This is a genomic window from Arthrobacter sp. TB 26, assembly GCF_000427315.1.
Lineage (GTDB): Bacteria > Actinomycetota > Actinomycetes > Actinomycetales > Micrococcaceae > Arthrobacter.
In genome coordinates this window covers 1-56,101 of record NZ_AUPJ01000355.1, presented here as the reverse complement: position 1 = coordinate 56,101, position 56,101 = coordinate 1, and the positions used below count along the sequence as shown (strand labels likewise).

Sequence of the window (56,101 nt, the reverse complement as noted above, 5' to 3'; positions counted from 1 at the left end):
TCCGCGTTCCGGCGGGTGGACCTGGACGGCCGGTACGTCATCCCCGGGCTCTGGGATGAACATGTCCACATGACGCAGTGGGCCCTGGCCGCCAACCGGATCGACCTCTCCGGCGCAGTCTCGGCACGTGCGGCGGCCGACGTCGTGCGTTCTTATCTGTCCGGCCCTAACGACGGCGGCCTGACGGCGGTGGGCGTCGGGTTCCGGGACGCTGTCTGGGCGGATGTCCCCCGCCTTGAGTTGCTCGACGGCGCCACCCGGGGTGTGCCGACGGCGCTGCTGAGCCATGACCTGCACTGCGTCTGGCTCAACAGCGCGGCGGCTTCCCGCTACGGTGTGGCGGTGGACGCGTCCGGGCTGCTGCGCGAGGAGCCGGCCTTCGAACTGACCCGTGAGCTGGGCAAACTGCCGGACGCCGTGGTGGATGCCTGGGTGCGGGACTCCGGGCAGGCAGCGGCCGCGCGCGGGATCGTGGGGGTCGTCGACTTCGAAATGACGTGGAACCGGGACGTCTGGCTGCGCCGCATGGCGGGCGGATTCGATTCCTTCCGGGTGGACGCCGGCGTCTATCCGCAGGACCTGGCGCGGGCCATTGCGGAGGGCATGCGCACCGGGCAGGACGTCGACGGCGGGGCGGGGCTGCTGCGGGTGGGCCCGCTGAAAGTACTGATTGACGGCTCGCTGAACACCCGCACGGCGTACTGCGTGGACCCGTATCCGCACGGCGGCCGCGGACTGCTCACCGTGAGCGAGGCGGAGCTGCTGGACCTGCTGGTCCGGGCCAGGGAGTCCGGTTTTGTCCCCGCGGTGCATGCGATCGGCGACGGCGCCAACGAGGTCGCGCTGAATGCCTTCGCCGCGGCCGGGATCACCGGGCGGATTGAGCATGCCCAGTTTGTCCGCGGCCAGGACTTCGCCCGCTTCGGCGAGCTGGGCCTGACGGCGAGCGTCCAGCCCGCCCATGCCCTGGATGACCGAGATGCTGCCGATTCCAACTGGCCCGGGCGCACGGACCGGGCGTTCCCCCTGCGGTCGCTGCTGGCCGCCGGTGCCACGCTGGCGCTGGGCTCCGATGCGCCGGTGGCGCCGCTGGAGCCATGGACCGCGATGTCGGCGGCCACCACCCGGTCGCGGCAGGACGGGCGGGAACCCTGGCACCCGGAGCAGGCCCTCACCCGGCAGGAGGCCCTGACAGCATCAACGCGCGGACGGGGCAGGATCCGGGTGGGTGACCCGGCGGATCTCGCGGTGCTCGATGGCGATCCCCTGGCGGTATCCGACGCTGTCTTCGCGGCGATGCCGGTGGCTGCGACGCTCGTGGCGGGGCGGATTACGCACGGTGGGGTCTGACAGGCTGAATTAGCTGCCCTTGACCCGCGACTGGATCAGGTTGGCGAACGGCAGCTGGCCATACTCGTCCACGAACGCAGCGTGATACCCCGCTTCGGCGTCGTTGAGCTGCTCGACGGGCAGCTCTTTCCATGCGACGATCAGGGACCCGGCTGCCGCGAGCTGCCAGATCAGCCGGCCGTCCCAGTGGCCGGGCGGTTTTCCTTTGCCGAAGTCGACGAATTCCTGGATCTGCCGGCGCAACCCGCGGTTGCCTTTGCTGCCGGGGCCGGCCTTGCCCACATAGAGGACGTCGGCGCCGTCGACCCATTCGGCGGCGAGCACTTCGGCCTTCAGGGTGGGGTCCTTCTTCTTGAAGACGCCGGCCGTGCTCTTCGCCAGGAACTGCGGCCGGAAGCCCTCGGGCCGCAGCACCGCGAAGATACCGGGTTTCTGCGGGATCCGGTTAATGTCCAGGTCCCCGAGCGGGCGGAAACCGGTGAACCCGTCCTGTTTCAGTGACTGTCTGTTGAGCGGCATGGGTTCCTTGGATCGGGGCGCGGGCGTTCCTTCAAAGCTTACGGATACGCGGGTTCCGGGGCCCGCCGAAAATGTCGGTGATGCCCGATAGTTTGGATTCATGAACGGCGAGCAGGAGCCCGACATGGCTCCAATAGCGGCAACAGACATGACGGTCGCGGAGGTGGCCCGGGCGCTGGCCGCTGTTCGGCCCGCCCGGGACAGTGCCGGACTGATCAACCAAATCCGTGAACTCGAGGATGCGAAGTCCGCCGCGGCCGCGTCGCAGGCCCGCTTCGCCGTCACGTTGGACTTGCTCCAGCGCCGCAGACAGTCCGACGCCGGGATGCCGGCGGCGGAACTCGGGGCCGGAGTGGCCGGGCAGATCGCCCTCGCCCGGCGGGAATCCCCGGCCAAAGGCAGCCGGCTCCTGGGGTTGGCCAAGGCCCTGGTTGCGGAGATGCCGCACACTCTCGCGGCGTTGGAGGCCGGGCAGCTGAACGAATGGCGCGCCACTCTCCTCGTCCGGGAAACGGCCTGCCTGACCGCGGAGGACCGGGCCGCCGTCGACGAGGAACTCGCACCCGACACGGGGACGTTCGACGGCGCCGGGGACCGGCGCATCATTGCCGCCGCCCGCACCGCCGCCTACCGCCTGGACCCCCGCACCGTCACCCAGCGGGCCAGCCACGCCGCCACCGAACGGAACGTCAGCCTCCGGCCTGCCCCGGACACCATGTGCTACCTCACCGCCCTGCTCCCCGTCCCGGCGGGCGTCGCCATGCACGCGGCCCTGACCCGGCACGCCGACACCCTCCGCAACGCCGGGGACCCCCGCACGCGCGGGCAGCTCATGGCCGACACCCTCGTCGAACGCACCACCGGCACCCCCGGCGGAATCACCGGCGTCGAGATCCAGCTCGTCATGACCGACCGCACCCTCTACCGGGGCGCAAGCGAACCCGCCCGGCTTCCCGGCTACGGTGTGGTCCCCGCCGGCTGGGCCCGGCAAGTGCTCACAGGCTCCGGTCATGACGCTGCCACCGCCACGAGTCATGACCTGAACGTCTGGCTCCGGCGGCTCTACACCGCCCCCGGCGCCGGGGAGCTGGTGGCGATGGACTCCCGCGCCCGGATCTTCCCGCCCGGGCTCCGCCGCCTCATCCAGGCCCGGGACAACACCTGCCGCACACCGTTCTGCGACGCCCCCATCCGGCACCTGGACCACATCATCCCCTGGCACCACGGCGGACCAACCACCCACGCCAACGGCGCCGGGCTCTGCGAAGCCTGCAACCACACCAAAGAAGCCCCCGGCTGGACCGTCAGGACCCGGCCAGGACCCAGGCACACCTTCGAGATCCAAACCCCCACCGGCCACACCTACCACTCCACCGCACCGCCACTTCCGGGCACCTCGCCGCCGGGAAGCGGATTGAACGGCGACCAGCTTACGGCCCAGGTCATGCCCGACGCAGCGGCGCCGCCCGCGGCCTGAATCCGACCTGCATCCTGCGAACTCGGCCCCTGGCCAACTAAGAGCTACCGGCCGAACCAGGCCTCGGTCAGGGAAACGTCCGCTTCCAGGGTGCAGTCCCCGGCCGAGTGGCCGAGTGCCAGGCGGTAGCTGCCGCCGGCGGCATGCCACTGCCCGCGGGCGGTGTTATAGGACGCCAGCAGCCGCGGGTCAACGGTCAGCGAGACGGTCCGTGATTCGCCGGGTTCAAGGTCCACGCGCTCGAAGCCGAGCAGCCGCATCCGGGGTCCCGCAGGATCCTCAAGGAGGTAGAACTGGGGCACGTCGGCCCCGCGGCGCGGCCCCTCATTGGTGACGGTGAATTCGGCCCGCACTCCGCCCCGGTCCTGCACCGTCAGGTCCTTGTAGTCGAACCGGGTGTAGCTGAGCCCGTGGCCGAAGGGGAACAGTGGCTCCTGCCCTGTCTTCGCGAACCAGCGGTAGCCGACGTCGGATCCCTCGTGGTAGATGACCGTCGTCGGAGTCCCCCACGGTGTGCCGAGGCCCGGGAGTTCCGGCCGCGGCGTCTGGTCCAGGCCTGTCGGGAAGGTCAGCGGGAGTTTCCCGGAGGGGTTGGTGACGCCGGCGAGGATTTCGGCGATCGCCTGGCCCCCGCACTGGCCGGGATACCAGGCCGCCAGGACGGCTCTGACCTTCGGGAGCCACGGCATCGCCACAGGGTTGCCGGTCTCGAGAACGACGACGGCGTTCGGGTTGGCCTCCGCGACGGCCACGATCACGGCGTCCTGCCCCCAGGGCAGGGACAGGTCCGCATTGTCGTAGCCTTCGCCCTCCACCCGGATGCCGAACACGATGGCGACGTCGGAACGGCGGGCCAGCAGCGCCGCCTCGCCCGGGCTCATTCCGGGGTCGTATTCGATCTCGGCGTCGGGCAGCAGCTTCTGCAGTTCCGCCAGCGGCGAGGAGGGCAGCAGGTACAGGTTCCGCATGCTGCCCATGATGCCGGGGCCGCCGATGGAGTGGACCTCGGCGTAACCGCCGGGCGGCGTGACGGCACTGGAGCCGCAGCCGGACGGCACCCCCAGCTGGGCATGTCCCCCGATGACTGCAATCCTGAAAGGCGCGCCTGCAGTGGACGGCGCCGCCAGCGGCAGCACGCCGTCGTTCGTCAGCAGGACAATCCCCTGCCGCGCCGTCTCCAGGGCGATGTCGGCATGGGCGGCGAGATCGACGTCGGGCGCCCCCTCCCAGCGGTCGATGCCTACGTCGAAGATGGCGTAGAGGATGCGCTGCACCATCCCGGACAGACGTTCCTTGGGGAAGTCACCCGCCGCGTAGGCCGCGCGCAGCGGCGCGGTGAAGCTCTCCTGTCCCCACATCATCACGTCGATCTGCACGCCGGACTCCTGATCCTGGCCCCGCAGAGCGAAGTCCCAGCGCGGAGTCGCGCCCCAGTCGGACATCACCCAGCCGGGAAAGCCCCAGGCGCCTTTCAGGATGCCCTGGAGCAGCGCCTCGTTGCCGCCCGCGTAGGTGCCGTTGATCTTGTTGTAGCCGGTCATGACTGAGCCGGGGTGGGCGCGTTCGATGGCGATTTCGAATGCGAGCAGGTCGGATTCCCGGTGCGCGCCCGGGTCGATGATCGCGTCCAGCCAGTGCCGGTTGGTTTCGTTGCAGTTCAGGGAGAAGTGCTTGACGGTGGAGATCACCTGCTCGCCCTGGATGCCCTTGACCGACTCCGCGCCGAGGACGCCGGTGAGCCAGGGGTCCTCGGACAGGTACTCGAAGTTCCGGCCGTTGCGCGGGTCGCGGTGCAGATTAAGTCCCCCGGCGAGCTGGACGTTGAGGCCTTTGCTCCGGGCTTCGCGGCCCACCAGCTGCCCGGATCGGCGGGCGAGTTCCGGGTTGAAGCTGGCACCGAGCGCGATGGAGGCCGGAAGCGCTGTGGCGGTGTCCCCCTCCCGGTAGCCGGGGTTGGTCACGCCAAGGCTCGCGTCGCTCATCAGCAGGGCGGGAATGCCCAGGCGTGGGATCCCCGGAGTGTAGCCGGCGCTCATCGGGACGTCGTCCGGGATGCGCGGATCCTTCTCCGTGAGCGTCGTGTTGGTACCCATGACGCTGACCAGGAGTGAAAAGCGCTCCTCGTCCGTCAGCTGCGCCTCGACGTCCCGGGCCCGTTCCATCGCTGCTGGATTCACGCATTGCCTGCTTTCGGGGTCGTCCCGGCGGGCGCTGAGGAAACGGACATGCGGCCCGGGCTCGGGGCGTCTTCGCCTTAAATGCGAGGCCTGCAGGTACCTTCGCGATCTCGCTATGAGATGGCTCGGACATTTTCATGTCCTGAACGACCCGGCTTAATCAGATGGTTACCTGCAGGCGTTTTAAGCGTACGCCCGGCTGCCCGCCCGTGACTAGGGGCCGAACGCCTCTGGCCGCAATCCGACCCAAAGAACGCCCCAGCGTCCAAAAGCGTAGAGTGGAACTAGACGCCTGATTCTGGACGCCGAGCGCTGAGGGAGAAATCGTGACGATTGACTGGGACGAAAAGAAGACCTTGCTGCAGGAACCGAACATCGCCGCCGTAACGCAGCTTTGCGACGAACTGATGGAAAAGAAGCCGGGGTCGGTCGTCCCCTACATCGATCCCGTCCATGACGAGGACGAGTGCCGGATCGTCAGCCTCCACATCGCCCCGGGCAAGGGCACTGAATCGGGCTTCGTCTCCCACTTCAACGATGACGAAGCCGCCCGCCGCGCCACCTCCATCTACGAGGCGGTCGAGCTCGACCCCCGCTACGTGATGCCGTGGAACGCCTACCCCTGGGTTCGCGATCCCGAGCTCCCCTCCGCGCTGAACGTCCAGGAGAAGACGGACGGCCTGCGGCCCTTCCGCCAGTTCCTCAAGATCAACAGGCGCGTGTCCGCCGTCATCGCCCACGGCGCCGATGCCCACGCCTTCCTGACACTCTTCGAGAAGACCTACCACTCCTCCCTGAAGAACCGCGGCGTCAAGATCTACAAGGCCACCGCACTCGGCGGCCGCGCCTTCGCCGTCTCGGCAGCCAAGCAGGAGGAACTCCTGAGCAAGAACGTCGAGGTCTACAAGGACGCCATGCAGCGGGCAGGCATCCAGCACCTCTAGAAGAGTCGCCTGACCGGAAAGAGGCTCCCCATGTCCCAGAATCCCGGATCAAAACTCGCGATTGTCGGCGCCGGCAGCGTCGGCACCTCCCTCGCCTACGCGGCGCTGATCCGCGGCTCGGCCAGCAACGTCGCCCTCTTTGACGTCAACGCCACCAAGGCGGAGGCGGAGGTGCTGGACCTGGCCCACGGCACCCAGTTCGCCGCCGCGGCGGCAACCGTCACCGGCGGCGGGGACATCTCCGCGACGGAAGGGGCCGACGTCGTCGTCATCACCGCCGGGGCCAAACAGGCGCCGGGTCAAACGCGGCTGGACCTGGCCGGTACCAACGTCCGCATCCTTGAACAGCTCATGCCGCAGTTGCTCGCGCACTCCCCGGACGCCGTCTACGTGCTGGTGACCAATCCCTGCGATGTGCTGACCGTCGCGGCGCAGAAGATCTCCGGTCTGCCGTCGTCGCGCATTTTCTCCTCCGGCACGGTGCTCGACACGTCCCGGCTGCGCTGGTTGCTGGCGCGCAAGGCAGGCGTCTCCCTGACCAGCGTGCACGCCAGCATGGTGGGCGAGCACGGCGACACCGAGTTTCCCATCTGGTCCGGCGCAACAATCGGCCCGGTCCCGATCCGCAACTGGGAGGTCGACGGCGAACGCGTCTTCACGTCCGGCTATCTTGCCGAGACCGCGCGGGAAGTGACGCAGGCCGCCTACAAGGTGATCGCCGGGAAGGGCGCCACGAACTACGCGATCGGGCTGTCCGGCGCGCGCATCGTGGAGGCCCTGCTGCGCGCGGAGAACGCCGTCCTGCCGGTTTCGACCGTGCTGGACGGCCAGTACGGAATCACCGGAGTGGCACTGTCCCTGCCCAGCATCGTGGGCCACGGCGGGGTCCGTTCGGTGCTGGATACCCCCATGGACGACGGCGAACTCGCCGCGCTGCACCACTCGGCGGAGACGCTGCAGCAGAGCTTGGCGACGCTGGGGATCTAGGGGATCTGCGGCGCCCTTGCCGAAGCGAAAACGGGCACTACTGTCACTGAGCCCAGGTGCGGCAGGACGTGCTGGAGCCCGCGTTCCATGTTGGACGTCACCGAGGCGAGCTCAACCATGTGGACATCCGGCGCGATCGGCACCGTGACCTCGACGTGCAGCCGGTGGCCGGACCAGCGCAGCCGGGCGGTTCCACCGGCCCTGGAATGTTCCGCGATGACGGCCTCGACCCGCTGCGTGAGTTCAGGGTCGACGCCGTCCATCAGCCGCCGTCCGACGTCACGCACGGTGCCCCACAGGAGGACCACGATGGCGGCCGAAATCAGCAGGCCCACGATGGGGTCCGCGAGCGGGAAGCCGAGCCAGACGCCGATGACGCCCGCGACGACCGCCAGCGAGGTGAAACCGTCCGTCCGGGCGTGGATGCCGTCGGCCACCAGGGCGGCGGAACCGATCCGCCGGCCAACACGGATCCGGTAGATCGCGACGAGTTCGTTGCCGGCGAAGCCCACCAGCCCGGCGGCGAGCACCCAGCCGAGGTTGTGAACGGGCTGGGGTTCAAAGAATCGGCGGACCGATTCGACGGCCGCCACCACCGCGGAGAGCGCGATCATCGCCACGATAAACAGCCCGGCGAGGTCCTCGGCCCGGCCGAACCCGTAAGTGTACGTCCGGGTAGCCTTGCGGCGGCCCAGCAGGAACGCGATCCAGAGCGGGACCGCTGTCAGCGCGTCCGAGAAATTGTGCACCGTGTCGGCCAGCAGCGCCACGGAGCCGCTGATCAGCACGATCACGAGCTGGAAGAGCGAGGTGGCGCCGAGGCCGAGCAGGGAAACCTTGACCGCGCGGATGCCCTGGGAGCTGGATTCGAGCGCTTCGTCGATGGAGTCCGCGGCGTCGTGCGAGTGCGGGACGAAGACCGACTGAAGCCAGCCCTTCAGCCCGGTGGCGTGGGTGTGTCCGTGCGGTCCGTGGCTGTGGTCGTGGTCGTGCGGGTGACCATGGTCGTGGTCATGCTCATGCGGGTGCTCGTGACCCTCGCCGTGGCTGTGTTCGTCCACTGCGTCCGACGGGCGGTTCATGCGCTGTGCCGCTGGGCCGTGCCAAGCGCGTGCTCGGCCTGGTGGACTGCATCCATCACCAGTTGGCGGGCGTGATCATTCTGCAGCCGATAAAAGACCTTCGTTCCCTCCTGCCGGGTGGCGACCATGCCGCCCAGCCGCATCTTGGCCAGATGCTGGGAGACCGCCGCAGCCGGCTTCCCTACACGCTCAGCCAGGACGTTGACCGGCAGCTCACGCTCTCCCAGGGCCAGGATCAGCCGGACACGCGTGGCATCGGCCAGCATGGAGAACACCTCGACGGCCAGCTCCACGTGGGGGCTGTCGACCTCAACCTGCATATCTGCATTCATACGCAGATACTGTCATACTTGTACCGGACGGCCAACTGTCAACGGACGTGGGCCGTGGAAGGCTGGAACATACTGCCCGGCGCTTTCGTTGAACACCGGTAGCCTGAAACCCGCACACAGCACCCCGGAGAGGAGGACCGCGATGACCACTGCCAGCCCGGCAGGTCCCGCCTCCTCCCTGCACCGGGCCGCGCTGCTGGCCGGAATCCTCGCTGTGATCGCAGGCTTCCTGGGCATGCACATCCTCTCCGGCTCCCATGGGATGCACTCCCACGCAGCCGTTGCGGGCAGCGGCGGACACGCGGAACAAGCCGCGGACCCGGCCTCCGCGCCGGCCCACGGCCAACATCCCAGCCATAACGCCGGCCCTACTACTCCGCCGTCGTGCGTCTGCCAGGGCGGCTGCGCCGAGAAGCCGGCAGCTCATGTTGACTGCACTCCGTCCCCTGCGGGCGCTTCCTTGGGCGCCCCGCAGCCCGGAACAACACTGCTGGCGATCCAGTCCTGGACGGCAGCCCCGGCCGGCCGGCAGGCGCACTACGCCTTTCTGCCCGGGACGCCCACACCCCGGGACCTGTCCATCAGCCGCACGTAAAAGCGGGCATGTGCCGTGAACACGCCGGCGCCGACCCCTGCCCCACGGCGCGCGGCCGCCATTTCGAAAGCCGCTCGCCCCAGAACACCGGCTACGCCGCCGGATCCCCGAAGGACACGATTCTCCATGAAGAAGACCCTCACGATTTCCGCCACAGCCCTCGCCGCCGCCATAGCCCTGGCAGGCTGCTCCACCGGATCCGGTTCCAGTGGCAGCAGTATGCCCGGCATGGACCACAGCGCCATGCCGGCCAGCCCGGCCGCGATGGCCGACCACAACGGCTCGGACACGATGTTTGCCCAGGCCATGATTCCGCACCACGCCCAGGCCGTCGAGATGAGCGACATGATCCTGAAAAAGCAGGGTATCGACGCCCGGATCACCGCGCTGGCTACGAAGATCAAGGCAGCCCAGGCGCCCGAAATCGAGAAGATGACCGGATGGCTCAAGGGCTGGAGCGAACCCAAGCAGGCACCCGGCGGCCACTCCATGACCGGCATGATGAGCGGCGACGACCTCACGAGGCTCGACGCCGCCCAGGGCACCGAGGCCGCCCGGCTGTTCCTCAGCCAGATGATTGCCCACCACGAGGGCGCCGTCGAGATGGCGAACGCCGAGGTCCGCAGCGGCAAGAATGCCGAAGCCGTCCAGCTCGGCAAGGACATCGCGGCCTCCCAGACGGGCGAGATCCAGGAAATGAAGGAGCTGCTCGCGGGCCTCTAACCGGCCCATGGACCCCGAGGTGAGGTTTCGCGCCCATCGTCCGGAGGAATCATGGGCGAGACCTCTCACCTCGGCAGGGGGCGCGGCTGGTCGCCGGGGCGTAACGCAACGTCCCCGCAACCTCTCCCGGGAGCGGTTCGCATATGCTCAGCAGACAGACTCACACTGGCTCAGCGACGAACCACCCGGGAGACACCTCATGACCAACTGGCGAATCAGGGATTTCCATTCCGCCGATCTCGACGGCATCCTGCACCTCTGGGAGTCACTCAAGGCCACCAATGTCGAGCCGGTCTATGCGCTCTCCGAGGTGTTGGCCTCCTGCGAAAAGGACCACGCCGTGGTCGCGGTGCAGGGTGACCAGGTGGTGGGGGCCGCCGTCGGCCGCGCCGCCCACGACCAGGGCTGGATCGTCTTCCTGGCCACCCTCCCCGAATTCCGCGGCCGCGGGATCGGCACCTCGCTGCTGGCCGCCGTCGAGAACCGGATGGCCCCGCACGGGCTGAACAAGCTGTCCGCACTCATGCCGGAATCCGAGACTCGGGTGGAGGCTTTCCTGGGCCGCGGCTTCGTACTGAAGAAGAACCTGCGCTATTTCGAGCGGAAGATCCCGGTACAGCGCCAGGAACTCGAACCGCTCAGCCAGCTCGGCGGCCGGATCCTGGCCCGCGACCTCTGGGAAAACGTCGCCGGCATGCGGAACGAGAAGGAGCTGCTGGAGCGCCGCCTGGTGCTGCCGCTTGCCGAGGCCGACCTCGCCGACGAATACGGTGTGGTGCCGCCGCGCGCCGTCGTGCTCTTTGGCCCTCCCGGCACGGGCAAGACCACTTTCGCGAAGGCGATTGCCTCCCGCCTGGAGTGGCCCTTTGTGGAGGTCTTCCCCTCCCGCCTGGCCGCCGACCCCAAGGGCCTCGCCGGTGCGCTGCGCGAGACCTTCCTGGAGATCGCCGAGCTGGAGCACGCCGTCGTCTTCATCGATGAGGTGGAGGAGATCGCCTCCCAGCGTTCCGGCGAACCGCCGTCGCCGCTGCAGGGCGTCACCAACGAACTCCTCAAGATCATCCCGGCCTTCCGCGAACAGCCGGGACGACTGCTGGTCTGCGCCACCAACTTCATCCGCGCCCTGGACACCGCGTTCCTGCGCCACGGCCGTTTCGACTACGTGATCCCCATCGGCCTGCCCGACCGGCAGGCCCGCGAGGCCATGTGGCAGCGCTTCATTCCCGCCACGGTGGTGGACGACGTGGATGTGGAGCTCCTGGTGGACCGCACCGAAGGCTTCTCCCCCGCGGACATTGAGTATGCGGCCCGGAGCGCGTCCCAGCGTGCGCTGGAGAAGGCGGTGTACGACGACGGCGGGCTGGCTTCCAGCGGCAACGCCTCCGTCCGCGAGGCCGTCCGGAAGGGCCCCGCGACGCAGGACTACCTCGACGCGATCGGGGATACCCGCACCACGGTCAGCGAGGAAGTCCACCAGCAGTTCCTCGAGGACATCGACGCCTTGGGCCGGGTGTAGCCAAAGCAACGCGGGGTCAAATACGGCCCATGTCGGACCCCGGGATGGGCCGTATCTGACCCCGCGTTGCTAGGGGGCGTCGTCGTAGGAGAGGTTCTCGTAGTCCGTGTCGTCCGCCTCGTCGAGCATGTCGTCGAGTTCGTCGAGCAGCCAGGGGTTGATCCGGGCGAGGATCTTGCGGGTCTCCTCCACCGGAACCGCGGCGTAGAGCACCGGGCGGGCCTCGTTGTAGCGGGTGACCGGCGGCTTGTCCGGCCACTTCTCGGCCAGTGCCCGGACGCGCTCCGGCAGGGAGTTGTGCGCGTTGTCTGCGATCTTCACCAGGGTTGCGTCGTGGTCCTCGGCAATGTAGCGGATGCCAGCCTGGTAGTCATCCGGGTTTTCGTGCAGGCGCTTCGTGACCCGCTCGATAATGTCCACGGCCCGCTCGGAGACGCCCATGTCCAGCAGCGCTTGCCGGGTTATTGGGGTGTCCTCGGCGATGTCATGCAGGTACCCGGCGATCCGGATGTCGTCGTCGAAATCCGCCAGCGCATCCCCGACGGCGATGACATGCTCGCGGTACGGGCGCTTGAGCTTGTCCTTCTGCCGATTGTGAGCGACTTCGGCAAGGATCTTCGCCGTCTCCACGGTGAAACTCGGTTGAGGGGCGCGTGCTTCCGTGAATTCTGGTTCTGACATGATTCCAGCCTACGCGCCGACGCCGCCCAGCCCCGGCCACACCCACGGCTCCTTGGGCAGCGCGGCGGGATCGAACAGGGGGAGGGCGTGCTCCAGCGGTCCTGCCGGCAGCCCGAGGGATACCAGCAGTGCGTCCCGCACGTCCTCGGGGGGGACGCCTTCGGCCGCGAGGTCCGCGAGCGTGACGGCGCCGTCGCGCTTGGCCAGCCGGGCACCGTCGGCGTTCAGCACGAGCGGAACATGCGCATATTCCGGAACAGGCATATTCAGCAGCAGGGCGAGATAGGCCTGCCGGGGCGTGGACGGCAGCAGGTCGTCGCCGCGCACCACCTGGTCAACGCCCTGCTCGGCGTCATCGACCACTACGGCAAGGTTGTACGCGATGACGCCGTCATTGCGCCGGAGTACAAAGTCGTCCACCACGCCCGAATAACTGCCGCGCAGCAGGTCCTGCACCGTCCCTTCGGTAACGGTGGACCGGAGCCGCAGCGCCGCCGGCCGGGCGGCGCGCTTGGCCTCGCGCTCGGCGGCAGTGAGGTTCCGGCAGGTGCCGGGATAGGCGCCCTGCGGGGCATGCGGCGCGGACGGCGCCTCCTGGATCTCCCGGCGCGTGCAGAAGCACTCATAGGTCAGGTCCGCCTCGGCAAGCCGGGCGATCGCGGCCGCATAGTGGACCCCGCGGTCGGCCTGGCGGACGACGCCGCCGTCCCAGGTGATCCCGATTGCAGCCAGGTCGCGGAGCTGCTCAGCCTCGGCGCCGGCCCGCGCCCTGTCGAGGTCCTCGACGCGCATCAGGAACCGCCGGCCGGTGGAGCGGGCGAAGAGCCAGGCGAGGATGGCTGTGCGGAGGTTGCCGACATGCAGTTCGCCGGACGGGCTGGGGGCGAAGCGGCCGGCAGATGTCATGGCACCAGCCTATGCGCAGCCAGCACAAGAGCCCCTCAGCTACCGATGACTTCGGAAAACCGACGTCGGTGGCTCAGGGGCTCTTGCCGTGCTGGGCCCGGGGCGTTGCTCCGGGCCATGGCACTGCGAATCGGGAGAACTGCGATTGCGGAGTTTTTGTGCGGAATGACGATGGTGTGAACAAGAGTCAATCAGCCGGCGGGTTCCTTGCGGGAAGCCTCGTCCAAGGTCCGGGTGGTGTGCCGGGGTACTTGTAGCCTGTGGAGTCCGGCGGTGGCCTTGCCCCTTTGTTGTCACTATTCCAACAGAAGTCCTACAGTTGGTGCAACGGGCGTGCTTTGGAGTAGTCAGACTGATCAATACACGGCGCAACTATGAACAGGAAGTGGTCACTTTGCAGGAACTGGACACGACGGACCGTCGGATCCTCCTCGCCCTTGACGGGGATCCCCGGCTGCCGATCATGGTGCTGGCCCAGAAGCTGGGCCTGGCCCGCGGCACCGTGCAGTCGCGCCTGGAACGGATGGCGGCGTCGGGCGCACTCCGGCCCAACAGCAGCCGCGTGCTGCCCTCGGCGCTGGGCCGGGGCGTGGCGGCGTCGGTGAGCGCGGAACTGGACCAAAGCCATCTGAATGAGGCGATCGCCGCGCTCCGGAACATCCCCGAAGTCCTCGAATGCCACGCGCCGGCAGGGGAAACCGATCTGCTGATCCGGGTGGTGGCTAAGAGCCCGGACGATCTGTACCGCGTATCCGAAGAGATCCGGCTGTGCCCGGGAATCGTGCGGACGTCCACGAGCATGTTCCTGCGTGAAGTCATCCCGTACCGGACCACAGGGCTGCTGGGCGCCTGAGGCCCCTTCCGGAAGGTTGGACTAAACGGGTGGCCCGGTATTGGTCTTCAGGTTCTTCATGACCAATGTCGACGTCAGACGCTCGACCCCGGGCAACGAGGTCAGTTCGCTGTCATAGAAGCGCTGGTAGGCGGGCAGGTCCTCGGCGATGACTTTGAGCAGGTAGTCGGGCGAGCCGAACAATCGTTGGGCCTCCACGATATTCGGGTTGTCCGCCACCCGGTTCTCGAAGATCTCCATCGTGGCGCGGTCGACCTGCCGCAGCGTGACGAACACTATCGCCTCGAACCCGAGCCCCACGGCGGCCGGATCGATGTCCGCCCGGTAGCCGCGGATAACGCCGGAGGCTTCCAGATCGCGGAGCCGCCGGTGGCATGGCGCCACGGTCAATCCCACCTTCGCGGCAAGCGCTGTCGCCGTCATGCGGCCGTCCTCTTTGAGGTAGCGCAAAATACTTCTGTCCAAGTGGTCAATCACGCAATAATCTTACCCGTCAGCGGTGTTTCTCCGCGAAAACAGGGAACACTTTGGGCGCGTTTTTTTCTAGACTTTTCCTGTACCCACCCGTCAGGAGACCGCCATGAACCCCCAGCTTTTCCTCGCCTTTCTGGTGGTCGCCGGCGCCCTTGCCTGCACGCCCGGGGTGGACTGGGCCTATTCCATCGCCGCAGGCCTGAAGCAGCGCAGCTTTGTGCCGGCCGTGGCGGGACTCTGCGGCGGCTATGTGCTGCACACGGTGCTCCTGGTCGCGGGCCTGGCAGCGCTGCTCACCGGGGTTCCCGGCGTCTTGGGATGGCTGACTGTGGCCGGCGCGGCTTATCTGCTCTGGCTCGGACTCTCGACCATCCGGTCCTGGCGCGGGGCGAGCTTCGGCACCGCAGAAGTGCGGGCTCCGGCGAACCAGTTCCGGACCTTCCTGCAGGGCATGGGAACCAGCGGCATCAACCCGAAGGGACTGCTGTTCTATGTTGCCCTGGTCCCGCAGTTTGTCAGCCCGGAGGCGTCGCTGCCGGTGCCGGTGCAGTCAGGCCTCCTCGGCCTGACGTTTGTCCTCCTGGTCGCCGTGGTCTACACCGGCGTTGCATTGCTGTCACGCAAACTGCTGCACTCCCGGCCGGGAGCGGCACGGAAAGTGACGCTCGCGAGCGGCATCATCATGGTGGCGCTGGGCGCCGTCCTGCTGTCCGAGCAGCTTGTACCGCTCCTGGGCCACGCCCTGCCCCGCGGCTGAGGCTCCGCGGCTAAGGACCTGCGGCTGGGGCTCCGCGCGGCCGCCCGCCGGACTGTCACGTGCGCGGCATGTACCACTCCGTGAACGCCGTGGCCCGGCCGTCCCCCGTGAGCTGGATGATCCAGAGGTTGTCGTAGCTGCGGCTGTCCCCGCGGTAATCGGTGCGGCCCTGCACGAAGGCCCTGCCGCCGTCGACGCCGAGGAGCTTCCAGTCGAAGGTCCATTCCCCCGGTTCATCACGCCCGGCGATCCAGTGCTCCACGATCTGCTCGCGCCCGGTCCACGCCTCGGGATCATCCGGGCGGGTGGCGTACACGGCGTCCTCCGTGAAAAGCGCCTTGATGTCCTCCGGCTCGTTCGACGTCCAGGCTGCGATGTAATGCTGCATCCAGCGCGCTGCCGCATCTCTCATTCCTCGGTTTTACTCCCTGCCTCCGCGAGCCCGCAAGGGTCATTGAACCGGAACGGGACACTTCGCCGTCGTCGGCCAGGCCGTATTCGCGGTCCCAGAGCTCATGCAGTTCGGCGTCTTTGCGGAGCGTCGTGACCGTCTCCAGTTCCGTGGGCTGGCGGTGCTGCCACTGAATCCGGTTCAGCACCTTCCGCCCGTTGTCCAGGAGGAGGAGCGCCCGGTCCGTCAGGGCATCGCTGCGGAGCGTGAAATCGGTCTTGCGCCGGCGCAGGACCTCCTGCAGGGCTGCCCGGGCTTCCCGGTCGTCGCCAAGTTTCCGGAGTGATCGGGCCCGTACCAGGAGCAGCGCCGCGGAGAGGTCGTCCCCGTTAAGCAGCCCTTCCGTGTCCGCCACCACGTCCAGATGCCGTCCCAGCGACGCGGCCAGCGAGCAGCGCGCCAGTGCCATGGGCAACGACGGCGGCAATCCGGTCAGCGCCGCGAGCGCGGCCTCGCCCTGGCCTGTCTCGCGCAGCGAATGGGACAACGCCAGGAACGCGGCCTCCTCGCTGAACAGGACCGGGACCTCGACCCGCTCGGCCACGGCCACCCGGGTGATGACACGGGCCAGATAGACGGACGCATACCGGTTCGCGTCGTCGTCGTTCCTGATCAGCAGGCCGCGCTGGAGCAGTTCGGAGGCGCGCAGGTGGCCGCCCTGGGCATAGCTCTGCAGTCCGGCCATCAGGTAGCACAGCCCGGCCCACCCGGGGTTGGCGTGCGCCAGGGCGATCAGCCGGTCCGGGTCGGAGCTGCCGAAGATGGCGCCGTGTAAGGTCTTCGCCGCTTTGGCCGGTGCCCTGCCTCCCACTTTGCCGAGCCGGGGTGCGCCGCCCTCCACCGGCAATGAGCCGCGGATCCGCCCCGCCAAAGCACCGGTTACGCCGTCGGCGAGGCCGCGGACGGGCGTCCGGATCACCGGCGTCCGGAACGGGGTCAGGTCGCGGGGGTCGCGGTACAGGGCTGGTCGGGGGGCGGTTTCCCCTGGTCCGGCGCTCATGACTCCATGCTAGTCCGCCCGGGGTGGCCGCGGGCAGACTAGGCGGCGGCCGAAATCCAGAGCCCGATCACCCAGGTGCTGCCGGCCAGGCAGGCGAGTCCGAACTCCACGATCATTCCCAGGCCGGTGGCTTTCAATGCCGCCCAGCTGGATGCCACGGCAGTGCCGAAGACGCGTGTGCGCTGCAGCTCGCTCAGCAGCAGGCCGGCGGCGAAACCGATGAACAGGCCCACGACGGGGATGATGAACATCCCCACCACCCCAAGGACCAGCCCGGCCACCACCGAACGGCCCGGAATGCTGTGCTGTTTGAGTTTCCTGCCGGTGAGGACCGCGCTGGCGGCCATTCCGGCCAGGACGAAGACCATGCCGATCCCGAACACCACCCAGCCGGTGGTCCCGGCGCCGCCCCAGATGGCCCACGCGAGCAGGCTCAGTCCGATCAGGATGCTGCCGGGCAGGACGGGGATGACGGTGCCGGCCACGCCCACAAGGATGGCGAGGCCGCACAGGATCGTCACGACGGTCTCGGGGTTCATCGCTCCAGTCTATGGTTCGAGCCGGTACCGGAGCACCAGACGACGACGGCACCGCCTCCCCCAAGGATGCGGCGCCGTCGTCGTCTGTTCAGCTGTGTCTACTCGGCTTCAACCGCCGCGGCGACGGCGGCGGAAACCGCCGGTGCCACGCGCGGGTCCAGCGGGCTGGGGACGATGTAGTCGGCGGAAAGGTCCTCATCGGCCAGTTCGGCGATGGCGCGGGCCGCGGCCAGCTTCATGGCCGGCGTGATCCGGCGGGCGCCGGCGTCGAGGGCTCCGCGGAAGATCCCGGGGAACGCAAGAACGTTGTTGATCTGGTTCGGGAAGTCGCTGCGGCCCGTGGCGACGACGGCCGCGTACTTGCGCGCGACCTCCGGCAGGACTTCGGGGTCCGGGTTGGAGAGGGCGAACACGATCGCGTCCTCGCTCATGAGCTTGAGGTGTTCCTCGTCCAGCTTGGAGGAGGAGACGCCGATGAAGACGTCGGCGCCCAGAAGTGCCTCGGCGGGGCCGCCGGAGACGCCGCGCGGGTTGCCGCTCTGGGCCAGCTGGGCCTTCTTGCTGGTGGGGTCGGCGGCGATGTCGGCACGCTCGCTGTTGATGACGCCGCGGGAGTCCAGCAGCACAACGTCGGTGATCCCGGCGGTGAGCAGCATCTGCGCGACGGCGATTCCGGCGGCGCCGGCGCCCGAGACGACAACGCGCAGTTTCTCGAGTCCTCGTCCGGTCACCTTGGCGGCGCCGGTGAGTGCGGCGAGGACGACGACGGCGGTGCCGTGCTGGTCATCGTGCATAACGGGGCAGTCGAGGGCTTCGATGAGCTTCTCCTCGAGTTCGAAGCAGCGCGGCGCCGAGACGTCCTCGAGGTTGACGGCGCCAAAGCTCGGACGCAGGCGGACGAGAGTTTCCACGATCTCGTCGACGTTGGTGGTGTTGAGCACCAACGGGATGGAGTCGAGCTCGCCGAAGGCCTTGAACAAGGCGGACTTGCCCTCCATCACGGGCAGCGAGGCGCTGGCCCCGATGTCGCCCAGGCCAAGGACGGCCGTGCCGTCGCTGACGACGACAACGAGGCGCTGGGCCCACGTGAGGGTCTTGGCGAGTTCCGGGTTGGCGGCGATGGCGCGGCTGACCTGGGCAACGCCTGGCGTATAGGCGATGGAAAGGTCGCGCTTGCTGGCGAGCGGCACAGTGCTGGAAATTGAAAGCTTGCCGCCCTGGTGGGATGCGAAAATTTCCTCGTCGCTAAGCACCTCTACGGGCTCTGCGGGGGAAGTGGCGTCGGTGGGGATAGTCGTCTCAATGGACACGTCGTTGTCTCCTGGGGCTCACCGTGGGCATACGGCTCATGGAAGCTCAAGCACAGGGATGCTCAAGATGGTCTGGGGAACGACGGCAGCGGCCCGAGGTTGGTGGGCCGTTGGCGGTGCTCCGTGTACTGCAAGCGGCGGGGCCGCTCCGGTTCTGCAATGGTAAACAAAGCCGGCGGGCCATGAAGTGTCGGGGGACACACTTCCGCCGGTGGTGAAACGTTTATCCAGGCTTTTTTGTGACCCGCATCACTGAAATAGCCCGCTACCGGCGGGTAAAAAGTCAGATTGGTCTAGACCAGTTACGCCGTGGGGTGGCCGCATGTCAGCAGGAAACAGGCTTTCTTGAGGTCTTCCTCGGCTTCAAAGAGGGAAAGCCGGCGGCAGCGGACCGACTGGACCAGTCCAGTGACGGTCAGCAGCAGCACCCGGGAGATGGCGGCGTTACCGCTTACGGCCGTGACGGCTTTCTCGGCCGTGGCATCGATCTCGCGGAGCAGCTTCGTGGTGTCCGTGTCCTTGGTGTACACGACCTTGTTGAGGCACTGTTCCACGGCAGGCTGCATGAGGCGCATGTGGAAGATTTCCATCACGACGCCGACGAGCGCGTGGGCCGGAACGTCGCCCGTGGCGTCCGCTGCCGGAGGCTTCGCGGAGCGTCCTGCAGACTTCTTCACGGGGGCAGCGGCGGCGCCTNCCTGCCGCTGGAGCGGCCGCCGCGCCGGCCCCTGGCGCCGCAGGGGAGTTGGCGGCGTACAGTTCTGTGAGCTGCTTGCGGTACAGCGCCAGCACCAGCTGGGTGGCGGACGGAAAGTACCGGTACAGGGTGCCGAGGGGAACATCGGCCCGGGCAGCGACCTCCGAGAGAACCACGGAGTCCAGTCCCTTGCGCGCGAACCCGGCGGCCACGTCGAGGATCCGGGTGTACCGGAGCCGTTGCCTGGGCAGGCTGGGCGGAGGGGCCATCGGTGGAAGTTCTGAGTGAAGTTCAGGCATCAGCAGCGTTCCGGGGTCGGTTTTCTCGGCAGCCGGGAGGGATCCCCCACAGCACTGCCGCGGCAATTCCCGTCCACTATACGCCACGCCCTCGGGCCGAAAGCCAGTCATATGCACCGCCGGAGCGGCCCGGGCAGAGCCGCCACGGCGGCTGCTTCCGGCCTAGTCGACGCCCTTGATTTTGACCACGAACACGGCCCCCAGCAGGCCAATCACCGCGGCCGCCACGTACAGCGAAACGTAGCCACCCCACAGCGTCACGAACGGGAATGCGATAAGCGGGGCGAGCACCTGCGGCAGGGAATTGGCGATGTTCAGGACACCCAGGTCCCTGCCGCGGCTCAGCGCCGCGGGGAGCACCTGGGTGATGAGGGCGAAATCGACCGCAAGATAACAGCCGAAGCCGATGCCCAGCACCGAAGCGCCCAGCAGCGCCCCGATCCAGTTCGGCGCGAATGCCAGGATCAGCGAGGCCATCGCGATAATGACCGAGGACATGATCACGAGCGGCTTCCGTCGCCCCATCCGGTCGCTTAGCCGGCCGCCGATCACGCTGCTGATGATCACCATCACCGCATAGAGGCCGGTCAGGATCAGCACGCCGAACTCCGGCGCGATGCCCTGCGTCTTCTCCAGGTGGACCGCATCCGTGAGGAAGAAGAGCAGGTAAAGGGTGACCATGTGGTTGCCGATGTTCACCAGGAGCCTGGTCAGCCAGGCCCAGGCGAAGTCCGGGTGGAGTACCGGGGAAATCCAGAAACCCTTGACGAAGCCGGCCAGACGGAACGGCGGTCGCGCCTCCCCCGGGAGCGGGACGTCGTCGTTCCTGAAGAAATACAGCACGACGCCGGCGAGCAGCGCGACGGCGCAGACCACATATCCGACGGCGAAGTTCCCCGTCACCACTGCCGCGATCACGGCGCCGATGAGGATGCCGACCGTCTGTCCCATGGCGGCCAGGCCGCCCACCGTGCCGCGCTGCGCCACGGGCACGCGGTCCGGGATGGCCGCGGTGATGGCGGCATAGGCGCCGTTGCAGCCGGCCTGCACGAGGCACCAGAGCAGCGTCATGATGGCAACGTTCGGCGCCCCCGCGAGGGCGATCAGGGCCGCGGCGCCGAGGATGGCTCCAAAGAGGACCCAGGGCACCCGGCGGCCCCGGCGTGAGGAGGTGCGGTCGCTGAACGCGCCAAACAGCGGATTGGCCACCAGCGAGACGGCTGCGCCGGCTCCGGTCACAAGGGCGAGGATGGCTTCCTTCTCGCCCTCGCTGAACGCTGCCGCCTGCTGGCCAAGGAGCACCTGAAGCGGGGCGAAAAATGCCGCGTTAATGCCGAGGTTGACCAGGACGACGCCGGCGATCCAGACGGGTCGGACCGCCCGATTGGGCTCAGCGAGCGCCACCGCCGTCGGGCGTTCCGTCGCCGAGGGCGCCGAGGCGAGGCGACGGGCTGGGTCCGGAGCAGCGCCGGGTGGATCGGACAGGCTCATGTAATTCGGTTCCCCCCGGAAACTGACGACGCATGCTGAAGATCGGTGTGCAGCCAGACTATCGTGGGGACCACGATCCGCCCCCCTATTTCCAGCTCAGGAGAACCGATGGCCGCATCCGCCCTTAATACCGCCGATCTCTACGATGAGCGGGGTGAGGAGCTCGACTCCCTGGCCCTGCAGTTCCAGTCGCTCGGCGGCCGGACGCACTTCAGCGGCCCGGTCCGTACCATCCGCTGCTTCGAGGACAACGCCCTGGTCAAGTCCACGCTCGCCACACCCGGCGACGGCGCCGTCCTCGTGGTGGACGGAGGCGGCTCGCTGCGCACGGCCCTGATGGGGGACCTGATCGCGGCCAGCGCGGTCGCGAACGGCTGGGCCGGCGTCGTGATCAACGGCGCCATCCGCGACCGGACGGCCATCGCCGGACTGCCGCTCGGGGTGAAGGCGCTCGGCAGCAACCCGCGCAAGAGCGCCAAGGCAGGTGCCGGCGAGAGCGGCGTGGAACTGGTGATCGACGGCGTCGTCCTCCGGCCCGGCGCCATGATCTGGTGCGATCCGGACGGGATTCTGGTCGAGCGGTAAGTCTTCCTCCCGGCGGTCCGCGGCGTCACGGCAGGCATTCTTTCGGCGTGCCTGCGGGCGCGGATTGGCTCCCCTCCCGGGAACGTCAGGCGTTGAGCGGGTAAAAGACTGCGCTGCGTGACGATCCGTTCTCGGCACGAGGCATTCGGAGCCTGATCGCCGCGCCCGCCAACTGTATGTTTCCTCTCACTTTTTGCGGCGTGTGACAGGCGTCGCTCCGGCGCTGGTGTAAGACTTGGTAGCTGCGGCGCAGGCCGTGGAACGCGAAATGCCGAGGGAGCCAGATGACAACCACCCAAGACCAGACTGTAGCCAAGATCCCCCAGCGGGTCATTTGGCTGGCCGTGGCGGGCGCCGTGGGCGGCTTCCTCTTCGGCTTCGACTCCTCGGTGGTCAACGGCGCCGTCGACGCGATCAAGGACGAGTTCGCGCTCAGTGAGGCCGTGACCGGTTTCGCCGTGGCCGTGGCCCTCCTCGGCTGCGCCGCCGGCGCCTACCTGGCTGGCAAGATCGCCGACCGCTACGGCCGCATCCCCGCCATGAAGCTCGGTGCCCTGCTGTTCCTGGTCAGCGCGATCGGGACCGGCTTCGCCTTCAGCGTGTGGGACCTCATCTTCTGGCGGCTGGTCGGCGGCCTGGGCATCGGTCTGGCCTCCGTCATCGCTCCGGCCTACATCTCCGAGATTTCCCCGCGCCACGTCCGCGGCCGGCTGGCCTCGCTCCAGCAGCTTGCCATCACCACTGGTATCTTCGCGGCGCTGCTCTCGGACGCCCTGTTCGCGAACTTCGCCGGCGGAGCCGGCCAGGACCTCTGGTTCGGTATTGAAGCCTGGCGCTGGATGTTCCTCGCGGCTGCCGTGCCCGCCGTCGTTTACGGCTGGATTGCCTACACCCTGCCCGAGTCGCCGCGGTTCCTGGTCGTCCAGGGCAAGAACGAGGAGGCCCTCAAGATCTTCCAGTCCATCGCCCCGAACGAGGACACGGACCGCCACCTGCGCGACATCAAGAAGGCCATCGAGGAAGACAAGGTCGCGGGCCAGAAGGGCTCCCTCCGCGGCAAGGCCTTCGGCCTGCAGCCCGTCGTCTGGATCGGCATCATCCTGTCCGTGCTGCAGCAGTTCGTCGGCATCAACGTGATCTTCTACTACTCCACCACCCTGTGGAAAGCCGTCGGCTTCCAGGAGAAGGACTCCCTGACGATCTCTGTGGCCACCGCGATCACGAACATCCTCGTAACCCTCGTGGCGATCGCCCTGGTGGACCGGATCGGCCGACGTCCCATCATGCTCGCGGGTTCCATCGGCATGGCCGCCTCGCTGGGCACCATGGCCCTGGCCTTCGCGTCAGCCACGGGAACAGGCGACGCGATTTCGCTGCCCGGCGCGTGGGGTCCGGCCGCCCTGGTTGCCGCCAACGTCTTCGTGATCAGCTTCGGCGCCTCTTGGGGCCCGCTCGTCTGGGTGCTGCTGGGTGAGATCTTCCCGTCCCGGATCCGCGCCCGCGCCCTGGGCCTCGCCGCGGCCGCCCAGTGGATCGCCAACTTCGCCATCACCCTGAGCTTCCCGGTCATGGCGGCGGCGTCCCTGCCCCTGACCTACGCCATGTACGCGATGTTCGCGGCGGCGTCGTTCTTCTTCGTGAAGTTCAAGGTGCCGGAGACCAACGGCATGTCCCTGGAGCATGCCGAGACGCTCTTTGTCCCGAAGGGCTCCGCGAAGGCTTCCGCCAAGGCCTGAGCCGCAGTGCGCCCGGCGCCCTTCCGCCTCTCGAGGTGACAGTTAATGCCCATGTTCCGCGGGAACATGGGCATTAACTGTCANGGCGGGTTGGTCACCCGGTGCGTCGGCTAAACCACGTGGGGCGCGTGTGCGGTCAGGAAGCGGCGTCCGCCGAGCACCACGGCAATGGCCGCCACCATGGCCAGCGCGCCCGCGAAGAAGGGCACCTGCGGACCGAAGTGCTCGCCCAGCTGTGCGGCGGCAAACGGGGCCAGGGCGCCGCCCATCCAACGCACAAAGTTGTATCCGGCAGAGGCCACGGGCCGCGGCGAATCGGAGACACCCATGGCCAGCTCCGTGTAGATGGTGTTGTTGATGCCCAGGAGCGCCCCGGAAATTACGACCAGCACGACGACGGCGGGCACCGAGTGCCCGGCGGCCAGCCCCAGTCCCACCAGGTCCAGCATCAGCAGGGCAAGGGTGCCGGTGAGGACCCGGACGGCCCCGAAGCGGTTTTGCAGCACGGGGGCGGCAAACACGGAGAAGACGGCGACGGCGACGCCCCAGCCGAAGAACACTCCGCCGATCCCGTAGGCGTCCATGCCCAGGATGAAGGGTGTGAAGGCGAGGACCGTGAAGAAGCCGTAGTTGTAGAACAGGCCGCTGGCCGCCGTCGTCCTGAGTCCTTTGTGCCCCAGCGCGAGGAGAGGATCCCGGAGCCGGACCTTCCGCTCTGGCAGCGGGGTCTTGGGCAGCAGAGTAATGAGCGCGATGAACGCGGAGGCCATCAGCACAGCGGTCCCGAAGAACGGTGCGCGCCACTGCCAGCCGCCCAGGAGTGCGCCCAGGAGCGGGCCGAGGGAAATTCCCAGCCCAAGGGCGGCCTCGTACAGGATGATCGCCGTGCCGGCGCCGCCGCTCGCGACGCCGACAATCACGGCCAGCGCCGTGGCCACGAAGAGGGCGTTTCCCAGCCCCCAGCCGGCCCGGAAGCCGATGAGCTCGGCCACGCTTCCGGAGGTGCCGGACAGCGACGCGAAGACAACGATCACTGCCAGTCCGATCAGCAGCGTCCGTTTCCCGCCGATCCGGGACGAGACGTAGCCCGTGATCAGCATGGCGACGGCCGTCACCAGGAAATAGCTGGTGAAGAGCAGCGAGACCTGGCTCGGCGAGGCGTCCAGGTTCTTGGCGATCGCCGGCAGGATGGGGTCCACGAGGCCGATACCCATGAAGGCGAAGACCGCTGCGAGAGCAGTCGCCCACACCGCCTTGGGCTGTTTGAGTAGTGAGGCCTTCTCAGCCTCGAGGGTCTTTTCCGCTGCCGGCAGGGTGTCGGCGGGCTGGCCGTGCATAGTTGCACTCCTAATTCATGGGATCTAAGTTGTGGGATTTTCGGTTGGGTATCAGGCCTGAAGCGTCGCGTTGATCTTGCCGATGACCGGGAGGGCGGCCGCGAGGGCGGCACGGTCGCCGTCCGAAAGGGACGAGAGGATGCCGGCCATGACGGCATTGCGGCGCTCGTTGGCGGCATCGACGGCGGCGAGGCCGGCTTCCGTGAGGGCCACACGGACGGCGCGGGCGTCGTGAGGGTCCGGTTCCCGGCGGGCGAGGCCGGCGCGCTCGAGCTTGATGATCTGCTCGGTGGCACTGGGCACCTTGACGCCGAGGTTCCGGGCAATGTCGCCGACCCGCACGCCGCTGGGCTCACGGGAAGTGGGTCCGCCCTCCATCAGCATTTTGAGCGTGCTGAGCTGGGCGGCGCTGAGTTCGCCGTCGGCGTCCAGGCGGCGGACGAGGTAGATGCTGTGGCGGAGGGCCTCGCGGAAGTCCTGGGCGAGGGCGACGAGGCCCGGATCGGCCGGTTCACTGACGGTCATAGTTAGGTAGCCTAACTGTTAGGCTGCCTAATGGTCAAGAGGGCGGTTGTCGGTTCCACCCGCGAGGTGACAGTTGGCGCCCATGATCTCGCGGCGCATGGGCGTCAACTGTCACCTCGACGGGGGGCTTAAACACGACGACGCCGGAACTCGGGTGAGCTCCGGCGTCGGCGGCTAGGCTTCGGCGATTGAACGGACTAGGCGGCAGTCCTGGCCTCATCGACCAGGGCGGCGACGGCCGGGAACAGCGGGTGGTCCGCGGTCAGGCCCGTGATCTTTGCTGTGGCCTCCTCCGCGGTCGAGGATGCCAGGATTTGCCCGAGCTCCACCGCTTCAGCATCGGCCGGATCGTTGAAGCGCAGGGCAGCCGCGATCGCGCCCAGCAGGGCCTCCGGGACTATCCCGCGTTCGGCCAGCTCCGCGGCCGGACCGATGAAGCGTTCGTGCCGGCTGAGCTTGCGCAGCGGCGCCCGGCCCACCCGGTTTACGGTGTCCGGCAGGTGCGGGTTGGAGAAGCGGCCCAGGATCTTCTGGACGTAGGCCTCCTGCTCGTCGCGGTTGAAGCCATGCTTGGCCACCAGCAGCTCTTTGGTTTCGTCCAGGACGGCGCGCACGTCCGCGGCGACGTCTTGGTCGGCCATGGCCTCGGAAATCTTCTCCAGGCCGGCGTCGAAACCGAAGTACGCTGCGGCGGCGTGCCCGGTGTTCACGGTGAACAGTTTCCGCTCGATGTACGGCTCCAGCTCATCCACGAAGGTCGCGCCCGGAATCACCGGCGGATTGCCCGCGAAGGGGGTCCTGTCGATGACCCATTCGTAGAAGTTCTCCACCGTGACGTCCAGGCCTTGCCCCGCCTCCTGGTTCGGCACGATCCGGTCCACGGCCGTGTTCGCGAAGACCGCTTTGTCCTCAAGGGACCCCGCGGCAGCGTCCCATTGGGCCGCCACCTCGGACTTCAGGATGTCCGTGGCATTGATGGCGTTTTCGCACGCCATCACCTGCAGCGGGGCGAGCCCGGCAGCCCGGGCGGCGATCCCCTTGGCGATCACCGGAGCCACGAATTTGAGGATGTGCGGCCCCACCGCGGTGGTGACCACGTCCGCCGTCGTGATCTCCGCGATGACGTCCGCTTCCTGGCTGCTGGAGTTCAGCGCGCGGAAGTTCTCCACGGTCCGGACGGTGGGGTGCTCCCCCACCTCGTGGACCTGGTAGCTGTCCGCGGCTGCCAGCTGGGTGATCAGGGCGTCCGCGACATCCGCGAACACCACCTCGTACCCCGCTTCGTGCAGCAGCAGCCCAACGAATCCGCGCCCGATGTTTCCAGCTCCGAAATGGACAGCCTTCACTATGAATTGACCTTTCCGAACAGGTCCAGGACTTCCTCGACCGTGGTGGCCGCCTCAAGCTGCGCCACCTGCGCCTTGTTGGTGAAGACCTTGGCGATGGAGGACAGGATGTGCAGGTGTTCGTTGTTGATGCCTGCGACGCCGACCACGAACTTCACTTCCTTGCCGTTCCAGTCGATGCCGTCCGGGTAGCGGACCACGGAGACCGCGGATTTCATGATGTGGTCCTTGGCGGCGTTGGTGCCGTGCGGGATGGCGAGGAAGCTGCCCATGTAGGTGGACACGGACTCCTCGCGCTCGTGCATGGCGTCCAGGTATCCGGCGTCGACGGCGCCGCGGTCCAGCAGGAGCCGGCCGGCCTCGTCGATGGCGGCGTCACGGCTGGTTGCCGTGCCGTTGAGGACAACACTCTCCGCCACCAGGATGCCGGCGGGGCCGGTTTCCTCGGGAGCTTCCAGCGTTTCGACGACGGCGGCAGCAGCGGGCCCACCGTCCGTGTTGCTGGTACGGACCAGCTCAACGATTTCGTCGTAGCGCGGGCTGTTCATGAAGTTGTCCACGGACACGTGCACGGCGCTGGCGGTGACGGGTTTGGCCCGTTCGGTCAGGTCCTGGTGGGTGATGACGATGTCGTACGTGTCGCTGAGGTTCGCTATTGCGGAATTGGTGACCTTGACGTCCGGGAAGCCGGCCGCCTTGATCTTGTTCCGCAGCACCGAGGCACCCATTGCGCTGGAGCCCATGCCGGCGTCGCAGGCGAAGACGATGTTCTTGACCGGTCCGGCGAGGACTGCGACGCCGCCGCCGGCGGCAGCACCGGAACCCGTGAGCATGGAGGACACCGAGCTCTTTTTGCCCTTCATTTCCTCCATCCGGACGGTGGCAGCGCCGAGGGCCTCTTCCTCGCTGGCGCCCACGGGGGTCTTGCTGGTTTTCAGGATCACCGAGGCGATCAGGAACGACACGGTGGTGGCGAACAGCACGGAAAGGGTCACACCGACGTAGCTGTCGCGCGCGGTTGCCGCGTAGACGGCGATGATGCTGCCCGGGGCTGCCGGCGACCGGAGCCCGGCCCCGGTGACCACGAGGGTGAAGATACCGGTCATGCCGCCGCCGATTGCGGCGAGGATCATGATCGGCTTCATGAGCACGAACGGGAAGTAGATCTCATGGATGCCGCCAACGAACTGGATCACTGCTGCGCCCGGCGCGGACGCCTTGGCCAGTCCCGTGCCGAAGATCGAGTAGGCGAGCAGGATGCCGAAGCCCGGACCGGGGTTGGCTTCCAGCAGGAAGAGGATGGACTTGCCCTGCTCGAGCGCCTGTTGTGTGCCGAGCGGGGTGAGGATGCCGTGGTTGACGGCGTTGTTCAGGAACAGGACCTTTGCGGGCTCAATGAAGATGCTGGTAAAGGGCAGCAGTCCGTTGATAACCAGGAATTCGACCACGCGGCTGGCGCCGTCGCTGAAGGCCTTCACCACCGGGCCGATCACGAGCATGCCCACAACCGCCATGCCGGCGGAAAGGATGCCGGCCGAGAAGTTGTCGATCAGCATTTCGAACCCCGGCTTGACCCGGCCTTCCCAGATCTTGTCGACCTTCTTCATGAGCCAGGCCGTGAGTGGGCCGAGCATCATGGCGCCGATGAACATGGGGATGTCGGTGCCGACGATGACGCCCGTGGTGGCCACGGCACCCACGACGCCGCCGCGCACGCCGTAGACCATCCGGCCGCCGGTGTAGCCGATCAGGAGCGGCAACAGGTACGTGATCATGGGCCCGACAAGTTTGGCGAGCTCCTCATTCGGCAGGAAGCCCGCCGGGATGAACAGCGCCGTAATGATGCCCCAGGCGATGAAGGCACCGATGTTGGGCATGATCATTCCGGACAGGAAAGTCCCGAACTTCTGGACGCCAACACGCACGCTGGTGCGGGGTTTCGCGACTGTCTCTGTTGCCATGTGATTTCCTAACCGTCATTCCTGCTGCACCGCAGGATGGTCCGATGATTTCGCGAAAGCTAGCTGGTGGAGCTGGTGGAGATCCGGTGGAGCCATTCGAGGAAGAGCTTGAGTTCCGAGCTGGAGAGCTGGTCTGAGTGCGATGCCTGCAGTGCCGCGTTCAGGGCGATCGCCGCCACAACCACTGACGATTTCCCGGACTCTTCAGGGCCGCTGTTCTTGGCCTGGTCCGAGGACACCGCAAAGATCATGGCGTCGCGGGTCATGGTGGACAGCTCGAGGTTGCGCTCGGGCGCCTTTTCCGTGATCAGCATGAGCGTCACACCGACGTTGGCAGCCAGGATACTCCTGGCCGCTTCCCGCGGAGGGACGTTGAGTTGGCCGGCGACGGCGGCCTTGTTCAGCATTTCCTCCATCAGGCCCTCGGCGTCAGCGACGACGGCCGGGCGGCTTTCCGGGCGGATATTGCCAAACATGACCAGGTACAGTTCCGGCTGCTTGAGCCCGAACTGCACATGGTTGTCCCACATCCGCCGGATATCTTCCAGCGGCTGTCCGGACGGTGCGAAGTCGCGTTCGCCCGCCACGTACTCTTCAAAACCTGCCGCGACGACGGCGTCGAACAGACCTTCCTTGTCACCGAAGTGGTGATAGAGGGTCGGCGCCGTCACTCCGGCCAACTGGGTGATCTGGCGGGTGGAAACCGCGCCGCCGGCGGAGTTGGCCAGCAGCTCAGCGGCTGCACGCAGCAGCCGCGTCTTTGGCGGAAGCTGGCCATCGAAACTCATAACCGCTACCCTAGCACCTATAGCAACGCTATATGAAGTGCATCACATACAATTTTTTCACGTACCGGGATCCGCCTGCTGACGCAGCTGTCGGCGGGCCCGCCCGATTCACCGGCTTACTGGCCCACGGCAGAGAATGAGGACCTTCAGTGCAGAACTTCCCAGGAGTAGGCGTCAGCCCCGGCCGCATCATCGGAACCATCCGCCAGATGCCCAAACCCGTCAGCGAACCGCCCGCCGGGGAGCAGCTGCCGGCCGGCGTTACGGCTGAGGAAGCGACCGCGGCCTTGAAAACGGCCGCGAAAGCCGTCCACGATGAGCTGAAGGCCCGGGCCGAGACCGTCAGCGGAGACGGGAAGGCAGTCCTGGAAGCCACCGCCCTCATGGCGACGGACACGATGCTCTTGAAGTCGGCCGCCAAGCTGATCGGCCGCGGCACCTCCGGCCAGCGGGCCATCTGGGAAGCCGGCGCCTCCGTCTCGGAAATGCTGCACAACCTGGGCGGCTACATGGCAGAGCGCGCCACCGACGTCCTGGACGTCCGGGCCCGGATCGTGGCCGAACTGCGCGGCGTCCCGGCCCCGGGCATCCCGTCCTCCCCCACCCCGTTCATCCTGATCGCCGAGGACCTGGCCCCGGCGGACACCGCCACCCTGGATCCGGAGAAAATCCTGGCCCTGCTCACGGCCGGCGGCGGCCCGCAGTCCCACACCGCGATTATTGCCCGTTCGCTGGGCCTCCCCGCCGTCGTGGCCGCTACCGGCGTCGACCAGCTCCCGGACGGCACCGAGGTCTACGTCGATGGCGCCGCCGGCCTGATCTCCGTGGACCCGGATGACTCCCAGCGGGCCGCCGCAGAGCACTGGGCCGCCACCGCCTCGCTGCTGGCGGACTTCGACGGAACGGGCGCGACGGCGGACGGCCACCTCGTGCCGCTGCTCGCCAACGTCGGCGGGGCCAAGGACGCCCTGGCCGCCGCGAAGCTGAACGCGCAGGGCGTGGGGCTGTTCCGGACCGAGTTCTGCTTCCTGGAGCGGGACACCGAGCCCACCGTGGACGAACAGGCCGCCGCGTACAAGGGCGTCTTCGATGCGTTCCCCGGCAAGAAGGTGGTGCTCCGGACGCTCGACGCCGGCGCGGACAAGCCGCTGCCCTTCCTCACCGACGCCACCGAGCCAAACCCCGCCCTTGGCGTCCGCGGGTACCGCACGGATTTCACCACGCCGGGCGTGCTCGAACGCCAGTTGCAGGCCATCGCCCTGGCCGAGCAGGAATCCGAGGCAGACGTCTGGGTCATGGCGCCGATGATTTCCACCGCGGAGGAGGCCGCCCGCTTCGCCACCCTGTGCACCGAGGCAGGGATCAAGACCCCCGGGGTCATGGTGGAAGTCCCGTCCGCGGCGCTCACCGCCGAGGCCATCCTCCGGGAGGTGGCTTTCGCGAGCCTGGGCACCAACGACCTCACCCAGTACGCCATGGCCGCTGACCGCCAGCTTGGCCCGCTCGCAGCCCTCAATACCCCGTGGCAGCCTGCCGTGCTCCGGCTCGTCGGCCTGACCGTGGAAGGTTCCGTCGCGGAGGGCCACAGCAAACCGGTCGGCGTCTGCGGCGAGGCCGCCGCGGACCCGGCCCTCGCCGTCGTCCTGACCGGACTGGGCGTCTCGACCCTGTCCATGACAGCCCGGTCCCTGGCCGCCGTGGCCGCCGTGCTGAAGACCGTCACCCTGGCCGAGGCGCAGGAGCTGGCCAAACTGGCGCTCTCCGCGCCGAGCGCCACCGAGGCCCGTGCCTGGGTCCGGGAGAAGCTGCCGGTCCTCGAGGAGCTCGGACTGTAGTGCTGCAGCAGGGCAGCCGCAGTGTGAGGCCGATGCCGGGGCACTAGGATGCACACCATGACACTGATTGCTCCCCGGGTGACGGCCGCCCTTCCGGCTGAGGACGCGCAGAAACTCCGGTACGCCCTCGACGGCAGCGACGACATCACGGTGTTTGTCGACGGCACCGTCCACCGGCTGCCGGCCCAGGCACGGGACGCCGTCGTTGACCTGCTGGCGCGGTTCAGCCGGGGCGATGCGGTGACGGTCAGCAGCGTCGAGGAAATGCTGACCACGTCCCGGGCCGCCGAGCTGGCCGGCATCTCGCACACCTATCTGCGGAACATGACGGACCGCGGCGAAATCCCGGTGGAATACCGGGGCACGCACCGGCGGATCCGGCTCGCCGACATCATGGCCTGGCTGGAAAAACAGAAGAAGAACAATACCGCCGACGGCGCTCCGGACCCCGGGGATGACGGTGCCGCGGATGCTTCGTGACGGCGTGATAAGGATCAAACAACGATCCCGGAGCTGCGCGGAAACGTGGAGACGACCGGGGTTACGCTTGAATTGTGGGTAAGTTCAGAGGGTGGCACATCGTGGCCGGCATTGCCGCCATGGTGCTCACCGGCATCCTCGGAAACGCCATGGGGCTGAATAACACCGCTGCGTTTATGGCCAGCTGTGTTGCGTTTGTGGCCGTTTCGATGTGGATCGACAACCGGATGTCCCTCCGCAGGCGGGAAAGAGCGAGGGAAGCAGCCCGCGCCGCGGACCGTGATGATGCAGGCGCCGAACCGGGCCCCGCACTGGAGCCCGAGCAACCCGAACGCGACGGCCGCGGCACCTAAAGTTCAGCAGAGTCCTGGGCCCGCCCCCGGGTCAGATCCTGGGACGGGCCGCCCAGCGCCGCGCTTTGAGCGCCGCGTGGAGTTCCAGCCGCACCATCCCCTTGAGCGGATCGACGCCCAGCAGCTGCCGGATCCGGCCCAGCCGGTTGTAGATACTGCTCCGGTGCAGGTGCAGTTTGTCCGCCACTTCCTGGACTGAGCCGTCATTGTCATAGAAAAGCTCCAGCACCGGCAGCAGCTCCTGGTTCCGGTCGTGGTCCGCCAGGATGCGGAAATAGACCGAGCCGGCGTCCGCCCACGCCCCCGCCCCGCCGCCGGCCGAGGCCAGCAGCTGGTAGATCCCCGTGGCGCGGCAGTCCACGAGCTCCCCCAGCTGGAGATCCACCGCCGCTGCCTGCGCGGCCTGCCGCGACTGACGGTACGCATCCGCGAGTTCCCGCGGCCTCGCGAAGCCTTCTGAGGTTCCGAGGATGATCCGGTGGACCGGCCGGCCGGACCTCTTGGCCAGCTCCAGCTGATAGTGGACCAGCACCTGGGCGTGGTCTGCCCGGCCGGTCGATTCCTTGAACAAGACAACGGCGTGGGTCTCCGTGCCGGCACTGAACAGCGCGGCATCCACCCCGATGGTGGCCTGCAGCGCCGCGGAGCGGTGGATCAGCGTGGAGGCGATCGGATCCGAGCCTTCCGCCCAGCCATCGGCATCGAGGACCGTCACCAGCTGCCAGGGCCCGCGCCCCTGCACTTCCTTCCAGCCCGCCACGGCCGCGACGGCGTTGGACTCGCCCCGGCACGCGGCCAGGAATTCCTGTTCGCGGCGGCGGCGGAACTCGGATTCGGCCGTGTTGGAGTCCAGCAGCAGTGCCGAAAGCTGCTCCAGTTCGCGGGCCACGTCGGGCAGGTGGGTGAGGACCGACGTAGCGTTCGGCTCCTCGGCTTCCAGCTGGACCCACAGGTACCCCACCCGGAAACCCCGCACCAGCAGGGGAACGCAGACGCGGCCCAGCATCCCGAGCTCCTCATTGGCGGGCACGACCACGGGGCGGACCGCCGTCGCGATCCCGTGCGAGAGCTGCCAGGCGCTGACGTCCAGCGCCACGCGCTTGCTGAGCAGGAAGTTCACCCGGACCCGGTCCGCGTGCGACTGGTTGGAGCTGTAGGCGAGTAGCTGACCGTCGAGATCCTCCAGCGAGAGGCCGCGGCCCAGTCTCAGTGCGACCTGCTCCACGAGCTGTTCGACATCCTGCTGCTGCATCCTGCCAGACTACTGCGCGGAGGGCGCCCCGGCGAACGAAGCCGCCAACGGACAGCAGGCGACACCTGACGCTTGCCGGTTCGACAAATGTCCAGCCCACTATTTGAAAAGGCCCGGATTTCCGCGGGCAGCGGGCGTTACCGCACGGCGGCTCCTGTCGCTTGCCTCACAGCCGGATTTATTCTGGAAGTACGACTTCCCCGCGTTCACCCCGGCCCGCAAGGCCACCAGCACTGGAGCCCACAAATGATCATCGGTGTCCCCAAAGAGATCAAGAACAATGAATTCCGCGTCGCCATCACGGCTGCCGGTGTCCACGAATTCCGCACCCACGGCCACTCGGTCCTGGTGGAGCGCGGCGCAGGCCTGGGCTCGGGCATCACGGACGAGGAATACGCCATCGCCGGCGCCGAGATCGTCGCCGACGCCGACGACGTCTGGGGCCGCGCCGATATGGTCATGAAGGTCAAGGAGCCGGTCAAGGCCGAATACCACCGCTTCCGCAAGGGCCTGATCCTCTTCACCTACCTGCACCTCGCGGCCGAGCCGGAGCTGACGCAGGAACTCATCAACACGGGCGTCACCGCCATCGCCTACGAGACCGTCCAGGAGGGCCGCAGCCTGCCGCTGCTCGCCCCGATGTCCGAAGTTGCCGGCCGCCTGTCGGTCCAGGTGGGCGCCACCTCGCTGATGGCTCCGGCCGGCGGCAAGGGTGTGCTGCTCGGCGGCGTACCGGGCGTCCGCCCGGCCAAGGTCGTTGTCCTGGGCGCCGGTGTTGCCGGCACCAACGCCGCCGCGATGGCCCTGGGCCTCGGCGCCGACGTCACCATCCTGGACATCAACATCAACCGCCTGCGCGAACTGGATGCCCAGTACCAGGGCCGCCTGAAGACGGTTGCCTCCAACGCCTACGAGATCGAGAAGTCCGTGGTCGACGCCGACCTCGTCATCGGCTCCGTGCTGATCCCGGGCGCCAAGGCCCCCAAGCTGGTCACGAACGAGCTCGTCTCGCGGATGAAGCCCGGCTCCGTGCTGGTCGACATCGCGGTGGACCAGGGCGGCTGCTTCGAGGACACGCACCCCACCACGCACCAGGAACCGACGTACAAGGTCCACAACACGATCTTCTACTGCGTGGCCAACATGCCGGGCGCCGTGCCGAACACCTCCACGTACGCGCTGACCAACGTCACCCTGCGCTACGCCGTCTCGCTGGCCAACCTGGGCGTCAAGGCAGCGTTTGAGCGCGACGCCGCCCTCGCCGCAGGCCTTAACATCGCCGGCGGCAAGGTTGCGCACCGCTCGGTCTCCGAAGCGCACAACCTGCCCCTCGTCGCCGACTGGCACGAGCTCGTCTCCGCGTAACACCCGCTCGAAGCCGCATCGACTGCTCCGTTACCGCCCTTTTGGACCCCCAAAACGGCGGTTGGGCCCACGCCGGCAGGGTTCCCTGGCCGAGCTTGCGAGGCGAGGGGGCCGGTGGGGAGCAGTCGATTGCTGTTTAACCCAGGGCCCGGGCCTGCTCGATCAGCCGCAGCACGTCCACCGGGCCTGCCGGATCCACCGGGACGGGCAGCGCCGAGGCGGCGNGGCGCCGCCGTCGTTGATCTTCTCCGCCAGGATCCGGTAGAACTCCGGGTAGGCGCCCCGCTCGGTGGGCAGCCGGTCCAGGTGGCCGTCCCGCCCGAGCAACCCGGCCCAGTCGCGGTCCTCGACGCCGTAGTCGGGGTCGAGCGGGCTGCCGCCGGCCACGATGAACGGCTCCTGCGGGTCCACGCCGTGCTTCGTAAAACCGCCTGCGCTGCCCAAAAGCCGGAAGCGCGGCCCCTGCTGGGCGCAGAGCATGTTCATCCACAGATGGCTGGTCACGCCGGATGCGTGCCGCAAGGCGAGGAAGACGTCGTCGTCGGTCTTCTCCCCTGGCCGCCGTGCCTCCAGTTCGGCGTGGGTGACCGTGGCGGGGCCGAACAGCTGTACGGCCTGGTCCAGCAGGTGGGTGCCAAGGTCAAACAGGACCCCGCCGCCGTCGTCGGCCGTCGCGGCCGCCTTCCAGGCTTTGGCGACGTCCGGGGACCAGCGTTCGAAGCGGGACTCGAACCGCGTCACGGTGCCGAGGACGCCGCTGTCCAGCAGGCCGCGGACGGTCAGGTAGTCGCCGTCCCAGCGCCGGTTCTGGAAGACGGTGAGCACGCGGCCCAGCCGGGCGGCGAGCCCGATGAGCTCCTCCCCTTCTGCGCTGCGCACGGCAAACGGCTTGTCGACGACGACGTCGAGCCCGGCTTCCAGCGCGGCCTNCGCGAGCGGGTAGTGGGTGGTCGGAGGGGTGCCAAGGACCAGCAGGTCCAGTTCGCCGGCGAGCCCAAGAATGTCCGCCGGGGTGTCGACGATCCGGGCGCCGGGGTAGCGGGCGGATGCGGCTGCCTGCCTGCCGGCGTCGGAAGTGGAGATCACCGCGACGGAAAAAGCGGGGTCGGCCGCCAGCAGCGGGGCATGGAAGACGCTGCCCGAGAGGCCGAAGCCGGCGACGGCCGTGCGGATGGGCCGGGTGGAATCGGTTGTCATGGCTCCACGCTACCCCCGCGCACGCCCTGAGTCCCCGGTTAAACAGCGAAGGCCGGCACCCCGCTGATTCGGGAGTGCCGGCCTTCGCTGTTAGTGGAGCTGCTTAGCGGGGGACTACTTCTTTTCCCAGCCGAGGGTGGTCCAGTCCGGAACCTGGGACAGGCTCTTGAACAGGGACGGGCCGTAGTTGGCCAGGCCGGTGCGCACGAAGGAGATCTGCGGACCGTTCATCACAACACCCATGGAGAAGTACTTCTCCATGTGCTTCTTTTCAACTTCCATGGCAGCCTTGTTGCGCTCGGCGTTGTCGGCGATGGTGGAGAGCTTCTTGATCTCGGCGTCCAGTTCGGCGTCGCCCAGTTCGTTCTCGTTCGTTTTGGAATCGTAGAACTGCTTGACGGCGTCGGTCGCGTCGGGGCCTACGGTGTAGCCGGAGACGCTCATGAAGAAGTCGCGGCTGCCCAGGACCTTGCCGAAGTCGGCAGAAGCGCGCTGGTCGATGCCGACATCCATGCCGCCGGCCTTGAGCTGGTTCTGCAGGGTCTGCGTGAAGGCCAGGGTGGTGGGATCGTCACCGAAGTTGCTGATCTTGAAGGCCGCGGGGACGCCGTCCTTCTCCATGATGCCTGCGGCGTTGGCCTTGTAGCCGGCGTCGGTGAGGACCTTCTTGGCGGCTTCGGCGCCGGTTTCCTTAACGGGATAGTTGTCCTGGTAGTACTTGGAGAACGGCAGCAGCATCATCGATCCGGAGCTGGTTTCTTCCCAGTTCAGGCCGTTGAAGCGGACCTTGCGCAGTGCCTCGCGGTCGACGGCGGTAAAGATCGCCTTGCGGATGGCGACGTCGGTCATCGGCGCCTTCTGCGCGTTGAGGTTCAGGCCACCGGCGAAGAGGCGCTGGCCGCGGCGGATCTCGGAGTCCTTGGTGCCGTCAAGCTGCTTGTACGGGGTGATGGTGTTTGCGGAAACACCATCGATTTCACCGTTCTTGAAGGCTGCGATGGCGGCGCTGCTCTCAAGCTGGCGGAAGACCACCTTTTCCAGGACCGGCTTGGTGCCCCACCACTTGTCGTTCTGGGCGAGGGTGACCGTCTTGGCGGCGCCGTCGTACTGGTCCAGCTTGAACGGTCCGGCCATCCACTCCGGGTGCATGTCGCCGGTGAAGCCTTCGTTGAAGATCGCCGGGGTGTTCACGGCCGGGTGGACCAGGCCGGTGAAGAGGGCGTCCAGCGGGTAGACCGGCTGGGTGGTGGTGACAATGACTTCCTTGGCGCTGGAGCCGGCCTTGACGGACTCAACGAACTCGTACGCGCCGGAGCTGACGATGTCGATGTCCTTGTTTTCACCCTTGAGCATGTTCCAGGTGTTTTCGAAGGCCTTAACGTCGATCGGGGTGCCGTCGTTGTAGCTGGCCTTCTCGTTCACCTTGATGGTGATGGTCTGCTTGCCGTCCTTGACCTCGCTCTTGACGTCTTCGCAGAAATCCTTGTTCGGCGTGGCGGTGCCGTCGAAGTCGAAGTTCCAGCAGCCCCAGGTGCCGGCCTGGTCGATCGGGCGGTGCAGGGCGGTGTTGTCCGCGCTGTTGCCGTTGTTGGAGAAACCGTTGAAGTCCGGACCGATGTTGCCCAGCGGCAGGGTGACGGTGCCGCCCGGCTGCAGGTCCTTGGCGTCCTTCGCGTTGATGCTGACCAGCTTGGCCAGGTCACTTCCCGCGTCCTGGCCCTTGGCGGCCTCGGGACCCTTTGCGGCGCCGCCGCCACCGCCACAAGCGGTCAGCGCAAGCGCTGCAACGACGGCGGTAACGCCGCCGATCTTGGTCAGATTCTTCATGTGTTCCCCTTCATTCCATTTTTCGTGCAAGTTGTGATGCGTGTGACTGGTAGGTCAGGTGGTTTCGTGGACAACGAGCATGTCCGCGTCCAGTTCGCCGTCCGGGTAGAAACAGGCGAATTGCTGGTCTGTGGGGGCCGCGGGGGCTGCCCGGCGGCCGGTAGCCGCCGGGTCTCCGGCGCGCACGGTGTCCGGTGACGCCGTGACGGTTGCCAGCCCGGGTTCCAGGGTCAGGCATTTCTCCTGCTTGGCCGGCGGCAATGCCGCGAAGACCGGGCAGCGGGTGGCGAAGTTGCAGCCCTTGGGGGCTTCGAGCGGCGAGGGCAGGTCCCCCTGCAGGATGATGCGTTCCCGGGTGCGTTCCAGCACAGGGTCCGGGACCGGAATCGCGGAAAGCAGTGCCCGGGTGTAGGGGTGGCGCGGGTTGTCGAAGACGCTGTCCACGTCGCCGATTTCCACGATCTTGCCCAGATACATCACGGCCACGCGGTTGGAGATGTGCCGCACCACGGACAGGTCGTGGGCCACCATCAGGTAGCTCAGCCCGAGTTCTGCACGGAGCTGGTCCAGCAGGTTGATGACTCCGGCCTGGACCGACACGTCCAAGGCCGACACCGGCTCGTCCAGGACCACCAGTTTGGGGTTCACGGCGAGGGCCCGGGCAATGCCGATGCGCTGGCGCTGGCCGCCGGAGAACTGGTTGGGGAAGCGGTTGACGTGGTCCGGCTGGAGGCCCACAAGCTCCATCAACTCCATGATCCGCTCCCTGATCCGGGGCTTGGCCATGCCCGCATTCTCGAGCGGCTCGGACAGTACCTCAAAGACGGTGAAGCGCGGGTCGAGGGCGCCCGTGGGGTCCTGGAACACCATCTGGAGTTCCTTGCGCATGGCGCTCTTGGTCCGGGCGTCGGAGGCTTCCTTGTTGCTGAGGCCGCCGATGACCACCTCGCCGTCCTGGTCCTTGTGGAACTCCATGATTTCCAGCAGGGTGGTGGTCTTGCCGCAGCCCGACTCGCCGACGATGGAGAAGCACTCGCCCTCGCGGATGTCGAAGCTCAGCCCGTCGACTGCCTTGACGGTTCCGATCCGGCGCTTGAGCAGGGCACCCTTCATCAGGGGGAAGTGCTTCCTGACGTCCCTGAGCTCCAGCACGGTCCGGCGCTCTTCGCGCGGGATCGCGTCAAAGCGTGACACCGGAACGGCCGGAGCCCGGAAGACCTCGCGGACGTCCACCTCCAGGCCCAGGGAATCGGTCTTGATGCAGGCGGCCTGGTGCGGCAGGNCCGCCCTCCGGGTTGTCCCCGGCGACGGGCCACAGCTCCGGTTCGCCCTGCAGGCAGGCTTCGCTGGCCAGCGGGCAGCGCGGCGCGAATGAACAGCCTGTGGGGGTGTGGATAAGGTTCGGCGGGATGCCCTCGATCGGCACCAGCGAGGACTTTTCGGCGACGTCAACGCGCGGCACGGCACCCAGCAGGCCCATCGTGTACGGCATCCGCGGGTTGTAGTAGATGTCGTCGACGCTGCCGGTCTCCACCGGCTTGCCGGCATACATCACCATGATGTCGTCGGCCATCCCGGCGACGACCCCAAGGTCGTGGGTGATCATGACGACGGCGGCGCCGGTTTCCTCCTGCGCGGTGTGGAGTACCTCGAGGACCTGAGCCTGGATGGTGACGTCGAGCGCCGTCGTCGGCTCATCGGCGATCAGCACGCGCGGGTTGTTGGCGATCGCGATGGCGATCATAACGCGCTGGCGCATGCCGCCGGAGAACTCATGCGGGAAGGCCTTGAGCCGGTCCTTCGGGCTGGGGATACCCACCATGCCGAGAAGCTCGACGGCGCGCGCTTCCTTGGCCTGCTTGCTCATGGTCGGGTTGTGGACCGTGAGCGCCTCGATGATCTGGTTGCCGACCGTGTAGACCGGCGTCAGGGAAGACAGCGGGTCCTGGAAGACCATGGCGATGTCGTTGCCGCGGAACCGGCACATGGCCTTGTCGCTGAGTCCCAGCAGTTCCTTGCCCTGGAGCCGGACCGAACCGGTGATCTCCGCCGTCGGGGGCAAGAGGCCCATGATGGCCATGGACGTGACGGACTTCCCGGAGCCGGACTCGCCCACAATGCCCAGCGTCTTGCCGGCGCGGAGGTCGAAGTCGATGCCGCGGACGGCGTGCACCACCCCGTTTTCCGTATTGAAGCGGACGTTCAGGTCCCGCACGGAGAGCACGGCATCCGCCGGGGCATCACCTGCGGCGTGCAGCCCGGCGACGTGCAGGCGCTCGGCCGCGGAGAGGTCGGCGGATCCGGGGCTGGCAGTCATTTCGTGGCTCATGGGGCCTTCTTCTTCTTGGCGCTGCCGACGGAGCTGGAGCTGGGATCGAACGCGTCACGCAGGCCGTCGTTCATCATGGCGAGCGACCCGGTCAGCAGGAACATGACGGTCAACGGGACCCAGAACATCCACGGGAACGTGGAGACCTGCGAGGTGGCCTGGCCGATCAGCACACCCAGGCTGACGTCCGGGACCTTGATGCCGATGCCGATAAAGGAAAACGCAACCTCGGCCAGGATCGCGCCGGTGATGCCGCGGGTGATGTCCAGGACCAGCAGCGAGCCGATGTTCGGAACGAGGTGCCGCCAGACGATGCGCCGCGGCGGAATCCCCATGTACTGGGCCGCCTTGACGAAGTCTCGCGTCATGAGGGACATCGAGAGCGAGCGGATGAGCCGGGCGGTGCCCATCCAGCTGAAGACCAGCAGGACGATGATCAGCAGGAGCCAGCTGGGCAGGGACTTCTGCAAGCCGTTGCCGCCGCCGCTCGTGGCCACGGCGACCACCAGGAGGGCCGGCATCATGATCAGGGCTTCGAGGATGAACAGCATGACTTTGTCCACCTTCCCGCCGAAGTAGGCCATGGTGCAGCCGTACACGGCGGCGATCAGCACCGAGACGAGGCCGACGACGAGGCCGATCAGGATCGAGATCCGGGTGCCCTCCACGGTCAGGGCGTAGAGGTCGATTCCGGCCTGGGAAGTGCCCAGCAGGTGCTCGGCCGACGGCGGCATGCCGATGTTGAACGGGTCGATCGTCTCCTTGTCCCAGCTGGTGAAGAAGCCGCCCACAAAGGAGAACAGGGTCAGGGCCAGGAAGATGACCAGGCCGACGACGGCTGTCTTGTTGCGCAGGAAGCGGCGGAGGATGATCGAGGACTTCGCGATGACGACGTCGTTGTTTTCGATCTTCGCCTCGTCGGCGACGGCGGCCGGGTCGACGGTGTTGAGGTTTGTCATGCTTACTGCACCCGCACTCTCGGGTCGACCAGCGTGGTGGCGAAGTCCGCGAGGATCGCGCCGATCGCGAAGATCACGGAGCCGTAGGCGAGGGTCGCCGTCGCGGCGTTGACGTCCTGCAGGGCGATGGCGTCGATGCTCCAGGAGCCGACGCCGTGCCAGGCGAAGATCTTTTCGGCGAAGAAGCCGCCGGCGAAAATGGCCGGGATGGTGAAAGCGATGCTTTGCGCCACGGGGATGAAGGACACCCGCAGGGCGTGCCGGCTGATGGCCTGGTTGCGGGTCAGCCCCTTGGCCCGCGCCGTCCGGACGAAGTCGGCGTTGACGTTGTCCAGGAGATATTGCCGCTGGGCGATCTGGTACGTGCCCCACCCCACGATCGTGATCGCGAAGGTCGGCACCGCGTAGTGGGCCAGCATGTCGACGAATTGCGCCCAGCCGCCGCCCTCCATCCCCGGGGTGGAGATGCCCGTGACGAAGAAGATGCGTTCGCCCACCGTCTCGTTGATGTTAATGGCACCGAGCTGCACCAGGAAGTAGGCGATCGGCGCGGGCACGATGTACACGAGGTAGCTGTAGGACGTGATGACCCGGTCCGAGGCCTTGTACTGCCGGGCTGCCGTGTACACACCCAGGGCGACGCCGATGATCAGGGTCAGGATGATGGAAGCCAGGAACAGCCGGGTCGAGATCCAGACCCGGTCGCCGAATTCGGCGTTGATGAACGCGCCGTTGGGACTGCGGCCCCAATCCCAGCGGGTGACGATCGCCGTGAGCCACTCAACGTAGCGATCCCACGCGCTGAGCTCCGGGTCGAGGCCCTTGAGCCGGAAGGAGTTGGCCACCTGCTCAGGCGTGGGCCGCGGGATCCGCTCCTGCTCCAGCAGCGCTGGCTGCAGGGTGTTCACGGCCAGGAAGTACCCGGCGGTGGTGGTCAGGAAGATCATGAAGACGTACGTGATGGCACGTTTGGCGAGGTATCGGAGCATGGGACGACTAGTTCGGGATTGCCGTTGCCGTTGCGGTGCCCGCCGCTGCCGGAGGTGCTGAAACCGCCCCGCCGCGCGCAGGATTCTTGACAAGATTCACAGCTTGATCCTTCCGTAGTCCCCATCCGGCAGGGGGGTTACCGCTGCCGATCCGGGATCTGGGCCAGCGGGTATCTGGCCACCCGCAGGCCTTTCGGCAAGTCCACGTGGACTATGTTGCGGGTCACATTCCAGAGGAAACTATCACATAGACACTGCCGCCGGACGCCCCGGCTCCCGGCATTCCGCGAGTCGGGTATCAGATCGTTATGAATAATTCCGGGGAATTGATTTGCTCCCGTCCGGCAGGGAGTCGGTCGGAGCTAAGCCCCGCGCACCACGCGCGAGACGAGCTCCCGCCAGGAGGCCGCGAGGCGTTCCGGGGCAACCTGGTGCACCCGGACGGCATGCAGGATCCGCTCCGGCTCCAGGACGGCACTCAGCGAGGTGGCCATCAGCCACGGATCCGCGGTCACGCCCGCTTCCCGCAGCAGCATCTCCAGATGCCGGTGCCAGAGCACGGCTGCCGGCACGTCGAACCGGTTGTAGGCCGACACGTCCGCGGCCCGGGCCAGCTCGCCGAATTCCAGGACCCAGGCGATGCGCTCCTCGCCGAAGGCGATGAGCCTCTCCAGGGGCGCAGCGCCGGGGCCCAGCGGCGGCGGGCCGAACATAAATCGCCCCTGGAACGCGGCCTCCGCGTCGCTCAGCAGCGTCATCATGAGCCCCGCCCTGCTGCCGAACCGCCGGAACACCGTCCCCTTGCCCACGCCGGCACGCTGCGCGAGGGTGCCCATCGTCAGGCCGTCCGCCCCGCACTCCTCGATGAGCTCGCGGGCAGCCCGGAGGAGCAGTTCACGGTTCCGGGCGGCGTCGCGGCGTTCGGACTCCACGCCCGGGCGGATGGGGATTAAGCTCACACGGCACATTCTAGCCCCGGGGAATAGAAGCGGACCGCAGTCCGTTTTGACCAGTGAAGGCCGGCAACAGCCTCACATGATCAGCCAGCCGCAGAGCATCCGCGGCGCGACATCTAGGAGTTCCCATGTCCAAGAACACCGTTCTCACCCTGGTCGGCAGCCTGCGCGCCGAATCCACCAACCAGAAGCTCGCCGAAGCCATCCAGCTGAACGCCCCGGAGCAGGTTGAGGTCCTCATCCACGAGAGCCTCGGCAACATCCCGTTCTACAACGAGGACATCGACATAGAAGGCCAGGTTCCCGCCGCCGCAGCCGCCCTCCGTGCCGCCGCGAACGACGCCGACACCCTGCTCCTGGTTACCCCCGAGCACAACGGCACGGTCCCCGCATCACTGAAGAACGCCATCGACTGGCTGTCCCGCCCGTACGGTGCCGGCGCCCTCACCGGCAAGCCGACCGCCGTCGTCGGGACCGCCTTCGGCCAGTTCGGCGGAGTCTGGGCCCAGGATGAGGCCCGCAAGGCCGTCGGCATCGCCGGCGCCCGGGTCCTCGAGGACGTCAAGCTGGCCGTCCCGGGCTCCATGGTCCGCTTCGCGGAGGTTCACCCGAAGGACGACGCCGAGGTCGTGGAGCAGATCAAGGCTGTCTTCGACGCACTGGAAGAATCCCGCACGGTCGCCGCAGCGTAGGTTCCTGCTGTTCGCCGGACACCCCCGGCCGCCTTCCAGCGGCCGGGGGTGTTCTGCGTCCGGAAACTTTTGCGCGACCTGTACGCGACTTTGAAAACAAAGGTTTCCTCATTGGCAACATGGGTTGTATTCTGTGTGATGTGACCCACGAAACACTTGATGCCGCCGCAGAAGTACTTCCGGCCGAGGCAATTGACGCAATCGAACGTGCGGCTACGTCCGCCCACCGCCACGAGGAACTGTTCTCGGAGCGCGCAGCAAATATCAAGCAATCGGCAGTCCGCGACGTCTTCGACATCTCGATGCGCCCCGGCCTCGTCTCACTGGCCGGCGGAAGCCCGTACCTCCAGTCACTGCCGCTGGAACGGCTCGGCCAGACGGCCGCAAAGATCATCGCCGAACAGGGAATGACCGCGCTGCAGTACGGCGGCGGGCAGGGCACCGAGGAACTCCGCACCCAGATCTGCGAAGTTATGGCCGCGGAAGGAATCCTGGACGCCAAACCTGAGAACGTCGTCATCACCGCGGGTTCCCAGTCAGCGCAGGATGTTGCGACCAAGGTCTTCTGCAACCCCGGCGACGTCGTGCTCGTCGAGGACCCCACCTACGTGGGCGCCCTCAACACGTTCGAGGCCTACCAGGTCCAGGTCGCCACGGTGCCGATGGACGCGGACGGCATCATCCCGGACCTCCTCGAGGCCAAGATCGCGGCCCTGCAGACAGCAGGAAAGACCATCAAGTTCCTGTACACAATCCCGAGCTTCAACAACCCCTCCGGTATTACGCTGTCGACGGAGCGGCGGCAACAGGTCGTCGACATATGCCGCAATGGGAATATTCTGGTCCTGGAGGACAACCCGTACGGGCTGCTCCGGTTTGACGGCAAGCCACTCATCCCGCTGCGGGCCAACAACGCCGACGACGTGATCTATATGGGGTCCTTCTCCAAAATCTTCGCACCGGGGCTGCGGATCGGCTGGGCGCTCGTCCCGGCGCACCTCCAGCGCCGCTACTACCTGGCTTCGGAGGCTGTCACCCTCTGCCCGCCGACCCTCAACCAGATGCTGGTCTCCGCCTACCTCCGGGACTACGACTGGCGCGGCCAGATCGAGACCTACCGGGGCCTGTACCAGGAGCGCTGCAATGCGATGCTGGCCGCCCTCGACGAGTACATGCCGCCGGGCCTTAGCTGGACCCGTCCCGAGGGTGGATTCTTCGTCTGGGTCACGCTGCCCGAGGGCGTGGACACCTACCCGCTGTTGAAGAAAGCAATCGATGCCGGGGTGGTCTTTATTCCGGGCGCGGCCTTTACACATTCCGACGAACCGTCCAACAAGATCCGGCTGGCTTTCAGCGCTGTTCCGCCGGAGTCCATCCGCGAAGGAGTCCGCCGGCTGGCCCCGGTCCTGCTGGAAGCCATCGCGGCGCGGTAGCCTGAACCAATGGCGCATGGCCGCAGACGTGCATTGACCTCAAGGAGCATTCATGACCGGAATTATTGTTGTCGGCGTCGATGGCAGCGAAACTGCCCTGAAAGCCGCGCACACCGCGCTTGACCTGGCCGCCTCGCTCGGGGCGACCCTGCATGTGGTGAGCGCGTTCGACAGCGACAGGACCGAGGTCTACGGCAGCGGCAGCGACAAGTGGATTGTCTCCGACGCGGGCGACGCCGAGAAGGTCGCCCGAGGCGTCGCCGACAGCCTCCGCACGCCCGCCGTGAACGTTACCTACGCCGCTGCCCGCGGGAAACCGGCCGAGGCGCTGATCGACGAAGCCGCCCGCACCGGGGCCCGGCTGATCGTGGTCGGCAACCGGCGGATGAAAGGACTGGGCCGCGTACTCGGAAGCGTTGCCAACTCCGTGGCCCACAATGCACCCTGCGACGTCTACATCGCTAAGACCGACGCCTCCGAATAGGCACGTGCCACGGCCGTCCGCGCTGGCAGTGACGGGGTTTCCCTGGCACCCGCCGGCGGCATCCGGTCACCCCCAATGGTGATCGGCACCCACCGGCCAGGGATTCGCGTGGCGGCGGTCGTGGCGACCCGTTACGGAAGCGGCGGCGTCCGGGCCGTCTGGTCCGAGATATGTGATGTGGCAGCGCATTCCCGCACGGCCTCGACACCCCTCACCGCAGCCGTTTTGTCCTGGTAGGTCCGGGAGAGTGCCAGCACGGCCCCGCTCCCGTCAAGGATCCGGATGAGGTACCCGCCCCCCTCAGCTCGGACGAGCTCGAACTTGCCGGGCGTCGAAGGGCTGCGGACTTCAGCGACCTGAACGGCGCCGGACCCGGCCGGCTCCGGCACGCGCGGGACGGCCCGAAAAGCGTGTGCGAGTTTGGCGGCGGGAAGCAGGACGGGGGAAATCTTTGGCATGATAGCTCCACGATGAGGTTCCTAAGGCCGCGTCCTGACCTCCTCCTGACTATACGCATCCGGGAAAGACTCCCGGGATTCGCTGCGTCACAATCGTCGTCTGCTGCACCGATTTGGCTGCTCCACGCCCCGCTCCCGGCATCCAGAGTCCGCCTGTTCCCGGGCCTACCCGGCCGCTGCCCCTGCTGTCTTGAGCATCCGGCGCAGGATTTTGCCGGAGGAGGACTTCGGCACGGCGTCGATGAACTCGACCCGGCGGATCTTCTTGAAGGGCGCCACCTTGGCCGCCACGTAGTCCATGACCGCGGCCTCGTCGAGCCGCCCGCCCTCGTCCCCGGGCTGGCGCACCACAAAGGCCATCGGCACTTCCTGTCCGTCGGCGTCGGGCGTTCCGATCACCGCGGCATCCGCGATGCCGGGGTGGGTGAGGAGCAGCGCCTCAAGTTCCGCCGGTGCGATCTGGTAGCCCTTGTATTTGATCAGTTCCTTGAGCCGGTCCACGATCGTGACCACGCCGTCGGCGCGGACGGTGGCAATGTCCCCGGTATGCAGGAAGCCGTCGGCGTCAAGGGTGTCCGTCGTTTCCTCGGGCCGGTTGAGGTAGCCGAGCATCACGTTCGGCCCGCGGCACAGCAGGTGTCCGGGGGCGCTGACGCCTTCCGGCGGGACCTCAATCTCCTCCCCCGTTGCCGGATCCACCAGACGGCAGTCCATGTTCGGAACGGTGTAGCCCACCGAGCTGACGGGCACGTCGGTGGCATCCACCGGGATCAGGTGGGACACGGGGCTCATCTCAGTCATGCCGTAGCCCTGCAGCACGCGGCAGCCAAGTCGTTCGGCGAGCTGCGTGCCAAGCGCGCCGTCGAGCGGCGCGGCCCCGGAAAGTGTGGTGTGCACGGAGCTGAGATCGTAGTCGGCAACCATCGGGTGCTTGGACAGGGCCACGGCCACCGGCGGCGCGATGAACAGGTAGCTGCATTTCTGGTCCTGGATGATCCGCAGAAACTCGGCCAGCTCAAACTTCGGCATCGTGACCAGGCACGCCCGCTGCCGCAGCGCCAGATTCAGCAGCACGGTCAGCCCGTAGATGTGGAAGAACGGCAGCAGCGCCAGCAGGCGGTCCTCGGGAGTGACCTTGAGCAGGCCGCGGGACTGCTCGGCGTTCGCGATCAGGTTCCGGTGGCTGAGCATGACGCCCTTGGGCCGGCCGGTGGTACCTGAGGAGTACGGCAGCACGGCGACGTGGGTGGAGGAATCGAAGCTGATATCGGGCGCCGGGGCGCCGGCGGTCAGCAGGTCCCGCAGCGAGGGGTGGCCGTCGGCGCCGTCGAGGACGACCAGCCGGTCGGCCGGGATCCCGGCCCGGGCGGCAGCTTCCCGGGCGGCGGGGAGCAAGGCGGAGACGGTGAACAGCCACTCCGCGCCGGCGTCGGCCAGTTGGAGGGCGATCTCGTCTGCTGTGTACAGGGAGTTGACGGTGGTGACGGTCGCGCCGGCCCGCAGCAGCCCGTGGAAGACGACGGCGAAGGCCGGGACGTTCGGGCACAGGATCGCCGCGACGCCGTGGACGCCCAGGCCCTGGGCCGCAACGGCTCCGGCCAGGGCATTGGTCTGCGCCACGAGTGTGCGGTAGTCCGTCTCCGCGCCGCTCACGCCGTCGACGAGGGCGATCCGGTCCAGTTCGGCCTCCTCCAGGCCACCAAAGAGGTACTCGTACAGGCTCACGTCGGGAATTTCCACATCGGGGAACGGGCTCGAGAACACGCAACATCTCCTTTGATCCGCGTCCGCCCGGCTGGCGGCGGCTGGTGCCACTCTAGTGCCGCCAGCCCGTCCTGGACAGGACCGGGGTTGAGCCGCGTCACCACGTCCAGTGGGCAGCCTCACGCGGATTCCGGCCCGCCGCAGCAGTGGGCAGGCGATAAAATTGGAAGTGCCCCCACTGGCGTGGACATCCAACTTTTCACAGTTCAGGGGATGAAAATGCCTGCTCTTCAGCGCCGTCAACTCGTGGGCCACGACATTCTCCTGGCCCGGCACGGGAACCACATCAGCACCATGCGCGTGGACCGCCAGGCCGGCCGGGTCATCGCATACCTGGACGACGGCTCCACGGACAGCGCCCCCAACATGATCTCCCCGGGCCTCCGCATGCCCGAGACCGTCCGGAGTGTCCTCCGCGACGACTGGAAGTTCTTCGCCGTGGTGGCCGCGTGCACCTCTGGCTTCGCCGGCGTGGTGGTCGCCGCCACTGTCGCCCTGGCCGGGATCAGCGGAGATCCGGGCATGACCGCGTTACTTTCCGGTTACCCGGGCACCTAGTCCCGCACCGGTTGCGGCGCTCCAGCCCGGTTACTCGGTGCCGGAGCCCGTTTCCGAGCTGGCGAACCGCGGAATTCCGCGGGCGCGGCGTGGTCCGGGCAGGAGCAACTGGGCGGGAACGTCGCTTGGCGTCGGCCCGTCCGTTTAGAGGGACTTTGGGGCATGCAGCGGTCTAAAGGAGCTGGACCCGGCGAACCAGCCCGATTCGGGGGCATCTCCGGACGGATCCCATTGTGCCCCCGCGACGCGGTGTCCCATGGCGTGGAACTCACCGCCGTAGAACACGAGCGGTTCCAGCTTGGTGATGTCCATGGCGATGACTTCGCCGACAACAACGATGTGGTCGCCGCCGTCGTAGATGTTCCACGGCCGGCACTCAAGCGTGGCGGCGTTCCCGGTCAGCACCGGGACACTGCCGTCCAGAGTCCATTCGGGTTCCGCGTCGTGGACTTTGCCGGCGAAGTGCAGGGCCACGTCCATTTGTTCGAGGGAGAGGATATTGATGGCGAACGGGGCACCTTCCAGATACCTGGCGGCGCGGGACGCCCGCGTCAGAGTAACCAGGGCAAGAGGCGGGTCGAGGGATACCGCGGCGAAGGCGTTGACGGTGGCGCCGTGCGGAACGCCGTCTTCCGTCCGGGTGGTGACCACCGTGACACCGGTGGCGAACGTGCCGAAGGCATGGCGCAGTTCGCGCTTTTCAATGCCTCCTATGACGGCCTGAGTCATCGACTGCTCCTTTCTGAAGGGTGTTTGGGGCGATCCGGGTTAGCCGAGGTCCCCTCCCCCCACCGGCAGGACAACACCAGTGATGTAACTGGCGTCGTCAGAGGCCATGAACAAGATCGGGGCGGCTTGCTCGTCAAGCGTGCCGTACCGTTTGAACAGGGTGCTTTCAGTGGTCTGGTCCACGATCTGCTGATACCACGTCGTTTCCTGGGCGGACTGGGCGTTCGGGTTGCGCGGCACCTTTCGCGGCGGGGCCGCTGTGCCGCCGGGTGCTGTCGCCACCACGCGGATACCGTTCGAAGCAGCTTCGAACGCCAGCGACGCGGTCAGTGCATTAACCCCGCCCTTCGCCGCCGCATACGGCACGCGGTTGATGCTGCGCGTGGCTATCGAGGAGACGTTCACGATGACCCCTGCCGTCCGCTCGATCATATGAGGCAGCACGGCTCGGCAGCACCAGAGTGTGGGGAAAAGCGAGCGCCGCACTTCCGCCTCGATCTCGTGCTCCTGATAGTGCTCGTAGGGCTTGGCCCAGATCGTGCCGCCAACATTGTTGATCAGGATGTCGATCCGTCCGAACTCCTCCACCGCGTAGGCCATCAGGTTCGCGGCTCCAGCATAGGTTTCCAGATCGCAAAGGAAATACCGTGCGGGCGCATCGCCGGCCGTCAGCTCAGCACACACTTCCGTGACCAGCTCCGAGCGGTCCGCCAACACTACGCTGCCACCCTCGGCGGCAATCTTCCGGGCGACGGCGGCGCCAATCCCTTGGGCGGCGCCTGTCACCACAACAACCTTGTCGGTAAAACGCATTGCTATGCGCCCTTTCTTACTGGGATTTTCAGCCGTTTCGGCGTCTTTTGCTAACTGGCAAGTGCCCGTGTTAGCTGATGGCTTCACGTTCCAGGGACTCTGACGCCGGCGCCGCGATCGTGGCTTTGGTTGCCGAGCTACGGACCATCAGGGTGGCCAGCCCGGCCAGAACCAGGGGCACCGCGAGTGTCATGAAGTAACCGGAGACGCCGAGTCCCGTAAGAATGACCCCGCCGAGAGCAGAGCCCACGATGGAGCCGAGGCGGCCAATTCCGATGCCCCAGCCGGTGGCCGTGGCGCGAAGTTGAGTGGGGTAGGCGTTAGCGATCAGGTAATTCAGCGCCAACTGCTGGCCGCCGATGCCGAAGCCGGCGAGCCCGATCAGCACGAACACCAGCGCAAAGTTGGAGCCGGCCAGCCCCAGGCCCAGCGCGATGACGATCCCCGCAGCAAACATGACCAGCAGCAGTTTTCTGGGGTTTACCTTGGGCAGGATGATGGACAGGGGGATGGCGAAGAGGATGAACGCACCGTTGACGGTCACGGTTCCCATCGCGGCCTGCGAGCCGGCCAGCCCCAACATCTTGAGTGCGGTTGGCATCCAGAGCAGCAGCAGGAACCAGGCGATCCAATTGAGCAGGTAGGTGGCGAAGACTGCGATGGTGACCATCCGGTACCGGGCCGAGAAAAGTGCGGCGACGGAGCTGCGCTCCTCCATTTTGTCGTTTGTCGCGAGCACGGCGTCCGGGCTGACCGGGCTGCCGGAAATGGAGGCCATGATCTGACGCGCCTGTGCGTCGGCTGCGGGGGTGCCCTTGGCTGCCAGGAAGATCGGCGATTCGGAGAGCATCCTGCTGCAGACCAACACCATGGCAAGGGGCAGTACGCCGCCGGCCAGGAAGATGCCGCGCCAGCCCATCACTGGCAGCCATGCCGCCGCCACAAGCCCGCCGAGCAGCGCGCCGCCGGGCAGGCCGAGCAACACCAAAGTCATGAACGTGCCGCGGCGGGATTTGGGGCTGTACTCAGCAGTCAGTGCCAGCAGGGCCGGGGTGGCCCCGCCCATGCCGAGGCCAATGAGGAAGCGCAGAATGACAATCTGTTCCAGGGATTGAGCGAAAGCACCGGCCAGGGAGAACACACCAAAAAGGGCCAGGGCGAGCAGAATGGTTTTCTTCCGACCGATCCGGTCCCCGAAGGTGCCAAGGGACATCGCGCCCACGCACATGCCAACGGTGCTGGCGGTGATCACCCAGGTCATGTCAGTGGCCTGCAAACCGAAGTCTTCGGCGATCGCGGGTCCGATGAATGCAATGGACTGGGTGTCGAATCCGTCCAGCAATGCAATCACGAAACAGAGGACGATGATGGACCATCGTTTGAATCCCATGGGCGTGTTGTCGATAACGTCCTGGACGTTATAGGCGAGTTTAGTCACCGGTAACTCACTTTCGTGTGGTGTTCTGGCCCGGCTGATCCGGGATCCGTGCGGCTGCGGCAACTTTGTTTTGGGCAGGCGGCATCACGGCGGGGGTGGGGATGGTTCTTGGGTGGACCCGGGGCGGAATGATTCCGGCCCCGGGCCAGGGAAGGGGCCTAGTCTTGGGGGTCGAGAACGAAGTTGTAGGTGACTTCGCGGCCCTTGCCGTCGGTGCGCTCGGCGGGGGCCAGGACGAGTTCGGGCTTCACGGCCGAGGCGATGTCGTCGGCCACGTGCTCGTCGCCTTCGAAGTAAAGCTGGGTGGTGATGAGCTGGTGCTCCGGGGCCGACACCTTCAGGTGGAGGTGGGCGGGCCGCCATGCGTGCCAGCCGGCCGCGGCGATGAGGGCACCGCAGGCGCCGTCGGTGGGGATCTGGTACGGCGCGGGCTGCATGGTGTTGATCTGGAAGTTGCCCTGGGCGTCGGCGATGATCGAGCCGCGGAGGTTCCATTCAGGCAGTCCGGGGGCGAACTGGGAGTAGAAGCCGAGGTCGTCGGCGTGCCAGAGTTCGATCAGTGCTCCGGCGAGCGGCTGCCCGTCGACGTTCGTGACCTGGCCCTGGAACAGCAGCGGGGTGCCGGGTTCGTCGTCGCGCATCGGCAGGGTGGCCGGGGTGTTGAGTGTGGGGGCGTCCGGGATGTAGTACGGTCCCTCGATGCTGCCCTTGGAGCCGTGGCGGTTGGAGTTGGCGACCTCCTCGACGGAGTGCTCCACCCACACGTCCAGGAACAGCGGCCATTCGCCGTCCTCGCCGACCTGGATGAGCCAGGCCTTGAAGGCGTTGTACTCGTCGTAGGTGACTTTTTCGTCGAGGACGATGTCGTTGACGGCCTTGATGACGCGGCCGGCAAGCGTGCTGACCCGCTCCTGGCTTGTGTGGGCGGCAATGTGCTTGTTCTCCCGGAAGCGGGCGGTGGCCCCCGCGCCCGAGGAGGCTGCTGTGGCTTCAGTTTCCGTTGTCATGGTGACTCCTTTGTCAAAGAACGATGGTAAAAACGTTTGTCGATGGGCGCAGGGCTGCGCGTCGTGCTGCGCATCACATCGGGTGTTGTTTCAACGGTAGGCCCCTAATTGATCGGGGGGAAATACCTATTTCCGCCTGATTGAAAGCTTTTGGATATGAATGCGGTGAGGACTATTCGACGGCGGACGGGTGCTTGGCGAGAGGTGTCACCTTGATGTCCATGAACGGGAAGAGCGGCAGTCCGGAGAGCAGGCTGTGCAACTCGTCGTTGTCCGCTACGTCGAACACCGAGTAGTTGGAGTACTCACCCACGACCCGCCACAAATGCGCCCAGCGTCCGTCGCGCTGAAGCTGCTGGGAATAGTCCCGCTCCTCCGCCTTGATGGCGTCGGCGCGTTCCTTGGGCATGTCCAGCGGAATGTTGACGTCCATGCGGACCAAGTACAGCATGTGGTTCTCCTTGCGGTTGGGATGGCGAGCAGGACGGGTCTAGTCCTGCCGGTACTTTTGCAGTTTGTCCGCGTCGAGGGCAGCGCCGACGCCGGGGACCTCGCGGACCCGGATGGCGCCGTCGCTGATTTTGAGCGGCTCGGCCAGCAGGTCGTCCGTCATGTCCAGATAGTTGGAGAGCTCGCCGGCCCGCCGGGAGGTGGCCTCGAACGCGGCGCCGAATGTCACCGTGGCCAGGCTGCCGATCTGGGTGTCGATCTGGTTGCCCATGGTGACGTCCACGCCGAGCCCCTCACACAGCCCGAGGATGTGCTGGGCTTCGGTGAAACCACTGCGCGCGGTCTTGATGCAGATCGCGTTGCTGCCGCCGGAGAGCAGTTCCCGGGAGACGTCGCCCAGGGTGGGAACGCTTTCGTCGCCCACGATCGGGATGCTCGAGCTCTGCACGAGCCGCCTGCGGCCCAGGACTTCACCGGCGTCGCACGGCTCCTCCAGTCTGGACAGGCCCAGGCCTTCGGTCCGGCGGAGGACTTCCATGGCCTCGTTCGCCGTCCAGCCGCGGTTGGCGTCGAGGTAGATCTCGGTGTCCGCCCCAAGGCCCTCCCGAAGCACATGGCAAGCCTCGACGTCGAGGGACAGGGGCCGCCGTCCGGTCTTGAGCTTAAAGGTGTTGATGCCGTACGTTTCACGGAACCGCAGCGCTTCCTCGAGGAGCTCTGCGGCAGGCTTGAAGCCCAGCATGTGCGAGACGCGCATGCTGTCGGTGAAGCCGCCCAGCAGTTTGTGGACCGGAGTGCCCAGTGAGATACCGATAACGTCCCAGAGCGCAATGTCCAGTGCCCCCTTCGCCGTCGGGTTGTTGACCGTGCGGCGGAGCAGTTGCTGGACCTTCGAGCGGTCCAGGGGGTCCAGCCCGATGAGCTGAGGCGCAAAGACCTTAGTCACCACCGAGACGATCGAATCCTGCGTTTCGCCATAGGTGTAGGGCCTCGGCGGGGTGTCCGCGATACCGCAGATCCCGGTGTCCGTGTAGATCCGGACCAGCACGTGCTCCGCGGACGTTACCTCGCCACTGGCGAACTTCAGCGGCCGCGCGTAGGGGATCGAATACGGGATGGCCTCAATGCGTTCAATTTTCACGGCGGGGTTCCTTTGCGGCGGCTGTGGGCTGTGCCTCTGACAGGGACTGTGCTGGCTGCTCTGCTGGCGGGTGCTGTTGCTTGCCCGCGCCCGACGCGGGCAGGGAGTCGAAAAGTTCCAGGAAGCTGCGCAGCAGGGGCGTTTCCGCGTCTCGGTTCCACGCGACGGCGAGGTCAACCGGCGGCGGATTGCGCAGCGGGCGGAACACCACGCCCTGGAAGGAGAACATCCGGGACGTCATCGGCACCAGGGCGATCCCCATGCCGGCTGCAACGAGCGAGAGCAGAGTCGAGGTTTCCCTCGCCTCCTGCAGGAGCCGTGGCTGGAACCCCGCTTTGCGGCAGGCGTCTACCACGATGCTGCTGACGGCGGAGTAACTGGGATAGCCGATGAAGTCCTGGCCGGCGAGATCCGCCAGCTCGAGGATCCCCTTGTCCGCCAGCGGTGAATCGGCCGGGAGTGCGGCGACCAGCTGATCCTGTTCGAGCAGCTTGAGCGCCACCGTTCCGGAGCGGACCGGCGGTCGGAGGACGGCGGCGTCGATCCTGCCCTCCTCCAGCGCGGACTCCATTTGCGGTGTCAGCATCTCGCCCTGGACGGTGATGCGGAGGCCGGGAAGGGTGCGGCGGGCAGCCTGGACGATGCTGGGCATCAGCCGGTAGGTGGCAGTTCCGGTGAAGCCGACACGGATGACGCCGGTGGCGCCAGCGCCGACCTGTTTGACGTCCTCCTCGAGAACCTCCAGTTCCTGGAGCAGCAGCCTCCCCCTGTCCAGCAGGACCTGCCCGGCAGGCGTGAGGTCAACCCTGCGTGTCGTGCGCAGCAGCAGGGGCGTGCCGAGCTGTTCCTCAAGCTGCCGGATCTGCTGGGACAGCGGCGGCTGGGCCATGTGCAATCGTTTGGCTGCACGGCCGAAGTGGCGCTCCTCGGCGACGGCAATGAAGTACTTGAGGTGACGCGTCTCCATTGAAGCTCCCGGCAGCTCAGAGCAGGCGAAATGCCATGCTCAGTCCAGCTTAGGAGCAGGAATGAGTAAGGGGAAATACCTATTTCGCAGCTATTAGGACGTTCTGCATATCAATCCTTCCCGGTCCCAAGGCCGTCGCGGGGCGGTGTGGAACGTCACGTCAGTCCAGCAGCAGGGCGGGCTCTTCCAGGATCGCGGCGACGTCGGCCATAAAACGTGCCGAGAGGTCGCCGTCGACCACCCGGTGGTCGAAGGAGCCACCGAGGGTGGTGATCCAGCGCGGAATCACTTCACCGTCAAGGACCCAGGGCTTCTGCTTGATCGTGCCGAAGGCCACGATCGCCACCTCGCCGGGATTGATGATCGGCGTGCCGGTATCGATTCCGAGGGCCCCGATGTTGGTGACGGTCAGTGTGCCGCCCTGCATCTGGGCGGGCTGGGTCTTCCCGGCCCGGGCGGTGGTGGCGAGGTCGTTCAGGGCCAGGGCCAGCTCCTTGAGCGAGAGATCCTGCGCGTTCTTGATGTTCGGGACCATCAGGCCGCGCGGCGTGGCGGCGGCGATTCCGAGGTTCATGAAGTGCTTGACGTGGATCTCGGCAGAGTCGCTGCCGTCCGGGTTGTCCACCCAGGTCGCGTTGACGCTGGGGTTCCGCGCCGCGGCCCAGATGACCGCCTTCGCCAGGATCAGGAGCGGGGAGACCTTGATGCCTTCGAAATCACGGGAGGCCTTGAGCCGCTTGACGAACTCCATGGTCCGGCTGGCGTCGACGTCGACGAAGATGCTGACGTGCGGGGCGGCGAAGGCGGACTCGACCATGGCCCGCGCGGTGGCCTTGCGGACGCCCTTGACCGGGATCCGCTCGATCCGCTGTTCCTGCGGGCGGCCGGTCTTGCCCCAGAAGGTGTCTGCCTTGTCCACCTCGGCGTCGCGCTGCGCCTGGTAGCTCACCAGGTCCTCGCGGGTCACTTCGCCGCGGGCGCCGGTGGGGACGACGTCGGACAGATCGATGCCGAGGTCGCGGGCGATTTTGCGCACGGGAGGCTTGGCCAGGACCCTGCTGACCAGGCCGGTGATGGCGCCGCCGAGGGTGGGCCGCTGATCGATTGCATCAGCCGGGGCCGAGCGCTCCGCGTGGGCGACGGCCTCCGGGCTGATCCAGATGTCGTGCGCCTCCACAGGCTCGACC

At 67.1% G+C, this 56,101-nt stretch carries 51 protein-coding genes and 3 pseudogenes; 19 read left to right on the top strand and 35 right to left on the bottom strand.

Annotated features, from left to right (window positions below):
* Positions 1 to 69 precede the first annotated feature (69 nt).
* Positions 70 to 1,350 (top strand): amidohydrolase, encoded by a 1,281-nt coding sequence (locus K789_RS23145; protein ID WP_237739605.1) that lies wholly within the window; start codon positions 70 to 72, stop codon positions 1,348 to 1,350.
* Positions 1,351 to 1,359: 9 nt separating this feature from the next.
* On the opposite strand, the gene K789_RS0113825 is transcribed toward K789_RS23145, so the two are convergent.
* Positions 1,360 to 1,869, bottom strand: a complete 510-nt coding sequence (locus K789_RS0113825) for a hypothetical protein (protein WP_024367268.1) — start codon at positions 1,867 to 1,869, stop codon at positions 1,360 to 1,362.
* Positions 1,870 to 2,017: 148 nt separating this feature from the next.
* Between K789_RS0113825 and K789_RS0113820 the strand changes: the two genes are divergently transcribed.
* Positions 2,018 to 3,346, top strand: a complete 1,329-nt coding sequence (locus K789_RS0113820; RefSeq protein ID WP_237739606.1) for an HNH endonuclease — start codon at positions 2,018 to 2,020, stop codon at positions 3,344 to 3,346.
* Between the two features lie 44 nt (positions 3,347 to 3,390).
* Here the strand turns inward: K789_RS0113820 and K789_RS0113815 are convergent, their stop codons facing one another.
* Complete coding sequence (locus tag K789_RS0113815) at positions 3,391 to 5,523, bottom strand: beta-glucosidase family protein (protein WP_202805084.1); 2,133 nt, start codon at positions 5,521 to 5,523, stop codon at positions 3,391 to 3,393.
* 326 nt (positions 5,524 to 5,849) lie between these two features.
* On the opposite strand from K789_RS0113815, the gene K789_RS0113810 reads away from it, so the two are divergent.
* Positions 5,850 to 6,467 carry a uracil-DNA glycosylase gene (locus K789_RS0113810; protein WP_024367265.1) on the top strand — a complete coding sequence of 206 codons (618 nt, stop codon included), beginning with the start codon at positions 5,850 to 5,852 and terminating at the stop codon, positions 6,465 to 6,467.
* A 30-nt stretch (positions 6,468 to 6,497) separates the two neighbouring features.
* Entirely contained in the window at positions 6,498 to 7,454 is a 957-nt protein-coding gene (locus tag K789_RS0113805; RefSeq protein ID WP_024367264.1) for an L-lactate dehydrogenase, read from the top strand.
* On the opposite strand, the gene K789_RS0113800 is transcribed toward K789_RS0113805, so the two are convergent.
* Complete coding sequence (locus tag K789_RS0113800; RefSeq protein WP_024367263.1) at positions 7,451 to 8,536, bottom strand: cation diffusion facilitator family transporter; 1,086 nt, start codon at positions 8,534 to 8,536, stop codon at positions 7,451 to 7,453. The two genes, K789_RS0113805 and K789_RS0113800, sit on opposite strands and share 4 nt — an antisense overlap.
* Positions 8,533 to 8,868, bottom strand: a complete 336-nt coding sequence (locus tag K789_RS0113795; protein WP_024367262.1) for an ArsR/SmtB family transcription factor — start codon at positions 8,866 to 8,868, stop codon at positions 8,533 to 8,535. Before K789_RS0113795 ends, K789_RS0113800 begins: the two co-directional genes overlap by 4 nt.
* A 142-nt stretch (positions 8,869 to 9,010) precedes the next feature.
* On the opposite strand from K789_RS0113795, the gene K789_RS0113790 reads away from it, so the two are divergent.
* From K789_RS0113790 to K789_RS0113780, 3 genes are all read left to right on the top strand, one after another.
* Positions 9,011 to 9,463: a hypothetical protein gene (locus K789_RS0113790; RefSeq protein WP_024367261.1), complete on the top strand. Its 453-nt coding sequence runs from the start codon at positions 9,011 to 9,013 to the stop codon at positions 9,461 to 9,463.
* 126 nt (positions 9,464 to 9,589) lie between these two features.
* Entirely contained in the window at positions 9,590 to 10,186 is a 597-nt protein-coding gene (locus K789_RS0113785; protein WP_024367260.1) for a DUF305 domain-containing protein, read from the top strand.
* 199 nt (positions 10,187 to 10,385) lie between these two features.
* The gene (locus tag K789_RS0113780; protein WP_024367259.1) at positions 10,386 to 11,702 is read left to right on the top strand and encodes an ATP-binding protein; all 1,317 of its coding nucleotides are present in this window, start codon (positions 10,386 to 10,388) and stop codon (positions 11,700 to 11,702) included.
* Between the two features lie 69 nt (positions 11,703 to 11,771).
* Here the strand turns inward: K789_RS0113780 and K789_RS0113775 are convergent, their stop codons facing one another.
* A complete protein-coding gene (locus K789_RS0113775; protein WP_024367258.1) occupies positions 11,772 to 12,383 on the bottom strand; it encodes an HD domain-containing protein in 612 nt (203 codons plus the stop codon).
* Between the two features lie 9 nt (positions 12,384 to 12,392).
* Positions 12,393 to 13,289 carry a tRNA glutamyl-Q(34) synthetase GluQRS gene (gluQRS, locus tag K789_RS0113770; protein ID WP_024367257.1) on the bottom strand — a complete coding sequence of 299 codons (897 nt, stop codon included), beginning with the start codon at positions 13,287 to 13,289 and terminating at the stop codon, positions 12,393 to 12,395.
* A 394-nt stretch (positions 13,290 to 13,683) separates the two neighbouring features.
* On the opposite strand from gluQRS, the gene K789_RS0113765 reads away from it, so the two are divergent.
* Positions 13,684 to 14,142 (top strand): Lrp/AsnC family transcriptional regulator, encoded by a 459-nt coding sequence (locus K789_RS0113765; RefSeq protein WP_024367256.1) that lies wholly within the window; start codon positions 13,684 to 13,686, stop codon positions 14,140 to 14,142.
* Between the two features lie 21 nt (positions 14,143 to 14,163).
* Here the strand turns inward: K789_RS0113765 and K789_RS0113760 are convergent, their stop codons facing one another.
* On the bottom strand, positions 14,164 to 14,619 hold the full coding sequence (locus tag K789_RS0113760; protein ID WP_024367255.1) for an Lrp/AsnC family transcriptional regulator: 456 nt from the start codon (positions 14,617 to 14,619) through the stop codon (positions 14,164 to 14,166).
* Between the two features lie 103 nt (positions 14,620 to 14,722).
* Here K789_RS0113760 and K789_RS0113755 point away from each other — a divergent pair, with 103 nt between their 5' ends.
* A complete protein-coding gene (locus tag K789_RS0113755; RefSeq protein WP_024367254.1) occupies positions 14,723 to 15,373 on the top strand; it encodes a LysE family translocator in 651 nt (216 codons plus the stop codon).
* A gap of 55 nt (positions 15,374 to 15,428) precedes the next feature.
* Here K789_RS0113755 and K789_RS0113750 read toward each other — a convergent pair whose 3' ends face one another.
* The 6 genes and pseudogenes from K789_RS0113750 to K789_RS0113720 all read right to left on the bottom strand — a co-directional run bounded on the left by K789_RS0113750 (position 15,429) and on the right by K789_RS0113720 (position 21,160).
* Positions 15,429 to 15,761 (bottom strand): nuclear transport factor 2 family protein, encoded by a 333-nt coding sequence (locus tag K789_RS0113750; protein WP_084507556.1) that lies wholly within the window; start codon positions 15,759 to 15,761, stop codon positions 15,429 to 15,431.
* On the bottom strand, positions 15,667 to 16,824 hold the full coding sequence (locus tag K789_RS0113745) for a hypothetical protein (RefSeq protein ID WP_024367252.1): 1,158 nt from the start codon (positions 16,822 to 16,824) through the stop codon (positions 15,667 to 15,669). The genes K789_RS0113750 and K789_RS0113745 overlap by 95 nt, the downstream gene beginning before the upstream one ends.
* Before the next feature lie 38 nt (positions 16,825 to 16,862).
* Positions 16,863 to 17,363: a DUF456 domain-containing protein gene (locus tag K789_RS0113740; RefSeq protein ID WP_024367251.1), complete on the bottom strand. Its 501-nt coding sequence runs from the start codon at positions 17,361 to 17,363 to the stop codon at positions 16,863 to 16,865.
* Between the two features lie 98 nt (positions 17,364 to 17,461).
* Complete coding sequence (locus K789_RS0113735; RefSeq protein ID WP_024367250.1) at positions 17,462 to 18,673, bottom strand: NAD(P)-dependent malic enzyme; 1,212 nt, start codon at positions 18,671 to 18,673, stop codon at positions 17,462 to 17,464.
* A gap of 302 nt (positions 18,674 to 18,975) precedes the next feature.
* Positions 18,976 to 19,669: pseudogene (locus K789_RS26805) on the bottom strand (helix-turn-helix domain-containing protein).
* A gap of 162 nt (positions 19,670 to 19,831) precedes the next feature.
* Positions 19,832 to 21,160, bottom strand: coding sequence for an MFS transporter (locus K789_RS0113720; RefSeq protein ID WP_024367249.1), 1,329 nt, complete (start codon positions 21,158 to 21,160; stop codon positions 19,832 to 19,834).
* Positions 21,161 to 21,268: 108 nt separating this feature from the next.
* Between K789_RS0113720 and rraA the strand changes: the two genes are divergently transcribed.
* Together rraA and K789_RS0113710 are read left to right on the top strand one after the other, a co-directional pair.
* Positions 21,269 to 21,745, top strand: coding sequence for a ribonuclease E activity regulator RraA (gene rraA / locus K789_RS0113715; protein ID WP_024367248.1), 477 nt, complete (start codon positions 21,269 to 21,271; stop codon positions 21,743 to 21,745).
* Positions 21,746 to 22,029: 284 nt separating this feature from the next.
* On the top strand, positions 22,030 to 23,481 hold the full coding sequence (locus K789_RS0113710) for a sugar porter family MFS transporter (RefSeq protein ID WP_024367247.1): 1,452 nt from the start codon (positions 22,030 to 22,032) through the stop codon (positions 23,479 to 23,481).
* Between the two features lie 110 nt (positions 23,482 to 23,591).
* Here K789_RS0113710 and K789_RS0113705 read toward each other — a convergent pair whose 3' ends face one another.
* From K789_RS0113705 to K789_RS0113685, 5 genes are all read right to left on the bottom strand, one after another.
* Complete coding sequence (locus K789_RS0113705; protein WP_024367246.1) at positions 23,592 to 24,818, bottom strand: MFS transporter; 1,227 nt, start codon at positions 24,816 to 24,818, stop codon at positions 23,592 to 23,594.
* A 51-nt stretch (positions 24,819 to 24,869) separates the two neighbouring features.
* Positions 24,870 to 25,343, bottom strand: a complete 474-nt coding sequence (locus K789_RS0113700; protein WP_024367245.1) for a MarR family winged helix-turn-helix transcriptional regulator — start codon at positions 25,341 to 25,343, stop codon at positions 24,870 to 24,872.
* A 197-nt stretch (positions 25,344 to 25,540) separates the two neighbouring features.
* Complete coding sequence (locus tag K789_RS0113695; RefSeq protein ID WP_024367244.1) at positions 25,541 to 26,689, bottom strand: mannitol-1-phosphate 5-dehydrogenase; 1,149 nt, start codon at positions 26,687 to 26,689, stop codon at positions 25,541 to 25,543.
* A complete protein-coding gene (locus K789_RS0113690) occupies positions 26,689 to 28,650 on the bottom strand; it encodes a PTS mannitol transporter subunit IICBA (RefSeq protein WP_024367243.1) in 1,962 nt (653 codons plus the stop codon). Before K789_RS0113690 ends, K789_RS0113695 begins: the two co-directional genes overlap by 1 nt.
* 59 nt (positions 28,651 to 28,709) lie before the next feature.
* Positions 28,710 to 29,438: a TetR/AcrR family transcriptional regulator gene (locus tag K789_RS0113685; RefSeq protein ID WP_024367242.1), complete on the bottom strand. Its 729-nt coding sequence runs from the start codon at positions 29,436 to 29,438 to the stop codon at positions 28,710 to 28,712.
* A gap of 149 nt (positions 29,439 to 29,587) precedes the next feature.
* On the opposite strand from K789_RS0113685, the gene ptsP reads away from it, so the two are divergent.
* From ptsP to K789_RS25685, 3 genes are all read left to right on the top strand, one after another.
* A complete protein-coding gene (gene ptsP / locus K789_RS0113680; RefSeq protein ID WP_024367241.1) occupies positions 29,588 to 31,273 on the top strand; it encodes a phosphoenolpyruvate--protein phosphotransferase in 1,686 nt (561 codons plus the stop codon).
* Positions 31,274 to 31,330: 57 nt separating this feature from the next.
* Complete coding sequence (locus K789_RS0113675) at positions 31,331 to 31,753, top strand: helix-turn-helix domain-containing protein (RefSeq protein ID WP_024367240.1); 423 nt, start codon at positions 31,331 to 31,333, stop codon at positions 31,751 to 31,753.
* 74 nt (positions 31,754 to 31,827) lie between these two features.
* Entirely contained in the window at positions 31,828 to 32,106 is a 279-nt protein-coding gene (locus tag K789_RS25685) for a hypothetical protein (protein WP_024367239.1), read from the top strand.
* Between the two features lie 31 nt (positions 32,107 to 32,137).
* On the opposite strand, the gene K789_RS0113665 is transcribed toward K789_RS25685, so the two are convergent.
* Complete coding sequence (locus K789_RS0113665; RefSeq protein ID WP_024367238.1) at positions 32,138 to 33,358, bottom strand: PucR family transcriptional regulator; 1,221 nt, start codon at positions 33,356 to 33,358, stop codon at positions 32,138 to 32,140.
* A 246-nt stretch (positions 33,359 to 33,604) separates the two neighbouring features.
* Here K789_RS0113665 and ald point away from each other — a divergent pair, with 246 nt between their 5' ends.
* Positions 33,605 to 34,723 carry an alanine dehydrogenase gene (ald, locus tag K789_RS0113660; protein ID WP_024367237.1) on the top strand — a complete coding sequence of 373 codons (1,119 nt, stop codon included), beginning with the start codon at positions 33,605 to 33,607 and terminating at the stop codon, positions 34,721 to 34,723.
* A 136-nt stretch (positions 34,724 to 34,859) separates the two neighbouring features.
* Here the strand turns inward: ald and K789_RS23140 are convergent.
* The 6 genes and pseudogenes from K789_RS23140 to K789_RS0113630 form a co-directional block, all read right to left on the bottom strand.
* Positions 34,860 to 35,920: pseudogene (locus tag K789_RS23140) on the bottom strand (Gfo/Idh/MocA family oxidoreductase).
* Positions 35,921 to 36,034: 114 nt separating this feature from the next.
* The gene (locus K789_RS0113650) at positions 36,035 to 37,747 is read right to left on the bottom strand and encodes an ABC transporter family substrate-binding protein (RefSeq protein WP_024367236.1); all 1,713 of its coding nucleotides are present in this window, start codon (positions 37,745 to 37,747) and stop codon (positions 36,035 to 36,037) included.
* A gap of 54 nt (positions 37,748 to 37,801) precedes the next feature.
* Positions 37,802 to 40,076 (bottom strand): annotated as a pseudogene (locus tag K789_RS23135) (dipeptide ABC transporter ATP-binding protein).
* Positions 40,073 to 41,035 carry an ABC transporter permease gene (locus K789_RS0113640; protein ID WP_024367235.1) on the bottom strand — a complete coding sequence of 321 codons (963 nt, stop codon included), beginning with the start codon at positions 41,033 to 41,035 and terminating at the stop codon, positions 40,073 to 40,075. Before K789_RS0113640 ends, K789_RS23135 begins: the two are co-directional and overlap by 4 nt.
* Positions 41,036 to 41,037: 2 nt before the next feature.
* Entirely contained in the window at positions 41,038 to 42,024 is a 987-nt protein-coding gene (locus K789_RS0113635; RefSeq protein ID WP_024367234.1) for an ABC transporter permease, read from the bottom strand.
* A gap of 362 nt (positions 42,025 to 42,386) precedes the next feature.
* A complete protein-coding gene (locus K789_RS0113630) occupies positions 42,387 to 42,983 on the bottom strand; it encodes a TetR/AcrR family transcriptional regulator (RefSeq protein ID WP_024367233.1) in 597 nt (198 codons plus the stop codon).
* Positions 42,984 to 43,108: 125 nt separating this feature from the next.
* On the opposite strand from K789_RS0113630, the gene K789_RS0113625 reads away from it, so the two are divergent.
* The 3 genes from K789_RS0113625 to K789_RS0113615 all read left to right on the top strand — a co-directional run bounded on the left by K789_RS0113625 (position 43,109) and on the right by K789_RS0113615 (position 45,589).
* On the top strand, positions 43,109 to 43,672 hold the full coding sequence (locus tag K789_RS0113625; protein WP_024367232.1) for an NAD(P)H-dependent oxidoreductase: 564 nt from the start codon (positions 43,109 to 43,111) through the stop codon (positions 43,670 to 43,672).
* Between the two features lie 140 nt (positions 43,673 to 43,812).
* Positions 43,813 to 45,105 carry a PLP-dependent aminotransferase family protein gene (locus K789_RS0113620; protein WP_024367231.1) on the top strand — a complete coding sequence of 431 codons (1,293 nt, stop codon included), beginning with the start codon at positions 43,813 to 43,815 and terminating at the stop codon, positions 45,103 to 45,105.
* A 52-nt stretch (positions 45,106 to 45,157) separates the two neighbouring features.
* A complete protein-coding gene (locus K789_RS0113615; RefSeq protein WP_024367230.1) occupies positions 45,158 to 45,589 on the top strand; it encodes a universal stress protein in 432 nt (143 codons plus the stop codon).
* 131 nt (positions 45,590 to 45,720) lie between these two features.
* On the opposite strand, the gene K789_RS23130 is transcribed toward K789_RS0113615, so the two are convergent.
* Together K789_RS23130 and K789_RS0113605 are read right to left on the bottom strand one after the other, a co-directional pair.
* Positions 45,721 to 46,047, bottom strand: a complete 327-nt coding sequence (locus tag K789_RS23130; RefSeq protein ID WP_024367229.1) for a YegP family protein — start codon at positions 46,045 to 46,047, stop codon at positions 45,721 to 45,723.
* 165 nt (positions 46,048 to 46,212) lie between these two features.
* Positions 46,213 to 47,811: an AMP-binding protein gene (locus tag K789_RS0113605; RefSeq protein WP_024367228.1), complete on the bottom strand. Its 1,599-nt coding sequence runs from the start codon at positions 47,809 to 47,811 to the stop codon at positions 46,213 to 46,215.
* Between the two features lie 219 nt (positions 47,812 to 48,030).
* Between K789_RS0113605 and K789_RS24085 the strand changes: the two genes are divergently transcribed.
* The gene (locus K789_RS24085) at positions 48,031 to 48,369 is read left to right on the top strand and encodes a hypothetical protein (RefSeq protein WP_024367227.1); all 339 of its coding nucleotides are present in this window, start codon (positions 48,031 to 48,033) and stop codon (positions 48,367 to 48,369) included.
* Between the two features lie 144 nt (positions 48,370 to 48,513).
* Here the strand turns inward: K789_RS24085 and K789_RS0113595 are convergent, their stop codons facing one another.
* The 8 genes from K789_RS0113595 to K789_RS0113560 all read right to left on the bottom strand — a co-directional run.
* Positions 48,514 to 49,098 carry a flavin reductase family protein gene (locus tag K789_RS0113595; protein ID WP_029705062.1) on the bottom strand — a complete coding sequence of 195 codons (585 nt, stop codon included), beginning with the start codon at positions 49,096 to 49,098 and terminating at the stop codon, positions 48,514 to 48,516.
* A gap of 39 nt (positions 49,099 to 49,137) precedes the next feature.
* A complete protein-coding gene (locus tag K789_RS0113590) occupies positions 49,138 to 49,911 on the bottom strand; it encodes a 1,6-dihydroxycyclohexa-2,4-diene-1-carboxylate dehydrogenase (RefSeq protein WP_029705061.1) in 774 nt (257 codons plus the stop codon).
* 70 nt (positions 49,912 to 49,981) lie between these two features.
* The gene (locus tag K789_RS0113585) at positions 49,982 to 51,349 is read right to left on the bottom strand and encodes an MFS transporter (RefSeq protein WP_024367224.1); all 1,368 of its coding nucleotides are present in this window, start codon (positions 51,347 to 51,349) and stop codon (positions 49,982 to 49,984) included.
* A gap of 158 nt (positions 51,350 to 51,507) precedes the next feature.
* Complete coding sequence (catA, locus tag K789_RS0113580) at positions 51,508 to 52,356, bottom strand: catechol 1,2-dioxygenase (RefSeq protein WP_024367223.1); 849 nt, start codon at positions 52,354 to 52,356, stop codon at positions 51,508 to 51,510.
* Positions 52,357 to 52,528: 172 nt separating this feature from the next.
* Positions 52,529 to 52,807 (bottom strand): muconolactone Delta-isomerase, encoded by a 279-nt coding sequence (catC, locus tag K789_RS0113575; RefSeq protein WP_024367222.1) that lies wholly within the window; start codon positions 52,805 to 52,807, stop codon positions 52,529 to 52,531.
* Positions 52,808 to 52,846: 39 nt separating this feature from the next.
* Complete coding sequence (locus K789_RS0113570) at positions 52,847 to 53,947, bottom strand: mandelate racemase/muconate lactonizing enzyme family protein (protein WP_024367221.1); 1,101 nt, start codon at positions 53,945 to 53,947, stop codon at positions 52,847 to 52,849.
* Positions 53,937 to 54,914 (bottom strand): LysR substrate-binding domain-containing protein, encoded by a 978-nt coding sequence (locus K789_RS0113565; RefSeq protein WP_024367220.1) that lies wholly within the window; start codon positions 54,912 to 54,914, stop codon positions 53,937 to 53,939. Before K789_RS0113565 ends, K789_RS0113570 begins: the two co-directional genes overlap by 11 nt.
* 160 nt (positions 54,915 to 55,074) lie before the next feature.
* The coding region (locus K789_RS0113560; RefSeq protein ID WP_024367219.1) for a dihydrolipoamide acetyltransferase family protein at positions 55,075 to 56,101 on the bottom strand (1,027 nt) is incomplete at its 5' end.

Bases quoted from the DNA above. Each gene is read 5' to 3' on its own strand.
- K789_RS23145 (WP_237739605.1), top strand. From the start codon at position 70: ATGACGCAGTGGGCCCTGGCCGCCAACCGGATCGACCTCTCCGGCGCA.
- K789_RS0113825 (WP_024367268.1), bottom strand. From the start codon at position 1,869: ATGCCGCTCAACAGACAGTCACTGAAACAGGACGGGTTCACCGGTTTC.
- K789_RS0113820 (WP_237739606.1), top strand. From the start codon at position 2,018: ATGACGGTCGCGGAGGTGGCCCGGGCGCTGGCCGCTGTTCGGCCCGCC.
- K789_RS0113805 (WP_024367264.1), top strand. From the start codon at position 6,498: ATGTCCCAGAATCCCGGATCAAAACTCGCGATTGTCGGCGCCGGCAGC.
- K789_RS0113800 (WP_024367263.1), bottom strand. From the start codon at position 8,536: ATGAACCGCCCGTCGGACGCAGTGGACGAACACAGCCACGGCGAGGGT.
- K789_RS0113795 (WP_024367262.1), bottom strand. From the start codon at position 8,868: ATGAATGCAGATATGCAGGTTGAGGTCGACAGCCCCCACGTGGAGCTG.
- K789_RS0113790 (WP_024367261.1), top strand. From the start codon at position 9,011: ATGACCACTGCCAGCCCGGCAGGTCCCGCCTCCTCCCTGCACCGGGCC.
- K789_RS0113785 (WP_024367260.1), top strand. From the start codon at position 9,590: ATGAAGAAGACCCTCACGATTTCCGCCACAGCCCTCGCCGCCGCCATA.
- K789_RS0113780 (WP_024367259.1), top strand. From the start codon at position 10,386: ATGACCAACTGGCGAATCAGGGATTTCCATTCCGCCGATCTCGACGGC.
- K789_RS0113775 (WP_024367258.1), bottom strand. From the start codon at position 12,383: ATGTCAGAACCAGAATTCACGGAAGCACGCGCCCCTCAACCGAGTTTC.
- gluQRS (WP_024367257.1), bottom strand. From the start codon at position 13,289: ATGACATCTGCCGGCCGCTTCGCCCCCAGCCCGTCCGGCGAACTGCAT.
- K789_RS0113755 (WP_024367254.1), top strand. From the start codon at position 14,723: ATGAACCCCCAGCTTTTCCTCGCCTTTCTGGTGGTCGCCGGCGCCCTT.
- K789_RS0113750 (WP_084507556.1), bottom strand. From the start codon at position 15,761: ATGCAGCATTACATCGCAGCCTGGACGTCGAACGAGCCGGAGGACATC.
- K789_RS0113745 (WP_024367252.1), bottom strand. From the start codon at position 16,824: ATGAGCGCCGGACCAGGGGAAACCGCCCCCCGACCAGCCCTGTACCGC.
- K789_RS0113740 (WP_024367251.1), bottom strand. From the start codon at position 17,363: ATGAACCCCGAGACCGTCGTGACGATCCTGTGCGGCCTCGCCATCCTT.
- K789_RS0113720 (WP_024367249.1), bottom strand. From the start codon at position 21,160: ATGAGCCTGTCCGATCCACCCGGCGCTGCTCCGGACCCAGCCCGTCGC.
- rraA (WP_024367248.1), top strand. From the start codon at position 21,269: ATGGCCGCATCCGCCCTTAATACCGCCGATCTCTACGATGAGCGGGGT.
- K789_RS0113710 (WP_024367247.1), top strand. From the start codon at position 22,030: ATGACAACCACCCAAGACCAGACTGTAGCCAAGATCCCCCAGCGGGTC.
- K789_RS0113705 (WP_024367246.1), bottom strand. From the start codon at position 24,818: ATGCACGGCCAGCCCGCCGACACCCTGCCGGCAGCGGAAAAGACCCTC.
- K789_RS0113700 (WP_024367245.1), bottom strand. From the start codon at position 25,343: ATGACCGTCAGTGAACCGGCCGATCCGGGCCTCGTCGCCCTCGCCCAG.
- K789_RS0113690 (WP_024367243.1), bottom strand. From the start codon at position 28,650: ATGGCAACAGAGACAGTCGCGAAACCCCGCACCAGCGTGCGTGTTGGC.
- K789_RS0113685 (WP_024367242.1), bottom strand. From the start codon at position 29,438: ATGAGTTTCGATGGCCAGCTTCCGCCAAAGACGCGGCTGCTGCGTGCA.
- K789_RS0113675 (WP_024367240.1), top strand. From the start codon at position 31,331: ATGACACTGATTGCTCCCCGGGTGACGGCCGCCCTTCCGGCTGAGGAC.
- K789_RS0113665 (WP_024367238.1), bottom strand. From the start codon at position 33,358: ATGCAGCAGCAGGATGTCGAACAGCTCGTGGAGCAGGTCGCACTGAGA.
- ald (WP_024367237.1), top strand. From the start codon at position 33,605: ATGATCATCGGTGTCCCCAAAGAGATCAAGAACAATGAATTCCGCGTC.
- K789_RS0113650 (WP_024367236.1), bottom strand. From the start codon at position 37,747: ATGAAGAATCTGACCAAGATCGGCGGCGTTACCGCCGTCGTTGCAGCG.
- K789_RS0113640 (WP_024367235.1), bottom strand. From the start codon at position 41,035: ATGACAAACCTCAACACCGTCGACCCGGCCGCCGTCGCCGACGAGGCG.
- K789_RS0113635 (WP_024367234.1), bottom strand. From the start codon at position 42,024: ATGCTCCGATACCTCGCCAAACGTGCCATCACGTACGTCTTCATGATC.
- K789_RS0113625 (WP_024367232.1), top strand. From the start codon at position 43,109: ATGTCCAAGAACACCGTTCTCACCCTGGTCGGCAGCCTGCGCGCCGAA.
- K789_RS0113615 (WP_024367230.1), top strand. From the start codon at position 45,158: ATGACCGGAATTATTGTTGTCGGCGTCGATGGCAGCGAAACTGCCCTG.
- K789_RS23130 (WP_024367229.1), bottom strand. From the start codon at position 46,047: ATGCCAAAGATTTCCCCCGTCCTGCTTCCCGCCGCCAAACTCGCACAC.
- K789_RS24085 (WP_024367227.1), top strand. From the start codon at position 48,031: ATGCCTGCTCTTCAGCGCCGTCAACTCGTGGGCCACGACATTCTCCTG.
- K789_RS0113595 (WP_029705062.1), bottom strand. From the start codon at position 49,098: ATGACTCAGGCCGTCATAGGAGGCATTGAAAAGCGCGAACTGCGCCAT.
- K789_RS0113590 (WP_029705061.1), bottom strand. From the start codon at position 49,911: ATGCGTTTTACCGACAAGGTTGTTGTGGTGACAGGCGCCGCCCAAGGG.
- catA (WP_024367223.1), bottom strand. From the start codon at position 52,356: ATGACAACGGAAACTGAAGCCACAGCAGCCTCCTCGGGCGCGGGGGCC.
- catC (WP_024367222.1), bottom strand. From the start codon at position 52,807: ATGCTGTACTTGGTCCGCATGGACGTCAACATTCCGCTGGACATGCCC.
- K789_RS0113565 (WP_024367220.1), bottom strand. From the start codon at position 54,914: ATGGAGACGCGTCACCTCAAGTACTTCATTGCCGTCGCCGAGGAGCGC.